At 62.0% G+C, this 56,215-nt stretch carries 55 protein-coding genes, 1 tRNA gene and 1 pseudogene (1 of these 57 cut by a window edge); 40 read left to right on the top strand and 17 right to left on the bottom strand.

The window, feature by feature from the left end:
* From QZ648_RS07545 to QZ648_RS07480, 14 genes are all read left to right on the top strand, one after another.
* On the top strand, positions 1-320 hold the final stretch of the coding sequence (locus tag QZ648_RS07545) for a sulfurtransferase (RefSeq protein WP_291996597.1). Its footprint begins 529 nt before the window's first position; 320 of the gene's 849 nt are visible here — the last part of the coding sequence; the start codon falls outside the window, past its left edge; the stop codon is at positions 318-320.
* Between the two features lie 155 nt (positions 321-475).
* Positions 476-1,108 carry a hypothetical protein gene (locus QZ648_RS07540; protein ID WP_291996596.1) on the top strand — a complete coding sequence of 211 codons (633 nt, stop codon included), beginning with the start codon at positions 476-478 and terminating at the stop codon, positions 1,106-1,108.
* A 135-nt stretch (positions 1,109-1,243) separates the two neighbouring features.
* Positions 1,244-1,852 carry a lytic transglycosylase domain-containing protein gene (locus QZ648_RS07535; protein WP_291996595.1) on the top strand — a complete coding sequence of 203 codons (609 nt, stop codon included), beginning with the start codon at positions 1,244-1,246 and terminating at the stop codon, positions 1,850-1,852.
* Positions 1,849-2,286 carry a type II secretion system major pseudopilin GspG gene (gene gspG, locus QZ648_RS07530; RefSeq protein ID WP_291996594.1) on the top strand — a complete coding sequence of 146 codons (438 nt, stop codon included), beginning with the start codon at positions 1,849-1,851 and terminating at the stop codon, positions 2,284-2,286. The genes QZ648_RS07535 and gspG overlap by 4 nt, the downstream gene beginning before the upstream one ends.
* Positions 2,287-2,304: 18 nt before the next feature.
* A complete protein-coding gene (locus tag QZ648_RS07525; RefSeq protein ID WP_169065792.1) occupies positions 2,305-3,507 on the top strand; it encodes a type II secretion system F family protein in 1,203 nt (400 codons plus the stop codon).
* Positions 3,504-5,222 carry a GspE/PulE family protein gene (locus QZ648_RS07520; RefSeq protein WP_291996593.1) on the top strand — a complete coding sequence of 573 codons (1,719 nt, stop codon included), beginning with the start codon at positions 3,504-3,506 and terminating at the stop codon, positions 5,220-5,222. The genes QZ648_RS07525 and QZ648_RS07520 overlap by 4 nt, the downstream gene beginning before the upstream one ends.
* Positions 5,203-6,078, top strand: a complete 876-nt coding sequence (locus QZ648_RS07515) for a hypothetical protein (protein WP_169065790.1) — start codon at positions 5,203-5,205, stop codon at positions 6,076-6,078. The genes QZ648_RS07520 and QZ648_RS07515 overlap by 20 nt, the downstream gene beginning before the upstream one ends.
* Positions 6,075-6,680 (top strand): hypothetical protein, encoded by a 606-nt coding sequence (locus tag QZ648_RS07510; RefSeq protein ID WP_169065789.1) that lies wholly within the window; start codon positions 6,075-6,077, stop codon positions 6,678-6,680. Before QZ648_RS07515 ends, QZ648_RS07510 begins: the two co-directional genes overlap by 4 nt.
* Positions 6,677-7,312 carry a hypothetical protein gene (locus tag QZ648_RS07505; RefSeq protein WP_169065788.1) on the top strand — a complete coding sequence of 212 codons (636 nt, stop codon included), beginning with the start codon at positions 6,677-6,679 and terminating at the stop codon, positions 7,310-7,312. The genes QZ648_RS07510 and QZ648_RS07505 overlap by 4 nt, the downstream gene beginning before the upstream one ends.
* Entirely contained in the window at positions 7,309-7,902 is a 594-nt protein-coding gene (locus tag QZ648_RS07500) for a hypothetical protein (RefSeq protein WP_291996592.1), read from the top strand. Before QZ648_RS07505 ends, QZ648_RS07500 begins: the two co-directional genes overlap by 4 nt.
* 20 nt (positions 7,903-7,922) lie before the next feature.
* Entirely contained in the window at positions 7,923-10,331 is a 2,409-nt protein-coding gene (locus QZ648_RS07495) for a secretin N-terminal domain-containing protein (RefSeq protein ID WP_291996591.1), read from the top strand.
* A gap of 3 nt (positions 10,332-10,334) precedes the next feature.
* A complete protein-coding gene (locus tag QZ648_RS07490) occupies positions 10,335-10,886 on the top strand; it encodes a type II secretion system protein (protein ID WP_291996590.1) in 552 nt (183 codons plus the stop codon).
* On the top strand, positions 10,880-11,278 hold the full coding sequence (locus QZ648_RS07485) for a prepilin-type N-terminal cleavage/methylation domain-containing protein (protein ID WP_169065784.1): 399 nt from the start codon (positions 10,880-10,882) through the stop codon (positions 11,276-11,278). The genes QZ648_RS07490 and QZ648_RS07485 overlap by 7 nt, the downstream gene beginning before the upstream one ends.
* Positions 11,279-11,280: 2 nt before the next feature.
* Positions 11,281-11,931: a type II secretion system protein gene (locus tag QZ648_RS07480; RefSeq protein ID WP_211203655.1), complete on the top strand. Its 651-nt coding sequence runs from the start codon at positions 11,281-11,283 to the stop codon at positions 11,929-11,931.
* Between the two features lie 12 nt (positions 11,932-11,943).
* On the opposite strand, the gene QZ648_RS07475 is transcribed toward QZ648_RS07480, so the two are convergent.
* From QZ648_RS07475 to QZ648_RS07460, 4 genes are all read right to left on the bottom strand, one after another.
* On the bottom strand, positions 11,944-12,396 hold the full coding sequence (locus tag QZ648_RS07475) for a histidine phosphatase family protein (RefSeq protein ID WP_169065783.1): 453 nt from the start codon (positions 12,394-12,396) through the stop codon (positions 11,944-11,946).
* A gap of 67 nt (positions 12,397-12,463) precedes the next feature.
* Entirely contained in the window at positions 12,464-13,336 is an 873-nt protein-coding gene (locus tag QZ648_RS07470) for a UDP-2,3-diacylglucosamine diphosphatase (RefSeq protein WP_291996589.1), read from the bottom strand.
* Positions 13,333-14,088, bottom strand: coding sequence for a GNAT family N-acyltransferase (locus QZ648_RS07465; RefSeq protein ID WP_291996588.1), 756 nt, complete (start codon positions 14,086-14,088; stop codon positions 13,333-13,335). The genes QZ648_RS07470 and QZ648_RS07465 overlap by 4 nt, the downstream gene beginning before the upstream one ends.
* Before the next feature lie 121 nt (positions 14,089-14,209).
* Positions 14,210-14,422 (bottom strand): hypothetical protein, encoded by a 213-nt coding sequence (locus QZ648_RS07460; protein WP_169065780.1) that lies wholly within the window; start codon positions 14,420-14,422, stop codon positions 14,210-14,212.
* A gap of 244 nt (positions 14,423-14,666) precedes the next feature.
* Between QZ648_RS07460 and QZ648_RS07455 the strand changes: the two genes are divergently transcribed.
* A complete protein-coding gene (locus QZ648_RS07455; protein ID WP_291996587.1) occupies positions 14,667-15,440 on the top strand; it encodes a GAF domain-containing protein in 774 nt (257 codons plus the stop codon).
* Between the two features lie 217 nt (positions 15,441-15,657).
* Here QZ648_RS07455 and QZ648_RS07450 read toward each other — a convergent pair whose 3' ends face one another.
* Together QZ648_RS07450 and QZ648_RS07445 are read right to left on the bottom strand one after the other, a co-directional pair.
* Positions 15,658-16,209: a hypothetical protein gene (locus QZ648_RS07450; RefSeq protein WP_169065778.1), complete on the bottom strand. Its 552-nt coding sequence runs from the start codon at positions 16,207-16,209 to the stop codon at positions 15,658-15,660.
* 276 nt (positions 16,210-16,485) lie between these two features.
* Positions 16,486-16,920, bottom strand: coding sequence for a DUF411 domain-containing protein (locus tag QZ648_RS07445; protein WP_169065873.1), 435 nt, complete (start codon positions 16,918-16,920; stop codon positions 16,486-16,488).
* A gap of 456 nt (positions 16,921-17,376) precedes the next feature.
* Between QZ648_RS07445 and QZ648_RS07440 the strand changes: the two genes are divergently transcribed.
* Entirely contained in the window at positions 17,377-18,423 is a 1,047-nt protein-coding gene (locus tag QZ648_RS07440; RefSeq protein ID WP_291996586.1) for an EamA family transporter, read from the top strand.
* A 100-nt stretch (positions 18,424-18,523) separates the two neighbouring features.
* Here the strand turns inward: QZ648_RS07440 and QZ648_RS07435 are convergent, their stop codons facing one another.
* The gene (locus QZ648_RS07435) at positions 18,524-18,709 is read right to left on the bottom strand and encodes a hypothetical protein (RefSeq protein ID WP_291996585.1); all 186 of its coding nucleotides are present in this window, start codon (positions 18,707-18,709) and stop codon (positions 18,524-18,526) included.
* Between the two features lie 469 nt (positions 18,710-19,178).
* Between QZ648_RS07435 and QZ648_RS07430 the strand changes: the two genes are divergently transcribed.
* The 4 genes from QZ648_RS07430 (at position 19,179) to QZ648_RS07415 (ending at position 25,106) form a co-directional block, all read left to right on the top strand.
* The gene (locus tag QZ648_RS07430; protein ID WP_291996584.1) at positions 19,179-20,495 is read left to right on the top strand and encodes an integrase family protein; all 1,317 of its coding nucleotides are present in this window, start codon (positions 19,179-19,181) and stop codon (positions 20,493-20,495) included.
* A gap of 98 nt (positions 20,496-20,593) precedes the next feature.
* On the top strand, positions 20,594-21,811 hold the full coding sequence (locus QZ648_RS07425; protein ID WP_291996583.1) for a hypothetical protein: 1,218 nt from the start codon (positions 20,594-20,596) through the stop codon (positions 21,809-21,811).
* A 518-nt stretch (positions 21,812-22,329) separates the two neighbouring features.
* A complete protein-coding gene (locus QZ648_RS07420) occupies positions 22,330-24,816 on the top strand; it encodes a phage/plasmid primase, P4 family (RefSeq protein ID WP_291996582.1) in 2,487 nt (828 codons plus the stop codon).
* On the top strand, positions 24,816-25,106 hold the full coding sequence (locus tag QZ648_RS07415; RefSeq protein ID WP_291996581.1) for a hypothetical protein: 291 nt from the start codon (positions 24,816-24,818) through the stop codon (positions 25,104-25,106). Before QZ648_RS07420 ends, QZ648_RS07415 begins: the two co-directional genes overlap by 1 nt.
* A gap of 290 nt (positions 25,107-25,396) precedes the next feature.
* Here the strand turns inward: QZ648_RS07415 and QZ648_RS07410 are convergent, their stop codons facing one another.
* Positions 25,397-28,486 (bottom strand): DEAD/DEAH box helicase family protein, encoded by a 3,090-nt coding sequence (locus QZ648_RS07410; RefSeq protein ID WP_366144082.1) that lies wholly within the window; start codon positions 28,484-28,486, stop codon positions 25,397-25,399.
* 4 nt (positions 28,487-28,490) lie between these two features.
* A complete protein-coding gene (locus tag QZ648_RS07405; RefSeq protein WP_291996579.1) occupies positions 28,491-31,607 on the bottom strand; it encodes a site-specific DNA-methyltransferase in 3,117 nt (1,038 codons plus the stop codon).
* A 525-nt stretch (positions 31,608-32,132) separates the two neighbouring features.
* On the opposite strand from QZ648_RS07405, the gene QZ648_RS07400 reads away from it, so the two are divergent.
* From QZ648_RS07400 to QZ648_RS07380, 5 genes are all read left to right on the top strand, one after another.
* Positions 32,133-32,567, top strand: coding sequence for a DUF5681 domain-containing protein (locus tag QZ648_RS07400; protein ID WP_291996578.1), 435 nt, complete (start codon positions 32,133-32,135; stop codon positions 32,565-32,567).
* Complete coding sequence (locus QZ648_RS07395; RefSeq protein ID WP_291996577.1) at positions 32,564-32,770, top strand: hypothetical protein; 207 nt, start codon at positions 32,564-32,566, stop codon at positions 32,768-32,770. Before QZ648_RS07400 ends, QZ648_RS07395 begins: the two co-directional genes overlap by 4 nt.
* A 20-nt stretch (positions 32,771-32,790) precedes the next feature.
* Entirely contained in the window at positions 32,791-33,033 is a 243-nt protein-coding gene (locus tag QZ648_RS07390; RefSeq protein ID WP_291996576.1) for a hypothetical protein, read from the top strand.
* A 17-nt stretch (positions 33,034-33,050) separates the two neighbouring features.
* Entirely contained in the window at positions 33,051-33,248 is a 198-nt protein-coding gene (locus tag QZ648_RS07385; RefSeq protein WP_291996575.1) for a hypothetical protein, read from the top strand.
* Between the two features lie 237 nt (positions 33,249-33,485).
* Positions 33,486-33,677, top strand: coding sequence for a DUF3077 domain-containing protein (locus QZ648_RS07380; protein ID WP_291996574.1), 192 nt, complete (start codon positions 33,486-33,488; stop codon positions 33,675-33,677).
* Positions 33,678-33,833: 156 nt separating this feature from the next.
* Here the strand turns inward: QZ648_RS07380 and QZ648_RS07375 are convergent.
* Positions 33,834-33,909 (bottom strand) — tRNA-Lys (locus tag QZ648_RS07375).
* A gap of 319 nt (positions 33,910-34,228) precedes the next feature.
* Here QZ648_RS07375 and QZ648_RS07370 point away from each other — a divergent pair.
* Entirely contained in the window at positions 34,229-35,251 is a 1,023-nt protein-coding gene (locus tag QZ648_RS07370; RefSeq protein ID WP_291996573.1) for a metal-dependent hydrolase, read from the top strand.
* Between the two features lie 363 nt (positions 35,252-35,614).
* Here QZ648_RS07370 and QZ648_RS07365 read toward each other — a convergent pair.
* Together QZ648_RS07365 and yghU are read right to left on the bottom strand one after the other, a co-directional pair.
* Positions 35,615-36,516: pseudogene (locus tag QZ648_RS07365) on the bottom strand (LysR substrate-binding domain-containing protein).
* 581 nt (positions 36,517-37,097) lie between these two features.
* On the bottom strand, positions 37,098-37,973 hold the full coding sequence (yghU, locus tag QZ648_RS07360) for a glutathione-dependent disulfide-bond oxidoreductase (protein ID WP_169065772.1): 876 nt from the start codon (positions 37,971-37,973) through the stop codon (positions 37,098-37,100).
* A gap of 386 nt (positions 37,974-38,359) precedes the next feature.
* On the opposite strand from yghU, the gene QZ648_RS07355 reads away from it, so the two are divergent.
* Positions 38,360-38,890, top strand: a complete 531-nt coding sequence (locus QZ648_RS07355) for a hypothetical protein (protein WP_291996572.1) — start codon at positions 38,360-38,362, stop codon at positions 38,888-38,890.
* A gap of 247 nt (positions 38,891-39,137) precedes the next feature.
* On the top strand, positions 39,138-39,353 hold the full coding sequence (locus QZ648_RS07350; RefSeq protein ID WP_211203654.1) for a hypothetical protein: 216 nt from the start codon (positions 39,138-39,140) through the stop codon (positions 39,351-39,353).
* 192 nt (positions 39,354-39,545) lie between these two features.
* Here QZ648_RS07350 and QZ648_RS07345 read toward each other — a convergent pair whose 3' ends face one another.
* Complete coding sequence (locus QZ648_RS07345; protein WP_291996571.1) at positions 39,546-40,673, bottom strand: PQQ-dependent sugar dehydrogenase; 1,128 nt, start codon at positions 40,671-40,673, stop codon at positions 39,546-39,548.
* A gap of 360 nt (positions 40,674-41,033) precedes the next feature.
* On the opposite strand from QZ648_RS07345, the gene QZ648_RS07340 reads away from it, so the two are divergent.
* From QZ648_RS07340 to QZ648_RS07330, 3 genes are all read left to right on the top strand, one after another.
* A complete protein-coding gene (locus tag QZ648_RS07340; RefSeq protein ID WP_291996570.1) occupies positions 41,034-42,023 on the top strand; it encodes an aldo/keto reductase in 990 nt (329 codons plus the stop codon).
* Positions 42,024-42,179: 156 nt separating this feature from the next.
* Positions 42,180-42,782, top strand: coding sequence for a nucleotidyltransferase domain-containing protein (locus QZ648_RS07335; RefSeq protein WP_291996569.1), 603 nt, complete (start codon positions 42,180-42,182; stop codon positions 42,780-42,782).
* Complete coding sequence (locus tag QZ648_RS07330) at positions 42,779-43,225, top strand: hypothetical protein (RefSeq protein ID WP_169065767.1); 447 nt, start codon at positions 42,779-42,781, stop codon at positions 43,223-43,225. Before QZ648_RS07335 ends, QZ648_RS07330 begins: the two co-directional genes overlap by 4 nt.
* Here QZ648_RS07330 and dinB read toward each other — a convergent pair.
* Genes dinB through QZ648_RS07315 form a run of 3 tightly spaced genes read right to left on the bottom strand, consistent with a single transcriptional unit; the run spans position 43,155 to position 46,176 of the window.
* Positions 43,155-44,429 (bottom strand): DNA polymerase IV, encoded by a 1,275-nt coding sequence (dinB, locus tag QZ648_RS07325; RefSeq protein ID WP_291996568.1) that lies wholly within the window; start codon positions 44,427-44,429, stop codon positions 43,155-43,157. The genes QZ648_RS07330 and dinB overlap by 71 nt on opposite strands.
* Positions 44,429-45,640 (bottom strand): DUF1343 domain-containing protein, encoded by a 1,212-nt coding sequence (locus QZ648_RS07320; protein ID WP_291996567.1) that lies wholly within the window; start codon positions 45,638-45,640, stop codon positions 44,429-44,431. Before QZ648_RS07320 ends, dinB begins: the two co-directional genes overlap by 1 nt.
* A gap of 11 nt (positions 45,641-45,651) precedes the next feature.
* Entirely contained in the window at positions 45,652-46,176 is a 525-nt protein-coding gene (locus QZ648_RS07315) for a DOMON-like domain-containing protein (RefSeq protein WP_169065764.1), read from the bottom strand.
* Positions 46,177-46,599: 423 nt separating this feature from the next.
* On the opposite strand from QZ648_RS07315, the gene QZ648_RS07310 reads away from it, so the two are divergent.
* Positions 46,600-48,000 carry a GntP family permease gene (locus tag QZ648_RS07310; RefSeq protein WP_291996566.1) on the top strand — a complete coding sequence of 467 codons (1,401 nt, stop codon included), beginning with the start codon at positions 46,600-46,602 and terminating at the stop codon, positions 47,998-48,000.
* Between the two features lie 11 nt (positions 48,001-48,011).
* Positions 48,012-48,839: a transporter substrate-binding domain-containing protein gene (locus tag QZ648_RS07305; protein WP_291996565.1), complete on the top strand. Its 828-nt coding sequence runs from the start codon at positions 48,012-48,014 to the stop codon at positions 48,837-48,839.
* A gap of 204 nt (positions 48,840-49,043) precedes the next feature.
* Here QZ648_RS07305 and QZ648_RS07300 read toward each other — a convergent pair whose 3' ends face one another.
* Positions 49,044-49,349 (bottom strand): hypothetical protein, encoded by a 306-nt coding sequence (locus tag QZ648_RS07300; protein WP_169065762.1) that lies wholly within the window; start codon positions 49,347-49,349, stop codon positions 49,044-49,046.
* Between the two features lie 173 nt (positions 49,350-49,522).
* Here QZ648_RS07300 and QZ648_RS07295 point away from each other — a divergent pair, with 173 nt between their 5' ends.
* The 7 genes from QZ648_RS07295 to QZ648_RS07265 all read left to right on the top strand — a co-directional run bounded on the left by QZ648_RS07295 (position 49,523) and on the right by QZ648_RS07265 (position 55,952).
* Positions 49,523-50,122: a tetratricopeptide repeat protein gene (locus QZ648_RS07295; RefSeq protein WP_291996564.1), complete on the top strand. Its 600-nt coding sequence runs from the start codon at positions 49,523-49,525 to the stop codon at positions 50,120-50,122.
* Positions 50,123-50,220: 98 nt separating this feature from the next.
* Positions 50,221-52,224 carry an acyl CoA:acetate/3-ketoacid CoA transferase gene (locus QZ648_RS07290; RefSeq protein ID WP_291996563.1) on the top strand — a complete coding sequence of 668 codons (2,004 nt, stop codon included), beginning with the start codon at positions 50,221-50,223 and terminating at the stop codon, positions 52,222-52,224.
* A gap of 400 nt (positions 52,225-52,624) precedes the next feature.
* Positions 52,625-54,127, top strand: a complete 1,503-nt coding sequence (locus QZ648_RS07285; RefSeq protein ID WP_169065760.1) for a DUF1538 domain-containing protein — start codon at positions 52,625-52,627, stop codon at positions 54,125-54,127.
* Positions 54,124-54,471, top strand: a complete 348-nt coding sequence (locus tag QZ648_RS07280; RefSeq protein WP_169065759.1) for a transcriptional regulator — start codon at positions 54,124-54,126, stop codon at positions 54,469-54,471. The genes QZ648_RS07285 and QZ648_RS07280 overlap by 4 nt, the downstream gene beginning before the upstream one ends.
* Before the next feature lie 70 nt (positions 54,472-54,541).
* Positions 54,542-54,937, top strand: a complete 396-nt coding sequence (locus tag QZ648_RS07275; RefSeq protein ID WP_169065758.1) for a CBS domain-containing protein — start codon at positions 54,542-54,544, stop codon at positions 54,935-54,937.
* A 12-nt stretch (positions 54,938-54,949) separates the two neighbouring features.
* Positions 54,950-55,387, top strand: coding sequence for a hypothetical protein (locus tag QZ648_RS07270; RefSeq protein WP_169065757.1), 438 nt, complete (start codon positions 54,950-54,952; stop codon positions 55,385-55,387).
* 121 nt (positions 55,388-55,508) lie between these two features.
* Entirely contained in the window at positions 55,509-55,952 is a 444-nt protein-coding gene (locus QZ648_RS07265; RefSeq protein ID WP_169065756.1) for a 6-carboxytetrahydropterin synthase, read from the top strand.
* The last annotated feature ends 263 nt before the right edge of the window (positions 55,953-56,215 follow it).

Genomic DNA, 56,215 nt, shown 5'->3' with positions numbered 1-56,215 from the left:
CGGATCGCTTCCGTGGCGAGAACGAAACGCTCGACCCGGTCGGTGGTCACATTCCGGGCGCGCGCAACCGCTTCTTCCGCGACAATCTCGATAGCGAAGGTTGTTTTCGCCCCGCCGCCGAACTGCGCCGGGAGCTGCTGGCGCTGCTCGCCGGGATCGATCCGAAGCAGGCAGTAATGAGCTGTGGCTCGGGCGTCACCGCCTGTCACAATCTCCTGGCCATGGAAATCGCCGGTCTGCATGACGCACGTCTGTATGCCGGTTCGTGGAGCGAATGGTGTAGTGACCCGGCGCGGCCGGTCGCCGGTCAGGCTAGCTGATGCCTCAAACGGCGAACAGGTCGACGGCGGATACTCTTGTCTTTCCAGTTCAATTGATGCGATTCTCTAAGACGTTTTTTTTTAGGGTTTTACTGGTCGGCGAGCCGGCCTGTGCTGGCGTTTCCTGTTTCTCAACATCAAGAGGGAAGAAAACCATGAAAAAACTTGCAGCTATGGTGGTGGGTGGTTTGTTGCTGGGCGCTGGTGTCGGTGTGGCGACGGCGGGTTCTCGTTGTGAACCGTTTCAAGGAACGCTGAAGTTGGCCTTCAATCCGTCGCCGACGCTGGGGGATTGCCAGGGCTTCGACGCGATAAAGGGCAAAGAGCGCTTTTTTGAGGGCGCTGTTTTCCACTACCAACAATTGCCACCAGGATACCCGTTGGCTGCTCCGCTGCCGCTACAGATGTGCTTCTCGGGGGAAATCAGTGGCGCCACGCTGGGAGGGCGTGCGGTTGAGGCGACGTCTGTGTCGGCGCTGACAGTCAATAGCTTCCCTCTTGCGGGGGCCACAAGTTGCGGCTCTGTTCCCTGCCCGCAGATGCTTACCGCGGCAACGGTGGTGACGGTTACTGCCACCGGTGAGCCCAGAAAAGATAAGGAATTGGGCCAGATATTCCTGCGTGATACCGGCGTCTTACTTCCCGCCACTGATCAGCGGGGGCCATTGGCTATTGAGCAACTGATTGGTGTTGGCGGTACCAAGAAATTCTCCAACGCCAGTGTTTCAATGGAGATCGTTGGCTACGAGTTTGCTGGTGCCCCGGTCAAAGGCACCATCTGCCGTTAAGCTGTGGGTCCGCGAGGTGCAGCAGGCCATCTGGCGAGCGGTGGTCTGCTCCAGCTGGGAGAGGGGTGTTCTGATGGGAGAATCGTGGCGAAAGTGACTTCTCCTCGTTATCGGATGATCTGCATGCGGCTTGCCGTGGCAACTGCGTTGTGCGCTGGTAGCCTGCTGCCGCCTGTGGCAACCGCAGCGACCGTCGGCCGCGTCTTCGTTTCTTACGCGGTCGATGGCAGCCCCCGTTACGCCAGCCAGCGTCTCGACGCCAGTTACCGCGTGTTCATTCGCGGTGAGACGGTGCGCACGAAGAGCGGCAAGGCGCCAAGCACACGTAGCCACGTCAGCCAGGAACAGGGTCGGCGGCAGTTGACGCCGTTGATCGCGCATTTCGCTCACCTCCATCAGGTGGAGCCGGAATTGGTCGCGGCAGTAGTTGCCGTCGAATCCGGCTTCAACACCGCCGCTGTTTCGCCGGCAGGGGCAGTGGGTGCGATGCAGCTGATGCCAGCGACCGCGGCACGCTACGGCGTGACCAACGCCGCCAATCCGGCGCAGAACATCGACGCCGGCGTGCGCCATCTCAAGGACCTGCTCCGCCTGCATGGTGGCAACGTCGCCCTGGCCCTGGCGGCCTACAACGCCGGCCAGGGGGCGGTGGCCAGGAACGGCGGCCGCATTCCGCCCTATCGCGAAACGATGCTTTATGTACCGGCGGTGCTGGCGGCAGCGGCAAGGGGGGGAGGGCTGTGAGCGGGACCCTGCACCGTACTTTCCAGGCGCGCACCGCCGCCGGCTTCACCCTGCTCGAACTGCTCGTGGTGGTGACCATCATCGGCCTGTTGGCGGCCTATGTTGGCCCGAAGTACTTCTCGCAGTTGGGCAGGTCCGAGCAGGGGGTGGCCAAGGCGCAGGTGGAGGCCTTCGCACGCGCACTCGACACCTATCGGCTGGAAGTCGGCCGCTATCCGAGCAGCGAAGAAGGGCTCGAGGCCTTGCTCAGCAAGCCGGCCAACGCCGCCCGCTGGAACGGCCCTTATCTGCAGAAGGCGGTGCCCGACGATCCCTGGGGTCACGCCTACCTCTACCGGTCGCCAGGGAGCACTGGCGACTTCGAGATCACCTCGTATGGCAAGGACGGCCAGCCCGGAGGGACCGGCGATGCCGCCGACGTCACCTATCAATGAGAATCTGGCGGAGCGAGGATGCGCTTTGAGGTTCGTGCCCTATCTTCCGACAACCTGATCGAGACGCACAGCATTGATGCCGCGGATGCCGGGGAGGTAGGCAGGTTGCTGCAACAACGGCGGCTGCAGCCGCTGTCGATCAAGGCGGCAGGTGGTGTCGGTGACGCGGCGGCGCGCTTGCCGGGGCGCGGCAGCCGAGCGTTTTCACTGCTCTTGTTCAGCGCCGAATTGTTGGCCTTGCTGGAAGCCGGCTTGAGCCTGGTCGAGACCTTCGACGCATTGCTCGAGAAAGAAAGCTCTCCGACCTCGCGGGCAGTGCTCGAACGACTGACCACTCACCTGCGCGAAGGCCTGCGTTTTTCGGCCGCCCTGGCCTTGCAACCCGGGGTCTTCCCACCCCTTTACGTCGGCATCGTCAAGGCTGCCGAAGGGACCGGCGACCTGCCGCACGCCCTGGCGCGCTATATCGACTATCAGACGCGGCTCGACGCCGTGCGCAGCAAGTTGCTCAGTGCGGCCATTTACCCGGCCATCCTGCTCGCCGTCGGCGCTGCGGTGACTGTTTTCCTGATGGCTTACGTCGTGCCGCGTTTTTCTGCCGTGTACCAGGGGAGCGGTCGTTCGCTGCCCTGGTTGTCACAGCGCCTGCTCGACTGGGGACAATTGCTCAGCGAGCATGCCGACGCCGTTTTTTGGGGGCTGCTGGTGCTGACCACGGCGGCTATCTTCTCGCTGCGGCACTTCATGCGCAGCGGTCGCTGGATCGTTTTCCTGACCCGCCTGCCGGGTGTCGGCGAGCGCATCCGGGTGATCGAGTTGTCGCGCCTGTACCTGACCACCGGCATGCTGCTCGAAGGGGGGATACCGATCCTGACGGCGCTTGATATCGTCGGCGACGCCGTTTCTCCGAAAACGCGCGACGCACTGCGTACTGCGCGCAGCTTCATCTCCGACGGCGGCGCCTTGTCGGAGGCTTTCGAGCGCAGCGGGCTGGCGACGCCGGTTGCCCTGCGCCTGCTGCGCGTCGGCGAAAAGTCCGGGCAGATGGGCGCCATGCTGACGCGCTCGGCCTTGTTCTACGAAGGTGAGAGTGCGCGCTGGATAGAGCGCTTCGCAAAAGTCTTCGAGCCGCTGCTGATGACTGCCATCGGCCTCCTGGTGGGGCTGATCGTGGTTCTGTTGTACATGCCAATTTTCGACCTCGCGGGTGCGCTGCAATGAACGCTGCCGGCGAGCCGAGCAGCGAAAGCATTGACGATGCCCTGCTGCAGAAAGCCAGGAATCTGGCGCGCGGCTCCGGGCGCTCGCTGGTCAGCGAACTCGAAGCGCTGACCGCCAATGAACCGCGCCAGCTGGTCGACGCTCTGGCGCGGCGCTTTCAGCTGCTGGTCATGGATACCACCGAGATGCTGGCTTGTGGTGCGGCCTTCGACCTGCTGCCGCTGCTCAAGGCGCAGCAGCGTGGCTGTGTGCTGCTGCGCTCGCTGCCCAGTGGCGGAGGCGGCGAGGGGGATGAAACGCGGCTCATTGCCGTCATCGGCGATCCCTTTGACAGCGACTGCATGGTCTGGCTGAGCAGCCTGGCCGCTGCACCGCTGCACTATTGCCTGGCTCTGACGGCTGACATCCAGGCCTATCTGTCGAAACATGAAGAATCGGTGCATGCCGTGCAGTCCCTGGTGCACGATAGCAGCAGCGCCGTCGATCCCTCGCGGAGCGCAGAAGTCCTCAGTTTTGCGTCGCTCAGTGAAGCCTCGAGCCCGGCTGTCAAACTGGTTAATTCCACCGTCTATGACGCCGTACGGGCGGCGGCGAGTGATGTGCATCTCGAGAGCACGCCGACTGGCATTACCATCAAGTATCGCCTCGACGGGGTACTCGACACGGTCGCGCAGATCAGTGGCGTGGCCCTCGCCGAGCAGGTGGTGTCGCGGCTGAAAGTGCTCGCCGAACTCGATATTGGCGAGCGGCGAACGCCGCAGGACGGCAGCTTTCGGGTCCAGGTGGCCGGTCGCGACATTGACCTGCGGGTATCGATCATGCCCAGCATTCATGGCGAGGATGCGGTCGTGCGCATTCTCGACAAGCGTGGCGTCATCGAGGCGCACGGCTCGCTGACGCTGGACCTGCTGGGCTTCGACGCTCTCTCGCTGAAAGCCCTGCGGCGCCTGGTCGAAGAACCCTACGGGATGTTGCTGGTGACCGGCCCGACCGGCTCGGGCAAGACCACCACCCTGTACGGCGCCATTTCCGAGATCAATAGCGGTCGCGACAAGATCATCACCATCGAAGACCCGGTCGAGTACCAGCTGCCCGGCGTCCTGCAGATTCCGGTCAATGACAAGAAAGGCCTGACCTTTGCGCGCGGCCTGCGCTCGATTCTGCGCCACGATCCCGACAAGATCATGATCGGCGAAATCCGTGACCGCGAAACGGCCGAGATCGCCGTGCAGTCGGCGTTGACCGGGCATCTGGTGTTGACCACCGTGCATGCCAACAACGTCTTCGATGTTTTCGGTCGTTTTACGCACATGGGCATCGATCCCTACGCTTTTGCCTCCGCGCTGAACGGTATCTGGGCGCAACGTCTGCTGCGCGTTAACTGTGCACGCTGCAGCGAAGCCTATACGCCCGGCGAAGCGGAGCTCGAACGCTTCGTCATCACCGCCGATGCGCTGGCGGATTTCGACTTCCGCCGCGGCAGCGGCTGTGGCGATTGTCGAGGTAGCGGTTATCGTGGGCGCAAGGCGATCGCCGAGATTCTGAATCTGAACGATGAGTTGCGCGAGTTGATCATCGAAAAACGTCCGCTCAGGCAGCTCAAGGAAGTTGCCTACCGCAACGGTACGCGCAGCCTGACCGAAGCCGCGCTGCGTCTGGTCGCCAGCGGCGAGACCACCCTCGAGGAACTGCGCCGTGTCACGCTTTCGTGCTAGACGACTGCTGCTCGGCTGCAGCGCAAGCGACCTCGTCCTCCTGGCCGAGCCGGAAGCAACTACGGACACCCCGCAGCTTCTGGCGGCACTGGCTGTCGCCGCCCCCGCCGCGGCAACAGCCAGTGCCGCCACGGCAGCCCTGGGTGCGGCCCTGGCAGCGCTGCAGCCTGCGCCGCTGGCAGCCGCTGACCAGGCGCAGGCTGGCACGCACTCCGACGCGCAGTCCCCATCTTTGAGCGTTACGCTCGATGACGGCCTGGTCAGGAGTTTCGTCGTCACGCCGCCACGTGGCGCGCAAGGGCTGCGCGAATTGCGCGCCACGGCGGCAGCCCGCTTTGCGGCGCTCTATGGCGAGTCGGCCGAGCATTGGCTGTTGGTTGGCGACTGGCATGCGAGCTTCCCGTTCGTCGTCTGCGCGTTGCCGCGGGTACTTTATCGGGCGCTCGATCAGTGGGCGCAGGCGCATTCCTGGCGCCTCGATTCGATGACTCCGGCCCTGGTCCGCGTCTGCAATCGCCTGTGCGCATCGATTCCGAGCGACGGCTGCTTGCTGGTCGGCTTCGGGCAGAGGCTGAGTTTGCTCTATATCTGCAACGACCAGGTGGCAAGTACGCGCAGCGTGCTCTTGCCCAGCGTCCCGGATTTCGCCGCCCTGGAAACCCTGTTGGCCCAGGAACGCCTGCGCAGCCCGGATCAGGGTGCGAGCGGCAAACAGCAGTCGCTGTTGTGGGCGGGCGCGGCCGACTGGCTGCCACTAGCAAGCCGCATGGCCGGCCTCGAGTCGCGGACGATTCGCCTGCCTGGCGGCGGAGGCTCGGCAGCCACACAGCTGGCGCTTGCCGGGAGGCGGTCATGAAGCCCCTGAACATCGATTTCGTCGTTCGTCCGCCCTGGCAGCAGCCCCTGGCCACGCGCAGTCGGGCGATTCTGATTGCCCTTGGCGGGGTGGCGGTGCTGGCTGCCGCAGCGCTGGCCTGGCAAGTGCTACAGCTCGAACGGCAGCGCGCTGAAAGTGCGCAGGCGATCGTTCGGGCCGGCCGGGAAATTGCCGCCCATACGCCGCCGCCGCGACCGCCGCTGTTCTTGTCCGCCGCGCAGGTACTGGCCGTCAACGGCGCCATCGGGCAACTGAATACGCCGTGGCCGGCGCTGCTCGACGCTTTCGAGAGCGTGGCCCGCGCCGACATCGCGTTGCTGCAGATCGAGCCGGATAACCAGCGGCGCCTGGTCAAGGGGGTCGCCGAAGCGATGGATCACCAGACGATGCTCGACTACCTGGCCGCGTTGGGGGCGGCCGCACCTTTTTCCCGGGCGCTGGTGAGCAAACAGGAAATCAACGACAAGGACCCCAACCGGCCGCTGCGCTTCAGCTTCGAGGCGCTGTTCGACGATACGCCAGGCAAGGGCCCGGCCAGCGACCGCGCGACGCCGCAGGCGCGTCCCCGGGAGCTCCGGTGAAGCGCATCTCGCTGCTGGTCGACCGCTTGCGCCTGAGCGCCGAGATTGGCTTGCACCGGCATGGACCGTGGTGGCTGCTTCTGGCGCTGAGCTTCTGCTTGCTGCTTGTACTGGCCGCAACACTCCTGCCGGCGCTGCACGCCGAGCTGGCGGCGGCGCAGGGCAGTCTGCGCGCCTTGCAGGCGCGCGCGGCGAACGGCGAGCCGCCGCCGGGAGCGCCGGAATCGGCCTCCGAACGCCACTACCAGGCGTTTCAGGAGGTTCTCGCCGAAGAAAGTCAGGTTCTCGCCAGTATCCAGGCGGTGCTCGACCTGGTGGCCAGTCATCAGTTGCTGAGCACGCGCGCCGAGTATCAGCGTGGCCGTGACCTGCAGGCGCAAGCTGACACCCTGCAGATGATCGTGCCGGTGCGTGGGCGCTACGCCGATATTCGCCGCTGGATTGAAGAGATCCTGGCCACGCAGGCCTTCATTGCGGTCGATGAACTGGGATTCAAGCGCGATGAAATTGCTCGCAACGAGGTCGAGGCCAGGGTCAGCCTGACCATCTGGCATCATCGGGCGCGGCCGACAGAGGGCGTTGGCGTGCTCGGTGCGGACGCGGCGGAGCGCGCCGATGAGGTGCCTCGATGAACCGGCGTCGCTTGCTGCTCCTTGCCCTGTTGCTGCTTGCTGCCTGGCTGGCACTGTTTGGCGACAAGACGCCGTCGGACAGCTCGCGCGGCGAAGTCGTTGCGCCGACTTCGCCGCGCGCAGCGTCCGCGCCGAATGCCGACAGCAGGCTTGCCGCCCGCAGGCCGGTCGACAGTCGCTCGGCGCTGTCACCGACGCGCGCCGGCAATGCCGCCGCGACGTTCGAAATCGCGGCCCTGATTCCGCGCGCGCAACTGATTCCCGGTGCCACTGATGAGCGTGCAAGTCGCGATCTGTTTCCGTCGCTAAGCTGGGCGCCGCTGCCCCCGGCGATGCCCGTGACCTCGGCAACATCCGCAAGAACACTCGCACCAATGGCACCGCCGCCCCCCTTCCTGTACCTTGGCAACAAATTCGAAGCGGGGCGCTGGGAGGCTTACCTCGCACGCGGCGAACAGGTGTTCATTGTTCACGAGGGGACGAGGCTTGAACGAGACTACCAGGTCAAGGCGATTGCCCCGTCCACACTGACCTTGATCTACCTGCCGCTGAAGCAGGCACAGAGCATATCGATCGGAGGATCGCCATAGTGAGCAAGGAGAGGCCGGGTATGCGCGCTGTACCGGCAGGCTGGCGGCATTGCTGCCTGAGCGTCGCCGCGGCCCTGATGCTGGCCGGTTGCGCTGCGCAGACGGCGTATACCGAGGGGCAGGAGCTGTTGGCCGCTGAACAGGTCGACGCCGGGCTGGCCAGAATTCAGGAGGCGATCAAGCTTGAACCGGGTTCTGCGGAGTATCGCATCGCCTACGCACGGGCGCAGGAACGCTACGTCAAGGCCAGCCTGGAGGTCGGCGAACGCGCCCTGGCGGAGGCCCGTTACGAGGCCGCCGATGGCGCTTTTCGGCGTGCACTGGTGCTGCAAGCGGGTAATGAGCGGGCGCTCACCGGGCTGCAGTTGGTGGCTGCTGCGCGTCGGCATGACATTCTCTACAGCGAAGCGCTGGCCGCCTGGAGCCGGGCCGACGGCGAAGCGGCGCTGGCCAGTCTGCGCACGATTCTCGCGGCCAACCCGCAGCACCCGCGTGCGCTGGATTTGCAGCGCATTATGGAAGCCAGCGCTGCGCGCGTCGTCAAGGAATCGGTGCTGGCGGTGGCCTACCGCAAGCCGATCAGCATCGAGTTCAAGGACACGCCGCTAAAAACTGTTTTCGAAGTGATTTCGCGTACCTCGGGGCTGAACTTCGTTTTCGACAAGGATTTGCGCGCCGATCAGAAGGTCACCATCTTCCTGCGCAACAGTACCATCGAGGCAGCGATCAACCTGGTGCTGCTGACCAACCAGATCGAGCAGCGCGTCCTCGATGGCAACTCCATCCTGATCTATCCGAACACCCCGCTCAAACAGCGCGACTACCAGGCCTTGACGGTGAGGACCTTCTATCTGGCGAATTCGGACGCCAAGACCGTCGCCACTACCTTGAAGACGATCCTCAAGAGCCGGGATATCGTGGTCGACGAGAAACTGAATCTGCTGATGATTCGTGACAGCCCGGAAGCGGTTCGCGTCGCCGAGAAACTGGTTGCCTTGCAGGACGTGCCGGAGCCCGAGGTGATGCTCGAAGTGGAGATCCTTGAGGTCAAACGCTCCCGTCTTCGCGACCTGGGGGTCAACTGGCCGAACAACCTGGCGCTGACCCCGCTGCCGTCGGCCGATGGTGGCCAGCTGACCCTGAACGATCTGCGCAATCTCAACTCGTCGACCATTGGGGCCACCGTCGGCCCGGTCATTATTAGCGCCAACCAGGCCGATTCCGACGTCAACCTGCTGGCCAACCCGCGGATTCGCGCGCGCAACCGCGAGAAAGCCAAGATTCTGATTGGCGAACGCGTGCCCAACATCACCTCGACGGCTACTTCGACAGGCTTTGTCTCCGAGTCGATTACTTACATCGATGTCGGGCTCAAGCTGGACATCGAACCAACGATTTACCTGGACAACGAAGTGGCCATCAAAGTGACCCTCGAGGTCAGCAACATCATTGATCAGGTGGAGACCAAATCGGGGACTGTTGCCTATCGCATCGGCACGCGCACGGCGACCAGCGTCCTGCGTCTCAAAGACGGCGAGAACCAGTTGCTCGCCGGTTTGATCAGCGACGAAGACCGCCGGACTGCCGACAAGGTGCCCTTCCTGGGGGATATTCCGGTGCTCGGTCGATTGTTCGGAGGGCATCGCGAGGAGGGAATCAAGACCGAGATCGTGCTCTCCATCACTCCCCGGGTGCTGCGCAACATCCAGCGCCCGGAGGCCTATCTTGCCGAGTTCGATGGCGGCACCGAGAGCAACTTCCGCAGCCGGCCGGCTGCTCGGGGAGCGGCATTGGCCAGTGCCTCGGGCGTGGCCGCCCCTAGCGGTTCGCCGTTGAGCCTGGTGGGCCTGTCGGCGGGTGCCAGCGGTGCCAGGAGCCGAGCGCCAGGCAATTACCCGGCCGAGACGGCGGCTTCCAGCGGCGCTCAGCCGGTGTCGGCGGCCAATTCCGCAGGCGTCCTGACGGCTCAGGATGCCCAGACCGCGGAGACCGCCCAGGCGGCGGTCGCCTCGGGTGCTGGAGCGCAGCTGCTCTGGCAGGGCCCGACGCAGCTCGGCACCGGTGACAGCTTTTCCTTGCAGCTGGTCATGCAGGCAGATCAGCCGGTGGTCAGCCTGCCGCTGGCGATCGCTTTCGATCCGCGCGTGGTGCAGGTCGCCGACGTCAGCGAGGGGGGCTTCCTCCGCCAGAATGGCGGCGAGACCAGCTTCACCTATCGCGTCGATCCCGGTGGACAGGTGCTGATTACCGGGACCCGTTCGGGTGCCGGCGGCGCGACCTTGCAGGACGTGGTGGCGACGCTCAATTTCCGTGCCGTGGCGCCCGGTGACGCGAAGATCGAGCTGATTACCATCGCCCCGGTTGGCTCAGGCGGCTCGGCGATCAAGGCCAAGCTGCCGCCGGCGCACCCGTTGACCGTTGTCCAGTGAGCAATGATGAGCGGATTGGCCCGACCTCGGGCGACGATTTCCTGGCGTAGGATCGGTGCCACCGGCGGTGGCGTGGGTGCAGTGGGTCGTGGCGATGGTTTCTCGCTGCTAGAACTGCTGATCACCCTGGCCATTGTTGCCGTGCTGGCAGGGGTCGTCGTGCCGGTGGCGCAGACTGCCGTTCAGCGCGCCAAGGAGCAGGAGCTCAGACTCGCACTGCGTGAACTGCGCTCTGCCATCGATCAGTACAAGAAGGCCGGTGACGAAGGTCGTATCAGGACGGCGGTGAGCGACAGCGGTTATCCGGCGAATCTGCAGGTTTTGCTCGCGGGAGAAGTGGATTTGCGCGACCCCAAGCAGCGGAAAATTTACTTCCTGCGGCGGATTCCGCGCGATCCGCTGCATCCGGATAGCCGGGCGCAGCCAGCCGATACCTGGGCCAAACGCGCTTACACCAGCGAACCCGATAACCCGAGCGAGGGCGACGACCTGTACGACGTGTACTCCAGATCAACAGGCGTCGGTTTGAACGGCGTGCCCTACCGGCAATGGTGAATCGCGCCAGGCCTCGCCTGCGTGGGCAGGGTTTTACGCTTATCGAGCTGCTGGTCGTGCTGTCGATCATCGCCCTGCTGCTCACCCTGGCCGTGCCGAGATACTTCAACAGCATCGATGTCGCGAAAGAAGCGGTGCTGCGCGAGAATCTGCACCTGGTGCGCGAGACGATCGACAAGTTCTACGCTGACAAGGGGCGCTATCCCGAAAGCCTCGACGAGCTGGTCAGCGAAAAATATCTACGCGCGCTGCCCTACGATCCGATTACCGGTAGTTCGACTACCTGGCTGCTGATTGCGCCCGATTCGGCTGGCGTCGGAGGCCGTGTCTATGACCTCAAGAGCGGCGCCGACGGCGCCACCCGGGACGGCCAGCCGTTTACCGAACTGTAGCCATGCGCGGCGATCGTTTTTGCCGCGCTTGCGCCGGCCGCTGCGAGGCCGGCTTCACTTACCTCGGGCTGCTGATTCTGGTCGCCATCCTGGCGCTGGCGACGAGCGCCACCTTGACCCTCGGCAGCATCGTGCAGCGGCGTGAGGCCGAGCAGCGGCTGCTCGAAGTGGGGGCTGCGTATCGGCAGGCGCTTGCCAGTTATCTGAACAGCAGCCCGGCTGGCGACCGCCGCTACCCGGGCGCCCTCGCCGAACTGCTCAAGGACCCGCGCTATCCAGGCGTGCGCCGGCACTTGCGGCAACTCTATCCGGACCCGATTACCGGCAAGAACGAGTGGGGCCTGGTCGGCGCGCCGGGCGGCGGAATCATGGGTGTGCACAGTCTCTCGAACGCGAAACCCATCAAGATCGCCGAGTTCGAGCTGGAGAACGAGTCTTTCGAGGAGGCTGCGCACTATTCAGAATGGGTGTTTATCACCCGGTCGCTGGCCCCGGCAAGCGGCGCGATCCCGGCCCAGGGCGGCCTGCCACCGGCCGCTATCCCGGCGCTGCCGTCCTTGCCAGCAGCGCCGATATTCTTCCCGCAGAACGACGCTCCCGCAGCCGCTCCGCCGCCAGCGCCGATCCCCTTGGAGAACTTGCCAGCGCGCTGAGCCGACCCTGGCTCAAAGATTGGCCACCGCCCGCAGCACAGTCTGTGTTTCGTCGCGGCGGACGCGATTGCTGAACCACCACACGCCGCTGCGCTTGATCGTCCAGTCGGCTTCCTGTCCCGACAGCAGCAGTGCTGCCAGACGGCCCAGCGCCGGCTGATGACTGACCAGGATGACGGTGCCATGGTAGTCTGGCCAGCCGGCGATGGCCAGCAGGTCGGCGGCGTCGGCGCCGACCGCAAGCTGCGATTTGACGTCGTAGGGCAGGCCCAGGGCCTGCGCGGTTTGTCGGGCCCGTCGCGCCGGGCTGGAAAGGACCTGAACCTTGCGCAGCGGCTGCTTCTTCAGCCACTCGGCCATGCGCTCCGCATGCTTCTCGCCACGTCCAGAAAGCTTGCGTCGATTGTCCGCGATCTTGTCCGTTGCCGCTTCGGCTTCCGCATTGCGCCACAAAATCAGATCCATGTCCGTTCGCTTTCCCGACTGAAAGACAAGCAGCATGGCCGCCGTTTGTTTCGGGATGATGAACCACTCAGCCGCGACGAGACGCTGGCGCGGCCGCAAGCTGCTCTGCCGCGCGGACGCCAGGCGCCGGCGATCGTGGCGGTCGCGCAGGTATTTGTTGCGCTCGGGGCGGCGGCGCGGCAGTTCCGGCTGCGGCCTCGGCATGGGCCGTCTCGCAGGCAGCGATCAGTTCGAGTCGTCCGTCGAGATGCTCGACGATCGCCGTGCAGCTGTCGACCCAGTCGCCACAGTTGGCGTAGGTCATACCGTCCTTGGTCTTGATCGTCGCACTGTGGATATGCCCACAGATGACGCCATCGAGATGGCGTCCGCGCACCGCGTGGATCACCGACTCCTCGAAGTCGAAAATGAAGGACACGGCACGTTTCACGCGGCCCTTGGCATAGCCGGCGAGCGACCAGTAGCCTTGCCGCCGCAACAGCCGACGCAGCCAGGTCAGCAGTCCATTGATGCGCACCAGAGCGTCGTAGCCGACGTCGCCGACGACTGCCAGCCAGCGGTGATAGCGCGTCACCTGGTCGAACTGGTCACCATGCAGCAGCAGGAAACGGCGACCCTCGGCAGTGACGTGGATATGTTCGCGGCGCACCAGGATGTCGCCGAAGGATACGCCGTCGTAGTCGCGCAAGCCTTCGTCGTGGTTGCCGGGAATCAGCATCACTCGTTCGCCACGTCGCGCGCGGCGCAGGATTTTCTGCACCAGGGTGTTCTGGGCCGGCGTCCAGTGGACGCCGCGTTTCATCGCCCAGAAGTCGATGATGTCGCCGAGCAGGTAAAGGTATTCGGCCTCATGCTCGCGCAGGAAGTCGAGCAGGCGTTCGGCCTGACAGCCGCGCGTTCCGAGATGGACGTCCGAAACGAAGATGGCGCGGACTTTCATCGGCGCCGGTCGTGGCGTCGGGTAAAGCGGGACAGCGGCAGCATCAGCATCAGGTCGGCGGTATTGAAGTCGGGATTCCACGCGGGTTCGCCGCAGACCCAGGCGCCAACCCGCAGATAGTCCTCGAGCAAGGGCGGCATCACGAGCGCGCGTGGGTTGGCCAGCTCTTCGACAGGCAGACGATGTAGCGGGAAGACGCGGTCGTCGATCGGTGCCACCTGTTGCGGGCGGAATTGCCGGAAGAGGCTGGCCGCATGCTCACCGCCGTCGGTGATGCCGATCGACACGCAACCGATCAGGATCTGCTGGTCGTGGATCAGCGGGTGGTCGATCAGGCTTTCCCAGAGCAGAGAACTGACCTTGCCGCTGCGGTAATCGGGATGGATACAGCAGCGGCCGACTTCGGCCATGCGCGGAAGCAGTTTTCGCAGGCGGTGGATGTCGAAAACGTTCTCGCCATGGTAGCTGTCGACGCGCTTTTCGGCTCCGGCCGAAAGAAAGCGCAGGGAGCCGGCGAGAGTGTTCGATGCCTCCTCCCGGGCCATCAGGTGTCGGCAGTAGGGATCATAGAAATCGCTGTCATGGCCAGGAATCCGGCCTCGCACACGGGCGTCGAGTTCCCTGGCCAAGACCTGGTAGCGCAGGCGCTGAGTTTCGCGAACTTCGTCCGTGCCCTGGGCGAGGCTGACGCAGTAGTCCGGGTAGTCGTTCGCCGGGGTGGTGCGGGGGCGTTCCCGCAGCTCCTGATCCATGAGGCGCTCCATTCGTGACTTGAGGAGCGCCCATTCTCGATAGCCGTTGTGACAGGCAGGTGACGATCGCGCAACCTTGGCGTTTCGGGGCGACAGCGCGCTGACGAGCGGTTGGCGGTGGCTATTTCAGGTCTGCGCGTTGCCGTTCATAGGTCGCGTGGTTTTCCTTGTTGAGCCGGTCGCGACAGGCCTGCAACTCGCTTGGCGGCTGTTGTCGGCATCGGCTCTCGGCGCTGTATTTCATGCCTTCATACCAGGCCTCGGTGGTACAGGCGGCGCTCGTCAGTGCCAGGGCGGGAAGTGCCAAAGTGATCAGAACTGAGCTGGTTTGCACGCGATTTGACTCCGGGATTGTGATGTGCAACGACCCGGACCCGAGGGTCCGGGCGCTGGCGGAACTGCGCGAAGGCCAATGGTAAGGCCAACGGCTGCGCCCAGATGATGGGGCTTCACCTTGGCGCAGATCGTGGCCCCCCTGGCGGTAGCTGCAGCGCTCTGGTGGGCGTGCCGGAAAGCTTGCTCCGCGCACCGCTTGCGCGCCTATAATCGAATCACCGGGCCATTCGCAGGTGAACGTCATGGGTGACAGAGAGAATTCGCTGATCAAGCTGCAGGATCTCGCCAGCTTCCTGGACGAAGGCAGCTTCGACGACAACATGCAGCAACTCGCAGCAATTGCGGCACGAGTACTCAACGCCGAAAACTGTTCGCTGATGTTGCTGACCGAGAGCGAAGACGAGGCGGCTGGAGGCGACGACATGTGCCTGCGCGTCTGTGGCAGCTGCGGTTCGCTGCCCGCCGCGGCATACAAGGAAAACACTCGCACTGGCGAAGGCATTGCCGGGCGAGTGGTTGCCACCGGTAAAGCCTTGTTCATCGAGGACATCGAAAGGTCCGAGTTTGCGCAGTGGGCGCGGCGTGCCAATGATCCCCGCAAGAGCCTGCTTTCCTCGCCGATTGCCATCAATGGCAAAACCATCGGCGTGATCAACATCAGCGGACATCGGCAGGCGCGCAGCTTCACCAAGGACGACCTGAGTCTGCTCGAGGTCGTCGCGCTATTCGTTGGCAAAGCCATTCAGGTGGTGCAACTGCAGAACATCCTGAGGTCGCGCTTTACGCAAATGGCGCTGATGCAGTTCGCTGAAAAAGACATTGGCGGCGCGCTGGAATGCGCCGTGGCCAATCCTGATCAAGTGGCCAGGATCCTCGCCAAGTCGTTCTACAAGGAAATGACTCGTGCCGGTTTCGGCTCAAGCCAGATCATCAACGCGGCTTCGGAGATCGTTGGCCAACTGAGTGTCAGCCTGAGCCGGCACAGCAAGCGGATCGAGCAACAGACAGCCGGTTAGGCCGAGCCAGAAGCAGCTGCCCGGCGCCCAGCGCCTTTCGCTCCTGGTTGTGCGGGTGGCAAATGGGATGGCAAAAGCCTCGCCAGGATCCTGCGCCTAGCGCCTCCGCTGATATCAAGCACAGCAGCGAAAGCGACGCTGTCCGGGCTCTTTCCCTAGCCGGCCGGCTGAGCGATGAGCGGCGGTGACGCTCCGAATCATCCACTCGGAATCGTCATTAGTCGCCGAATTTCTGGCCAATCAGTGACCAGGCATCGTTAAAACCGCTGCCCACTCCCCAGCCCAGGTTGCGGCCGGTGGCGCGGATGTCGCCCAACTCGCTGATGAAGTGCTCACGCTTCGCTTCCGGCAAAGTCATGACGGTTGTCAGCGCTTGCTCGAACATGTGCAGCAGCGCGTCGAAATAGTCCTTGTCAGCGACGCCGATTTCGCTGCTGAAGCCGACGGCGTGTCGGCAGTAGAAGACCATCAGCTCGGCCAGGCCCTCGGCGTCGCCGACGTCTTTCTGGTAGTCGGCAATCGGTTTCCGGGCGTTGGCCACCGAATAGCTCTGGTTGCTGAAGACGTCCGGCCACAGCCAGCGATCGATGATTGCCTTGTACGGTTTGAGGGCATCACCACCGAGCCCGAAGCGGGCGTGCAGGAAGGTCTTATTGTCCTTGCGCGCGGCGTACAGATCTTCAAGCAGGCCAAGCAGGTCTGCCCGGTCGAAGTCCTCCAGGGCGGCTTTGACGTCGCTCCATGTGGGGGCTGATTTCCTGGTCACCATTTTCTTGCTCTCCTCTTGTTGGCAGAGGCAGGGGCTTTGTGGCGGGCTCCTGAATCCTGGCCTTGGACCGACAAATTTTTCCTGCCGGGCGCACGTCCTTGTGATCCGCAACTTGCGCGGCGAGGTAATGCGCGTGACCTCATACTAGACCTTTTTTCTGGACGAATTGCTCGCGCGGACTGCTTTGACGTTCCTCACATGTTCGCTCGCGGCGGCCACGCCCAAGGCGTTCATCGCGAGGTCGACGGATAAGGCTTTGCTGCGGATGTCGGCGACTCAGTGGCGGGCGTAGACGCTGGTCGAGCCCTTGGGGTCGACCAGCAGGGTGTCGTAGGGGACCGGGCTGGAGCTTTCCATTCCTGGTGATCCAGCCGGCATCGCCGGCACCGCGAGTCCCAGCGCCTTCGGTTTTTCCTTGAGCAGGCGCTTGATATCGGCCGCGGGGACATGGCCTTCGATCAGGTAGCCGTTGACCGTCGCGGTGTGGCACGAGCCTAGATCCTCGGGCATGCCCAGCTTCTTGCGATTGGCGGGCACATCGTCGACATCATGCGTACTTACCGCGAAGCCATTGTCGCGCAGATGCTCGACCCAGCCACCGCAACAGCTACAGGAAGCATTCTTGTAAACCTCCACACGCGGGGCGCTTTGCGCGAACGCGCCACCGGCGGTGGAGAGGAGAACAAGGGCGAAGAAGAGGCGGATCAGCATCATGGCAGGATCTCGTTAAGTGGCAGGGAGGGAGGGAAAGAAAGAGAAGGAGGGCAGCGTTGGCCTGCCTTTGAATGCTCGACAATTCCCGACGAACGAGTATTCTGCAAAAGGGAAGGGTACTGCAAGCTGACAGCAAGATTACAGTTTCGTCATGCGTGGGCCGAGATAATTCGTCGCGCCGGCGAGGACTTGTTGCCCTGCGCCGCGTGCGGATGCCGTCTGTGCCGCCGCCTGAGCGGCTTGACCTGGGAGGCTGATGCCAAGCTGGGGAAGCGGCGTCTCGTCCCGCCTTTCCGAGCCGCTGATCGGTGTCCACACAGTTCGCTCGGACGGCGGCCAATACGCTACCATCGCTCTGGCCGTGGCTACTTTGCGGCGAGATGTCGACTCTGTAAAGCCTGTAAACCTCGTCCATCATCCCTCGTCTCGCATCCCTCTTGCGTGTGTGCTCCGATGAATCTCTCTGTCGTCTACGCCTTGCTGGCGGCCCTTCTTTTTGGAGCCAGCACACCGCTGGCCAAGCTACTGCTTGGCGACGTGCCACCGATCCTGCTTGCCGGCCTGCTCTACCTCGGCAGTGGTGTCGGGCTGAGTACGGCGCGGCTGATTCGCGATCGGTGCTGGCAGCCGTCAGGCCTGGCGCCGGCGGAATGGCCCTGGCTGCTCGGCGCCATGCTCTTCGGTGGCGTGCTCGGACCGGTCGCCCTGCTCTACGGCCTGGTGCATAGCAGCGCTGCGACGGCTTCGCTGCTGTTGAACCTTGAAGCCGTGCTCACGGCGCTGCTGGCCTGGGTGGTGTTCAAGGAGAACGCCGACCGGCGCATCGTTCTCGGCATGCTGGCCATCGTTGCCGGCGGCGTGCTGCTCGCCTGGCCGACTGGCGAAGCGCAGCAGGACAGTTGGCTCGGCCCGCTGGCGATCAGCGTTGCCTGCCTGTGCTGGGCAATCGACAACAATCTCACACGCCATGTTTCGGCGTCGGACGCCCTGTTCATTGCCGGCAGCAAGGGGCTGGTCGCCGGTGGCGTCAATACCCTGCTAGCGCTGGCTTTGGGAATGACGCTGCCCGGTGTGGCGATACTGCTCCCGGCCATGACGCTTGGCCTGCTTGGCTACGGGGTGAGCCTGGTGATGTTCGTGCTCGCCCTGCGCGGACTCGGTGCTGCGCGAACCGGCGCTTATTTTTCAACCGCACCCTTCATTGGCGCTGCCGTCGCGTTGCTCCTTCTCGGCGAGTCGGAGTCGACATCGCCGCTATTCTGGGCTGCTGCCGCCATGATGGGCATCGGCGTCTGGCTGCATCTCACCGAGCAGCACGGCCATCAGCACACTCACAACGACCTGGAACACGCCCACAGCCACCGCCACGACGCGCATCACCAGCACCCGCACGATGCCGGCTGGGCCGGCGACGAGCCGCACAGTCATCAGCACCGGCATCTGCCGATGGCGCACAGCCATCACCACTTCCCCGACATCCATCATCGGCACGAGCATTGATCAGGCGGGATTGACGGCGAGCCGCTGCGGGCTGCACACACTGGTGTGGTGCTGGATTCTTGATGAGACTTTCGGAAACATCTCCTGCTGCAGCAATAACTCAGGCATACACCCCGGCATTTCTCTCCCGGTAGCTCTCATATACATGTTCGAAGACCGCCGCGCATTTCTGCCGGTACCGATCTGGGCCATAGGCGCGCGGCAGGCCGGAGTCGAGGGTGTCTTCGATGGTCAGCTTCAGCTTTGAGCGTGCCGCTCCTTCTGCCGCCAGTTTAATGTGAAACAAGGGAGATTCGTGAGTCGCGTACGCGACTTTCACATTAGGTGGAGGCGGCGTCTTTTTCGGAGGGGGCGATCCAGAGCATGGCGAGGGCAATCCGGGGGAAAGCGGCATTGCCCGGCAATTCGCAGCCGCGACCAAATGACTCGCATGCCTTTTCGATGGCGATCGACGACGAACGACGACGATCGCGCAGACGACAAAAAGCCCGACCTTGTGAGCCGGGCTATCTGCCTGATTTCTTTGGTGGGTCGGGTGAGGCTCGAACTCACGACCAATGGATTAAAAGTCCTAAAAAGTATGCGTTTATTCATGTTGAATGGGATTCACGAAAACGTCGAAAACCTAGGAAAAACAGCAGTATTGCGTAGGTTGTTGTTGCTTTGCGTTGAACCGGATTGTTATAATCTTCCTACTGTGTGCCTACTGGAATTCTTCTGGTAGGCGAATGGTAGGCGGCAGCGGAGGGCGAGCGATGAGCGGCAACAAGGTGAATTTCACGGCGGGAAAAGTCTCCGCGTTTCGCTGCGAGGAGGGTAAGCAGGCCTCGTTTCTTTGGGACACGAACTCAAAAGGGCTTGGCCTGAAGGCATCTGCTGGAGGCTCCAAGACGTACGTTCTCGAAAGCCGTATTGAGTCCGGCGCAAGTGTCCGGCTGACCATTGGCAACGAGAAAACGTGGACGATTCAATCCGCCCGCGACGAAGCGCGCCGACTGCAAGCGAAGATCGACCAAGGCATTGACCCGCGGGAAGAGAAGCGCGAGCGAATCGCAGCCGCTGAGGCCAAGCAAGAAGAAGCGCGGCGCCGGAAAGCGCCGGCACTGGAAGCGTGGGCGGCGTATATCAAGGCGCACCCGAAGTGGGGGAGCTTGCACCTAGCCGACCATGTGACCGTGAGCAAGGAAGGCGGCGAGCTGCGCACGAGGGGCCGCAAGGTCGGCCATAGTGACAAAACCCTGCCGGGCATCCTGCGCCCGCTGTTGCTGCTTCCCCTGGAGCAGATTGACGCCGACCATGTGCGCGTCTGGCTGCAAGATGAAGCGGCACGCCGTCCGACGCATGCCGCGCTTGCCTTCAGGCTGCTGCGCGCCTTCCTCAACTGGTGTTCGGAGAAAAAAGAGTACCGCGACCAAGCCCACAAAGACGCCTGTCTTATCAGCATGGCAAAGGATGAACTGCCGAAGAAGGTTGCCAAGGACGATTGTTTGCAGCGCGAGCAGTTGCCATCGTGGTTCGCCTCTGTGCGCCAGATACAGAACCCTGTCATTGCCGCCTATCTGCAAACGGCGCTGCTGACGGGAGCGCGCCGAGAAGAAGTAGCGGGTATCCGGTGGGAGGATGTCGATTTCCGATGGAATTCCCTAAGCATCAAGGACAAGGTCGACGGCAAGCGCGCCATCCCACTGACGCCCCTTGTCGCTTCGCTGCTGGCCGCTCTGCCCCGCCGCAATGAGTGGGTATTCTCAAGCCCGACCGCCGCGTCTGGCAGGCTTCAGGAGCCCCGCATTCAGCACAACAAAGCACTGACCGCCGCCGGCTTGCCAGCGCTGACTATCCACGGCCTACGCCGTTCGTTCGGCACTCTGGCTGAGTGGGTGGAGTGCCCCGCCGGGGTGTCAGCGCAAATCATGGGCCACAAGCCGAGTGCGACCGCAGAGAAGCATTACCGCGTTCGCCCGCTCGACCTGTTGCGCATGTGGCACACGAAGATCGAGGCCTGGATTCTGACCGAAGCGGGTATCGAGCAGCCTGCAGAGGATGCACGACCGGGGTTGCGGGCCATCAGATAAACTGAGCACTGCCGCGCCTAGATTGGCCAATCGAAAACCGGGCACCTTCCCCGGCTGACGCGGCACCCCAACGAAGGAGCGCACAGAAGGAGCGTGAAATGCAATATGGACTGAGACTGGCTTCCCCAAGTCTTGACGTGTTGCCGCTCGCAGCTATTGCCGATGCAGTAGCACGGGCGGCCGCGACTGGTGGAGATACTCCGTTTCACAAACCAACGTATCAAGGCAAATTCCGCAATCTACTGGAGTGGGTTGTAACCGATGCGCGAGAGGGCCGCTTAGCGGTCACGGACCAAGACGGTAAGCCGGGGACATTCGACGAAGCCATCCAGCGAGCGAAGGATAATGGAACGTATAGCGAGGTTTCCAAGAGGTCGAACGAAGAAGCTGCTTCAAACGACGTCGACCTGGACGCGACACATGCGCTATGCGTCTATACAACCCTCAAGAATCTGAATGACTGGGCTGGCGAGCAAGGTAACGAGTTTGCAATATCTCGTGTCGGCTGGATCGACGAACGAGGATGGGTGGAGCCAAACAACGCCGGCTTTGATAGAGGCATGAGACAGACGAGCGGCGAGCACAGGCTTGAATCGGGTGCAAAGGAGTCCGCCTTATCGGACGAAGCTTGTATTGAACTGGCTAGTCAGTGCGAGCTGCATTTAGAGGACTGGACAGACTTAACTGCCTTAGACGACGGTGAGTACGGGGCGTATATAGTCTCAGAAGAGGGTGTCATTTTTAGAAAGTGGGAGGAGCACTATATCAAGGGCTTCCCAAAAGATGAGAAGCAAGAAATCCGTCGCAGAAATCGGCGTAGTCCGTCGCTGACATTCCCCTGTACGCCGAAACAGCTACTCGAATTTGTTAATAAAGCGTTTTGTGTTCTGTGGGGAAGCTTCAGCGTGCCGGATGCGTTTCGACAGGCGGTAACCGAGAGCGCGCAGGTGCCGGCTGAACCGCAGGGACAGAGCGCCACTACCCTCTCTGGGGCGGCAGCGAAGGTTGCGCCAGGCGGCCTGGCCAAGATCGAAATTCTATCGGTTCCCTGGCCCTTGCCACCGAACGCACCGACCTTAAAGAACATCCTTGACGAATTGCCGAAGTGGGTAGAATCCGCATGTCTTAAAGTCGGGCGGCCTGGCAAAGGGCCAGATGGTTCGCACCTCTGGAACCCCGCCGTCCTCGCCATCTGCCTCGCCACAAAGACGCCTCAAAAGAAATGGGCCGTCGGCAAAGGCGCACTAACCAACTTTTTGCGCCTCAACTTTTCCGACTATTTCGCCGAATGGACCGAAAAGTCTCAGTATCTTTGAATGCCGGGTGTTCATACCGGGTGCAATACCGGGTGCTCGGTCTATAAGCCCCGCCAACGCTGGGAGTCAATACCGGCGGCAATGCCGCGAGGAAGTGCCGTAATTTGAACTACACGCTCCCCCGTAGAAACGGGTTCTTGGAGCATGATTCAAATGAATAGAACGCACGCAGCACTGAGCAGCCGCACCGGTAGAAAAATAGGCACTGAGACAATATCAGAGCGGTTCGAAGTTCAGCCGCAAACTCCCCGCCGATCGTATTGCCTGCACGGGCACTGGATGGGCATGGTTCCAACAAAGCTCCCCAACGGTCGCCTTCTTTGGGATGAAGACGAGGCTGATCGACTGCTGGTCGGCGAGCCTGTCAAAGCTGACGCTGCTGCGATCGAAGCGCACTTCGCGCGCAAGGCCGCTAAGCCCCCGAAGCTTCCTGAGCACATTGCCCGAAAAGTCGCAGCCAAACGCTTGAAAGTTCCCACGGACACAGTTCAGGCAGTGACCACTAGCGAGGTGGCTTGATGACCGCCCCCAAGAACGAAGGAGCCCCGGCAGCGTTGGCGCGCAGCGGGGCTCAGGAAAACGGAATCTACACCGCAATTATCGCTTCTTCGGCAGGTTCAATCAAAGCTAGCGTCATCAGGCAAGGCAACGTGATTTTCGGCCCATCACTGCCGGACGCTTTCGCCCAGGTCGGCATGATCTTCCCGGAAAAGGGTATTGAGCCAGACAAGCTGACCCGGTTCTCGACCAGCAGCAAGTCCGGCGACAAGGCCGGATTCTGCAAGTTATTTGCGGATGGCGTTGGCGCGTCTTTCGGATGCAATCGTGAAGGAACCAAGTTCACTTGGCAGATGCGCAACGGCAATACTCCAATTCCGACGAGGGCAGAGCAACAGGCCTCCAAGGAGAAATCAAGGCTGGCGAGGAAGCAAGCTGCCACAGGCCTCGCCAAACAGCACGAACAGGCTGCAGCGGCAGCAACGAGAATCGTGGGGGAAAGTCTTAACCTTGATCCGGCCAATGCCTACGCGCTCCGCAAGGGCATCATTCCCTACCGCGCACGCCAAGACCTTGACGGCTCGATTACTCTGCCAGTCCATGGGCCGGATGATTCAGTTCAAAGCGTTCAGTTTATCCGGTGCGATGGCTTCAAGCAGTTTCTGAAAAACGCCAAGATGAAAGGTGGACGGCTGTTCATCGGTCAACCAGAAAACGGAACCTCGATAGTCCTAGCTGAAGGTTGGGCGACAGCTTGCAGCATTCACGAGGCCACCGGCGATGTCGTCGTCGTCGGTTTTTCAGGCAGCAACATGACCATCGTTGCTGCTGATCTGCGTCGAAAGTTTCCAGACTCGCCCCTCCGTATCGCTGGCGACCTTGATGACCACGGCAAAGGTCTGGAGTATGCCCAGTCCGCTGCCGCCGCTGGAGCCCCTGCCGTCATCATTGTGCCCAAGTTCGCAGATGGTCGCATCAATGGCGATTTCAACGACCTGCACCAAGCGGAAGGGCTCGACGTACTACGGTTGCAAATGGAGTCCAAGAAGCTCCCGCCCTCTTCCGCAGAGGCTCTATTCCTGGCGCCGAGCCTGCCAAAGTGCGATGCACGAGATGGCACCTACAACACGCGCCCGCTGACGGAGTACGGCAACGCTCAGCGACTACAAGACGACAGTGGCGAGCGACTCAAGTACGTACCGGAATGGAAAGCGTGGCTAATCTGGCATGGCAAGTCTTGGCAATGGGACCTCGACGGCGCGCGCGTCCGATCAATGGCTGGTCGGTTGCATGTTGCGATCTACACGGAGGGCCTTGGGCACAGCAACGACGTTGAGCACTTCGCCAAGTGGGCGCGCAAGAGCGAGGAGCAGAAGACAATCGTAGCTGCCGTCAAGATTCTTTCTGACTTCGGCCAGGTGCGCTTACCAATGGCACATATTGACGCCGATGAATTTGTCGTCGGCTTCGACCGCGCCCGACAATTGATCAACCTCAACACGGGTATCGCGCGCGCCGCGACTACCGGGGACTTCATTACCAAGAGCTTGTCCGTAGAATCCCTTGGCGATGCAACACGGGCTGTGCGCTGGCGTCAGTTCTTGTATGAGGTGTTCGACGGCGACCAAGAGATTGTCGATTGGATACAAAGGTTTTGCGGCTACTTGCTAACGGGATCGACGCAGGAGCATCTTTTCCTGTTTCTGTTTGGTCATGGCGCCAACGGAAAAAGCGTTTTTATTGAGCTGCTGAAGTACATCTTGGGCGACTATGCCCGTGCCATCGCATCGGAAACGCTCAGCGAGTCGAAGCGAAACGCTGGCGGCGCAACGCCCGACCTTGCGGACCTCGTTGGCGCACGATTGGTGCTGTGCGCAGAGACCGAAGAAAACACCGCTCTGGCGGAGTCACTCGTCAAAGGCATGGTATCCGGCGACAGCATGGCCGCGCGAAAACTGTACTGCGACCCCTTTCAGTTTCAGCCCAATTTGAAGCTGATTATGGCCGGCAATCACAAGCCGATTGTTCGCGGCAACGATCACGGGATTTGGCGCCGTGTTCGGCTGGTCCCTTTCGATCAGACCTTCAGAGAAGACAAGCGCGATCCGAAGCTCCGCGCCAAGTTGAAGGCTGAGGCATCACACATCCTCGCATGGATGGTTCAAGGTTGCGTCGAGTGGCTGAAGAGAGGCCTTGCTGACACGCCGAGGAGAATCCGCGAAGCCACGGACGCTTATCAGGTCGATCAGGACTTGACGGGCGCTTGGCTCAGCGAATGCACTGAAAAAAACACGCAGGGCGAGAGTTTGAACGCCGACCTCTATGGCAACTATAAGACCTGGTGTCTTGACAACGGGCACAAGCCAGCGAGCAGCGCAGTGCTTGGACGTCGATTGAGCGAGCGTGGGTATCGCGTCAGACAGTCTAACGGCAAGCGTTTCTGGTGCGGATTGAGCGTGACAGACTTTCGGCACCAAGACTACACCCGTGCGAAAGGGGGCTATTGATGGCGGAAATCAACGCCAATCAATGGTCGGAAGTGCGGCAAGTGCGGATAAACGCCGTTTTCCATAAACTCCCCCATGCAGCCCTTTCTAGAAAACTTTTCGAAAATGGGGCTCTTGCCGCACTTGCCGCACTGTTCCGCTTCACGACTTGGCAGGAACTGATCGAATGGGCGCTGATCTGTTCGGGTTCGAATCACCGTCAGTGCGGCGCACCAATAACCGGCCCGAGCCTGCCGCTCTGGCGGAAGTCGTCAAGACGCTGCGGCATCATTCGTCTGTGGCATGGATAGAACGCCAGAATACGGGCATGGCGAACATGGGCGGGCGTTTTTTCCGGTTCGGCTGGAAAGGCTGCTCGGCATGATGCGGGATGGCCGATTGCTGGCGGTGGAGTGCAAAGCACCGGGCGGGAAGATGCGCGCAGAGCAAGCAGAGTTTCTTTCTCTGGTACGTCGGTTCGGTGGCCTGGCCTTCGTGGCGAGAGATTGCCGGGACGTGCTGCGCGAATCGCCGGCAACTCACGGCGGACGAAATGACAACGTTACAGCGTAACGCCGCTACACCGGATTTTTCTTTCAGCTCAGAGGTGCGGGCCTGGCGCCTCGCTCCGTGCAACCACCACTCTTCTCAACTCTTCACCCAATCGCTGCGGGTCGCGACAAACCAGAAAATCCCATTCGCCCAGCCTGCCCCAATGATTCACCGCTGCTACCCAACGCTTCGCGGCCTGGTGTTTGGCGTCCGTGTCTTGGTGTGCCTTGCCCTTTATTTCGAGCACTACATGTACCGAGTTGCGCAGCCGGACGATGAAGTCCGGTTCATAGACCTGTGGGTTCCCGTAATACTCGTAGGGAATGCTGAACTCCAGTCGATCATTTCGCGCATAGCAGAACACGACACCTTCCTTCGCCAGCTTTTCAAGCTGGAAGGTTGCGGCCTGTTCCCATGAGTTGGTGTCGCAGGCAACAAAGTTCAGGTGGCTTGCTGCGGTGGCCTGTACCGGCTTCACCGTCTTGAACCGTACCCGCTCGGTACTATCGATCGGCCTGTATCGATTCAGTCTTGGCAGCAGCGGCGCCTCACCCTTGCTATCGTCCGGTGTAATCGCAGCAATCAGCAGCCCGATGATGCGCTGAGCATACGCCTGCAAGCCGACCTCGCTCCGATGAAGCCCGTTGAAATCGACTCGTTCGCACATGTAGCGCTGCACGATGAGCAGTACCTGCGGAAACAGCACGCTTCGGCTTTGGTGCCGCAAATTCGCCTTGCCCGAATGCGCCGCCTCGGTGAGCGCCCGTACGATCTCCCGCGCGATCTCGAACTCGATGGTCTGCAGGTGAACCGAGTCGTAATAGGTTTGCCGGTCAACCACGTCGAAGCCAAAGCCTCCGTGTGCGCTCGGGTGCCCTATCTGAAAACCTACCTGCGGGCGGACGAACGCCGCAGTAGGGATGTTCGACGCATCGAGAGCGGTACGCTCGATACTGTCCACATCGGCGGTCACCAGATTGCGTTGCAGTGCGACCACATAGCCTTCGACGACGGGAAACCGAATCTCAAAGGCCTGCCGCGCCGCCAGCGCCATTACCTCGTGCTTCGGCCGGTCATCAGGTGGGGCACTTCCTCCCGGCTCACGTCCCTTGAACGGAATCAGTGAGAAAGGGATGCCAAAGATGTCCACGTACTCGGCGGTCAGCAGTCCGGTTTCCGGGTCTGGCGTGTAGTCCATTCGGCGCAAGCCGCGCCCCACCACCTGCTCGCAGAGCAACTGGCTGTGAAACGCCCGTAGGCCGAGGATGTGCGTAACGTTGTTCGCGTCCCATCCCTCGTTGAGCATGTTCACGCTGACGACGCAGCGGATGTGCTCACCCGCTTCGCCCGGTCGGCCTACGGTCGAGACAATCCGTCTAAGATCCTCCGCAGCTTCCTTTCGTGTTGCATTCGGGTCTTCGCTTTCGGCAGCGGCCAGCAGATTGGAGTCTATGCGTAGGGTGACCTCCGCTAATTGCCTGTTCCACAGTTCCGGAAAACCAGGTAGCCCCGCTCCATAGTGTTTCTGAGCCTTGGGCTTCTTCTTGCGCGGCTTCGGCGCTTCATCTTCGTCGTCTTCGTCCTCGTCAGGCATCTCCGCCTCGACGAGTTCTTCGCCCGAGATCGCACGGTGAAGTTCCTTGGCAATATCCGTGTTGTCGCAGACGACGATCATTACCGGTGGCGTCCGGTCCTGACCCGGCGCCGATGATATGACTTGTTCAAGTTTCTGCTTCCATTCGGTCGCCAAGGTCAGCAACGCAAACTCGGCCTTGCGATAAACGACGGCCGGTTTCGGCTTGCCACCGGTGAGTTTCTCCCCGCTCTTGAGGTCGCCGGTTATGTGCTCCCACAGCTTGAAATACTTGGGGTCCGGGCGTCCCGTGTTGTCCATCGCCGGCAGGCGCGGAATCTTGGTGATGCCGCTCTCAATCGCATCGACCAGCGAGAAATCGCTGACGATCCATGGGAAGGGAGAACCTTCCGGGTAGCCGCTGCCCTGGATGTAGAAAGGCGTCGCCGACAAGTCCACACAGATGCCGATGCCGCAGGCGGCGTTGATCTTGTCCAGCCCGCTCACCCACACTGTGGCCTCTTCGCGGTCGGCCTTTTCCTCGGCGGTCAGTTTCACGTCGGCGCCAACAGGCGCCGGGCGGTACGCATGGTGGCCCTCATCGTTGAGAACCATCAGCGGCTCGTCATCCCACAGGTCGCCCAGCCGGTTGCGCGCAAAAGCCTCGGCGCTTTCTGCGCCGAGTTTCACGATGGGTGCGCCGCCTACCTTCTGCACCTCGGCCTCCGGTGCCAGCCAATGCCAGTTCGTGACCAGCACCTTGCCCTTCGCCAATTCGGGACGCAGCGCTGACGGAACGATGTCGAACTGCTCAAAGTAGTTGTTCGGGTCACCCGGCCGCAGCACGTTCAGGCGCTCCTTGATAGTCAGGTTCGGGCACACGACCAGCGCACGACGCGGAAAGCGTGGATCGCCGGGCTTGGTGCCGCGATTGCAGAACGCCCAAGCGATGAGCATCGACATCACCACCGTCTTGCCGCTGCCAGTGGCCATCTTGCAGGCGTAGCGGTTGATCGCCTTCGCGCCAGGCTCATTCGGCAGGTCGGCCAGCTTCGGGTGTTGCGCGACCTTCGCCACCCACGCCAGCGGGCGTGGATTGCATCCTTTGCTGAGCGTATTGAAATCGTCCAACGTCAGCTTGGGCGTCCAGCGCGGCTTCTTGCCGAGCGCCAGAATCTCCTTCAAGTAGATGATCGTTTCCACCGCCTCGACCTGGCAGAAAAACAGGCGTCGCCCACGATCTTCGCGCATCCAATGGCGCAGCAGTTTCTTCGTCGTCTCGCTGGCGCTCTCCCAGCCACTCGCCCGCCAGCGTCGTACGTCATCGCGCAGTTCATTCACCAACGGCAGATCGTCGCGCTCCTCTTCTGCGAGGAACGACAGTTGTAGTTGTGTGCTGCCCGAGCGCTCGTTCTTGAACCAGTAACTTGCGGGTCGTCGCCCGGGCGTCCTGGTGGGCACTCCCGTCGTCGTGTCGTAAAGCCAGTATTGATCGGGCTCCCGGTACGGCGAGCAGAGGATAGGATTCTCGACGGGCTGAATCGGAATCGACAGTTGCTGTGCCATGCGCCTAGTACCGATCCTGGAACTGCAGCACGCGCATGCCCTCGTTCCCGCGCGGATCAATCACCTTTACCGCCACGCGCCACGTCTCGCCCTTGCCAAGCCTTGCCGGGCGAGGAAAAGGCAGACTCTTCAACCCACTCAGTGCCGCGAAGGCTTCTTCCTCGATCACACCGGCATTGCCGAGTGCCTTGGCCAGTTTCGCCCACTTGCTCTTGTCGGGGAAGAACGCCTGGCAGATGCAGAACGTCCTTCCGTCGTAGTCCGTGTCAAGGAACCACGCAGCGATGCGCGCCTTGTCGGTCGGAAAAAGTGTGTTGCTCACCGGATCGTAGACATCCATGCCCTCGACCTCGACCGTGAACTCGCCGTCGGCCTGCTGCGTCGGGCCTTTCACCCGCGGAGCGCTGAAGACGGTAAAAAGCTGGCTACCGGGCTGGGATTTCAGCAGATCGCCCATCGCCACGTCTGGACGAATCAGGGCCATGTGCAGGCGCAGGTTCCGATGGCTGCCGCTCTCGATGGCGTCCTGTGCTGCCGCATCAAAGCCGAATCCAGCAAAGACCACGTCGTCGTAGCCCTTACGGTTCGCGTCACGGATCGCATCTTCCACTTGCATCGCCGAGACACTGCCGATTTCCGGGCCGACACTCACCGCCACGCGGCGCTCATTCTGGTCGCCGTTCATCCATTCGCCTTCGGCGTGGAGCAGTGCGGCACCGGTCATCGGATCGAGCCGGTTGAACTTCATGCTCCGATTGCCGGGGAAGTCAACACCGCTCGCCTTCAACAAGCGAATGATTTTTTCGAGATGCGCCTCGGCGTTCGTAACTGCCGCGTCGCCGTCGAAGGCGTCCAGTTCGTCCGGCGCGCCGCCAATCGGCGTATCAGGGCCGTCTTCCACGGCGATGACACCTTCCATCGTGAATGGGCCGCTCACCCGCACGACCCCTTTCACGGGCGCGGGCTTGTCGACCAGTTCCTCCGTCTCGGCGTTTGCGGCGATGCAGGAGTTCACCTCGTCCATCTTCGCCCGCCAGGCGTCGCGGTAGGCGATCAGCGCTTCCTGCAACGCGGGCGGCCAGTCGGGATCGGTGTCGAAAGGGGCCTCCCACTCCTTCCAGCCGCCTTTCGGAATCGCGCCCCGATAGGCTTCGGCCTGCTTGGGAGTCAGGCCCTTGAGTGGTGACCGCGCGGGAAAGGAACGGATCAAGGCCGGCTGAGTATCGGGCAGCAGCCAACGGCGCGTGTCCGCCTCAGTCACAGCATTTGCACCGGTTTCGCGGTGCTTGTGGATGAGCTTGTCCGCCAGCTTTTCCTTCATCGCAACGCCGACGGTGGCCACTACGCGATTCAGCGTGGACAGCTTCTCGGCGAGAATCGGCTCGTGCTTGGCGAAAACGGGATCGAGCGAGGTGTTGCGGGCGATGCTCTTGAGCGTGATGTGCGGCACCGTTTTGCACGCAAAAGTAGCCTTGCCGGGAACCTTGCCCGTCGGGTCGGTGAGCCACGTGCCGTGCGGATTGCGCGCGACGTCCTCTGCACTCAACGGACGAAGCTGCTGGTAGTCGAACTTCGCCGTCATCAGCCGGTGCTTCGCCAGCGCCAGCGCCACACGGCTGGAATCGCAGGTGATCCAGCGCCGGCCCCACTGCTCAGCCACATACGCCGTCGTCCCGCTCCCGCACGTCGGGTCCAGCACGAGGTCGCCGGGGTCAGTGGTCATTAGCAGGCAGCGCTCGATGACCGTCGAAGCCGTCTGCACGATATAGATTTTTCCCTCGGTTCGATTCTGAACACCCCCTATGTCCATCCAAATATTCGTGAGAGGGAACACTGGGAAATTCGAGAGAAGCCTCGCATACCTCGGGAGGCTCCCTTCAATTCTAAGTCGATGAGCGGCTTTCAAGCGGTTCAATCCTTCGATTGCCGTCTTCCAGTGCATTCCCGCTGGAGGCTCGAACTCCTGACCTTCCATCAAGAACTTCTGCTCCGTGGCTGTCGCCCCCTGCGCTGTAATTTGATCGAATGCTGCAAGTTGCTCGTCCTCGAATGCATGAGCTATCTCATACTGCGCTCGGGTAAGCGGCTTGTATTTTGCCGCCCCTTCTTCTCCAGCAGTCTTGTTTTTGTAAAGCTGGCGGAAGCGCATCTTCGACGTGTCCTTTGCATACCAAAGAACGTGGTCGGTGATGTTCGAGATGTAGTTTGAAGAGAAGCCAGTGGTCGTGGCAAACGAGACTACGCTGATGAAGTTGTCTTTAAACACCTCATCCATCACGCACCGCACGCGATGGAGATTTTCATCACTGATCTGCACGAAGATGCTGCCGGAATCGGCGAGAAGTTCCATGGCCATGTGCAGGCGGTCGCGCAGATAGGCGAGGTAGGAGTGGATGCCGAGCGTCCAGGTGTCGCGGTAGGCCTTCACCATCTCAGGCTCGCGGGTGAGGTCCTGCTCGCGGTCCTTCACATCGCGCTGCCCGAGCTGCGGCTGGAAGTTCGAGGCGAACTTGATGCCGTAGGGCGGATCGAGGTAGATCATCTGCACCTTGCCTGCGAGGTCTTCGCGACGGGCGAGGCTGGCCATGACCTGTAGCGAGTCACCGAGGATCATGCGGTTCGCCCAGTCCACGTCGTGCTGATAGAACTGCACGGCCTTGGCGTAATCGTGCTGCGGATCGGCGAAAAGATCGCGCTCCACGTCCTCGCGCGCCAGCACGCGCAGAATCGCCTGGGTCGATACGCGCTCGTGCATGTGCAGCGCCACCGGCTCGACCTCGAACCACGGCTTCTCGCGCTTGCCGCTCCACTCCAGCCACGGTTCATGCCGGCGCAGCGCATCCGCCAGCACTCGCGCCTCGTCTGCCGTAAGCGCCCGTTTCTGTGCGGTCGCCAGCAACTCCGGCAGTTTGTCCGCCTGCCCTGCATCCGCGGCCGAGCGCAGCATCGGTGGTAGATGCGGGTTGTATTCGTAGCGGATTTTCGGCGCTTCCTGAACAACGCCCTGCGCCTCCAGGCCGGCCGGCGGAATGTTTTTCCGCTTGGCTGGATACTTGATGGAAGCAATGGAATCGCGCGCGTATGCCGGCGCGGCAGCGTCAGTGTTTTTCTTATGCTGCATGGTTGTTGACCTCGCCCTCGTCAGACTTCACAGGATACGCCTGCTCACCAAAACCGTCACCTTCGGCAGCGAGCAACTCCACACAGTGGCAGTCTGTCCGCCCGAGACACTCTCGCGCAACGTCCTTGGCGTTACGAACGGCACGGCGCAAGGCAAGCTGCCGCCCGCGCGGCGTACCTATCTGCTATTATCGTGACAATCACGCAAATACGGAGAGGCAATGCCCGACAACCCTGTGACGGTCACGAAAAGATGCCGGCCTCCGAAGGGCGAGCAGCCGATGACTGCTGCTGAGCGGAAACGCGCGCAGCGGATTCGTGATACCCGAGCGGCCATCGACGCCATCGGCGATGAGCAGAACGCGCCACTGCGGGCGCTTCTAGCAATGCTGGGGCGCATCGAGAAATCAGAACCGGCAAGGCGGTCCGCACAGCGCGCTTGGGCCGAGATTGGCCGGCGATATAGTTTTGTGAGTGTCACAAAAGACAAGCGGTGCACTGAATAAACACCGTCGAGGTACAGAGAATGAGCGACAAGACAAAAGCCGAACGCCTGCGGCCTGGCTGGAAACCCGGTCAAAGCGGAAATCCCAAAGGCAGACCGCCGGGCAGCAGGAACCGCGTAACCCTCGTGGCATTAGCTGCCATGGAGGAAGGCGCCGACGCCATCGCAAAGAAGATTGTCGAAATGGCCAAGCAGGGAGACATGAGCGCGGCCAGACTGGTTCTCGAACGGCTGGTGCCACCGGCAAAGGAGCGCCCGATCTTCCTGACCCTGCCCGATACCGGCTCTGCTGATGGCGTCGCTCAAGCTCAGGCGGCCATCTTGCAGGCGGTGGCGGCCGGCGACATCCTGCCCGGCGAGGCAGCGACCTTGGCCGGTATCGTCGAGGCGCGCCGCAAGGCGCTTGAGACTCAAGAGTTTGAAGCACGTCTCACCGCACTTGAAGCAGCCAAATGAACGCATTGCAGAAACGGGTCAGAAGGCTGGAACGTTCGATTCGAATTTACGAAGATCTCGACTTCGTCATTCACATGATCGAGCCAAGCACCATGCGGGTAGCGTCTCGCCTTCGTCTGATTCCTAGCGGTGGCGTTGTGAGAATAGACGAGGATGGCAAGGAGGTGGAAGCGCGCATCGCTAAACGGGAAGCAGCAGAATGAGCGCCACCCTGGAGCGTCGCATGATCAAGCTCGAAGCGGCGGCACGCCCCAAGGAAGACAGCATCAAACTCATCGTCAGACGAATCATTCGAGGCGACTCGGGCGAAGTTGTCCGAGCGATCATCGGCGACCAGCTTGTAAGCCGAAAGGCAAACGAATCCGAAGGCGACTTCATCGCACGATCAACGGTCGAAGGCTTGGCCTGCGCCCCTGGGCGGCTCGGGCGCGTGATTCTTCTGTCTGAACAGGACGTCAACCTGTGAGCCCGTTGGAACGTCGCTTGACGAAGCTGGAGCAGTACCGGCAGAGCAACGACGCAGGGTCGGAACTTGACCGGCTGCTCGAAAAAGCAGGGACCAGTCGCGCTGCTGTAATGGCCGAGTTTGGCAGTTTGCGGGCCTACCGCGATTGGCTGGTGGCGCAAGACCTAACGAGCGGACACGCCGTGGGCGAGTCGCACAAGCTTACCAATGCATAGCTTGCCGCCGAGCCTACCAGTCAAATCACAGCCGACAGATCCCGCTACTCCTCTGGATTGGGCAGCGGCAGCTTCGTCGCCTCACTGAATGTGAAGCGCCCGCATGTGAGCGACCGCAAGCCGCCTGCGGCCCTGGCTCCGATCCTTGATACGGTTGAGGCGTGCCATGAACGAGAAACCCGATTTCCACACACGCCCGACTTCGTCCCAGCGGGCAGACCTGGGCAGTTCTTCGTCGTGAGCGAAGACATCACGAGCGAACGCGCGCTTGAAGGGGCTTCGACGTTCCTGGGCACGGCGGCTAGCCTGGGCAGCAACTCGGACGCCCTAGACGATGGCGCCCGGTGGGCAATCGTTCACCTCGTTGAAATGGCAAAGGCCCTTGTCGACACCGTCGTCAATGCTCAGATGGAGAACCGCATGGAGTAGCGAGGCCGTGCCAAGCCATGCCCCGACCCGGTCCCGTGCCGGGTTTTTCGTTGGCGGGATTGATTCGGATTGCTCGAATCCGCCTACTATCTGCCTACTCTTCTGGAGACGACAAAAAGCCCGACCTTGTGAGCCGGGCTATCTGCTTGATTTCTTTGGTGGGTCGGGTGAGGCTCGAACTCACGACCAATGGATTAAAAGTCCAGTGCTCTACCGACTGAGCTACCGACCCCCGAGGAGGGCCGAATTATAGGCAAGGGTCAGATGCCTGTCAATGCCATGGTCGCTTGAAAAGTGTAGGGGATGCTGCTGCTTCGAGGCAGGCAAGAAAAGACCATGCGCTGTCGATCGGGCGGGGGACTCGGATGCGTTGGCTGCTTCGCGCGATAATGGCGGCTTGCCAGCGCGTCGCCCGCAATCCGAAGCACTGAATTTTGAATGGTCAGGGGTGGGTTGGCGTGCGCCAAGCACGCCGCTGGCTGAAACCGATTCTCTCCTGCCGGGTCTGTCCCGGCTTCTGCGCCAAAACCTGACCACCCCCTGGAAGCCCGATGGATCCCTTGACTCATGCCCTGCTCGGCGCTACGGCCGCGCAACTTGCCTTTGGCCCGCGCCTCGGTCGCCAAGCGTGGCTGCTCGGCGCCGTCGGTGGCGTGTTGCCCGACGCCGACATCCTGATCCGCAGTTCCGACGACCCCTTGCTGGCGATTCAGTACCATCGTCATTTCACGCACGCGCTGGCCTTCATTCCGGTGGGTGGCGTCGCCGCCGCCTTGCCCTGGCTGGCACGAGCGCGGCATCGTCCGAACTGGCGGCCGATTGTGGCGGCCACGACCATCGGTTACGCAACCCATGCCGTGCTCGATGCCTGTACCAACTACGGAACGCACCTGCTGTGGCCGTTTTCGCCGCTGCGCGTCGCCTGGCATTGGGTCACGACCATCGGCCCGCTGCTGACCTTGATGCTGCTGATCGGCCTGGTCGTCGCCGTTCGCCGTGGCTCGCGATTTCCGGCGGCTGTGGCGCTGGCACTCAGCGTCGCCTACGTCGGGACGGCGGCCTGGCAGCGCGAGCGCGCGCTCGACATGCAAGTCCGCATCGCTGCCGCCCGCGGCCATCCGCTCGATCGTGCCGAGATGTTTCCGACGGTCGGCAATCCGCTGCTCTGGCGATCGGTCTATCAATCGGGCGACACTCTCTACACCGACCGCTTGCGCGTCGTGAGTAACGCGGCGACGAGCTGGAAGCAAGGCAGCACGGTCGTGTTGCTGCTGGAGGAAGACCTGCCGCCGCAGGCGCTGGCCGATGAACGCGTTCGCCGCGACTATGCGCGCTTCAACTATTTTTCGGCCGGCTGGGTGGCGCGTGCCACGGCCGACCCGAGCGTTATCGGCGACGCGCGCTACTCGCTGCGTACAGACAGTTTCGAGCCGATCTGGGGCGTCCGTTTCCACCCCGGTACGGCAAGTCCCACCGAATGGGTCGACCGGACGATCAAGAACCGCGTGCCAATCAGCGAGCTATGGCGTGAGCTAAAAGGTACGGCAGTCGGTTACGGCCCACTTCCGGGGTGACGCCTGGAGGGGGGAGGCTTGGCCGCGGATGCTTCGTGCCGCAGCGAAGATTGTCGCTGCGTCGGGCGCGAAGGCCTTTTCCGCGACCTGGGCGGCGATTTCGCATGACGACCTTGAGACTCGGGCGATGCATGAACCAGGCTTCGTCGTTGTGCTTGTGCTTGTGCTGCGCGCCGACGCCCCAACCGCCACCGGCGACCATCGCTTCCTCGTAGGCGCGCACCAGCAACATCTATTCGAGCAGTGCGGTTTCGTCGACAGGCTGGGTTTCTGGGTTCATCGCGACTCCCGTTTTGATAGTGGTGACGGGAGTCTAGGCCGCCCCGGAGAAGCAGCAAGATGCTCGGCGAGGAGATTTGGCGACTAGGCCCAGGCTGGCGATGCGGCGATCTTCTCCGACAAAAAGTCAATAAAAATTCTGACTTTTGCGGTCAGCACGTTTGATTTCGGATAGACGAGCCACAGGGCCGACTGGTCGTTGATTTCATATTCCGGAAGGACACGAAGCAGTGTGCCATCGGCAAACTCGCGGTGAATGCTCCATAGCGAGTTCATCGAAATTCCTGCTCCCGCGAGCGTGGCGACCTTCTGACTCAAGCCGTCATCCAACACCAGTCGCCCCCCTGCCTGCCGCGGATCAAACAGCCCTCTTTGCCCATCACGACCGATGAGCTCTTTCGGCGAAGAGTCCCTGAACCCGATCAACTGATGCCCAGCCAATTCCTCCACATGGCGGGGCATGCCATGCTCTTCGAGGTAGCTGGGTGAGGCACACAGGACTCGCCGATCATCGGCCAGTTTTCGGCACTTGAGGCTACTGTTGTCGAGCGCAGCGCTGCGCAGGGCAAGGTCGAAGCTGCCCTCGATCAGATCGAAGGGCGTATCGGACAGCCGCAGGTCGAGCTTGATGCCGGGGTTTCGTCGCAGGAATTCCGGCACGAGCGGCGCGATGTGGAGTTGGGCAAAGGTGCTGGACGCGGCGAAGCGCAAGGTGCCGACCGCTATCGGGCGCCCCAGTCCCAAGGCTGCGCGTGCGGCACTTTCCTGCGCGAGGATTTCCCTGGCGTAGGGCAGGAATTCAGCTCCTTCCAGCGACAGGGCGACTTTCCGTGTCGAGCGACGTAACAAATCCGCCCCAAGGGTTTTTCCAGTTTCGCCAGTTTGACGCTGGCTACCGCCGCGGCCATGCCCATTTCGCGACCGGCTGCGCTGATATTGAGTCTTTCGGCCGCGAGGACAAATAGGCGAACGCTTTCGGTATCCATTGATTTATATCCACATCACGAATTCTGAACTTCATTTTATGCTGTTTATTTAACTGTTCGGAATTATTGTCTTGCTTGCCTCAGCTGATCACCCCTCCATGTTCGGGACGCCGTCGGCGTCGCAAATGGCGATCAGCCCCGGGATGACGCCGTCGAAGCATTCGCGGATGTTGGCGAGCAGCGCCTGCGACTGGCTGCTGCGGACGAAGATCGCCAGCCGCTGCTCAGCATCGACCAGCTAGCAGCCGGGCGCCCTGGCGTTGTTCGGCAGGCGGTCGACAGCGCAGGTGGCCAGGCTGATGGCCACGGTCTGAAGGATGGCAGCGTTGTCGCGGTCGCTCATCGGGGTCCCCGATTGGGTAGCTGGCGGCGATTGTAACGGGGCCACATTCTTGCCTGTGAGCGGCTTTTCTGGCCCCGGAGGTGTTCATCCGATGCTCTCGCGAGTGAGGCTGCCCGGCAATTCAGCGGCTCGCTCTCTTCGCCGGGCAGGGCAAGCTTCATCGGCTTCGGGGTTGGGTGGTCGTTACTTGGGTGGTCGTTACACTTCAGCGTGCCTTTTTCCTGTTTGGATAAGCGCCTCAAACGGCGCTTGCAGGCGCCAGTTTGTCTTGGGTTTTCAGATCGAAATCCGAGGCCTCGTGGCGTTCGTGCAGCTGTTCTGACGGCTCGCCCCAAGTGCGGTTAACCTTGCGTCCACGCTGGACGGCGGGGCGCTCAAGGATCTCCGCGCTCCAGCGGCACAGGTTCTTGTAGCTTTCAACCTGCAGAAACTCGCCCGCGTCATAGGCCTCACCCAGCACCAGATTGCCGTACCAGGGCCAGGTGGCGATGTCGGCGATGGAGTACTCGTCACCGCCCAGATAAGGGTGCTCGGCCAATTCGCGGTCCAGCACGTCCATCTGGCGTTTCACCTCCATGGTGAAACGGTTGATCGAGTATTCGAATTTCTCGGGCGCGTAGGCATAGAAATGCCCGAAGCCACCACCCAGGTAGGGTGCCGAGCCTTGCAGCCAGAAGAGCCAGTTCATGACCTCCGTGCGTGCCGCGGCTTTCCTGGGCAGGAAGTGACCGAACTTCTCGGCCAAGTAGAGAAGGATCGCGCCGCTTTCAAAAACACGACTGCCGCTCCCGGTATCAAAGAGTGCCGGGATTTTGGAGTTTGGATTGACCTCGACGAAGCCTGTCGAGAACTGCTCGCCCTCGCCAATCCGGATCAGGTGGGCGTCATATTCCGCGCCCGGCTCGCCGAGCGCGAGCAACTCTTCGAGCAGGATGGTGACCTTCTGGCCATTGGGCGTGCCCATCGAATAGAGCTGCAAAGGATGCTTTCCGCGCGGCAGCGTGGCCGCGTGGGTGGGCCCGGCGATGGGTCGGTTGATCTTGGCCCATTTCCCGCCATTTTCGGCGTCCCAGGTCCACACTTTGGGTGCTTGGTAATTATTGCTGTCAGACATGATGTTGATTTCTTCCTTTCATGTTCGGGACAAGCCCGGGGTTCGGGTTCTGCTGAATTTTGGACAATGGTTCCAGGATGTGCGTGTCGTTCTCCACCCCTTGTGCTCCGCTCACCAGGTGGCGACGCTTGAAGACTATCGCCGGCACAGCGCGAATGCCCTGGCTATGTCGGCTTGAGCAGCACCTTCTGCCCGGTCTTGTTGAGGAACCGCCGGGGCCGGGGCGGCGTGGTTTAGGTCGAAAAGCGGGAGCGGCGACAGTTTGGCCATGTTGGGGGCGCCACCAGCGTGAAAAATCCTTTCCAAAGGCCGCCCGGATTTCTTATTGTTGACGGGTGCCCTGAGCGGGTCAATTGAACTCAACTTTTTTCGCGCATGGAGGCGAGATGGATCGTAACTCTTCAGGATGGCTACGTGGCGTGCTGGTTTTAAGTGTACTGCTTGTTGCCGGGTGCGCCGGTTACAGCGGCAGTAATCTCAAGCCGGGGGTGTCGACATTGCCGGAGGTCATGGCCTCGATGGGGTCGCCGGCGATGGCCTGGAAGAATCCGGATGGCAGCGAGCAACTGGCCTACCCGCGTGGACCGGCCGGCACGCAGACCTTCATGGTGGATGTTGGGCCGGACGGCAAACTTCAGCGCATCGAAAAGGTGCTGAACGTCGAGAATTTTGCACGTGTCCAGGCGGGAATGAGCCAGGATCAGGTGTTGCGCATTCTTGGTCCTTCAGGATCGCAATGGACACAGTTCTACTCGCGGAGCAATCAACTCGCCTGGTCATGGTTGTTCTGCAACGATTGGAATGCCCAGGAGTTTTTTGACGTCATGTTCGACGCTAGCACCGGCATTGTGCACTCAACGGGGCAGCACCCGAATCTGGCGGGGCTAAGTGGTGTGCAGCCCCCTTGCAGTCGATGACGAAAACCTTGCATGACTCCTTGCACGGGCTTGGCGCACAGGGTGCTGTCTTTCGCGAAATCCTGGATCAAGCCGGCTCGCCGAGCACCCGCCGCAACTTCGGTGCAGCGAAGTCCATGAATTCAAGAAAGGAGATGACCATGGCTCGTGCCTACAGCGAGATCGCGTTCACCCCCTGCGTGCGCGCCTTCCAAACCCGCATGGGCAGTCGGCGAAACTTCGCGGCGGGCCGGCCGGCTTCCTGCGGGTGCTAGATCATCGCACCCTCGGTTACTCTGATTTTCGCGGCGAACGCCTGGACGTGCCAGGCCTGATTGCCGCCGCGCCCGCCGACGCGCTGTTCTACGTCTGCGGCCCGGCGCGACTGCTCGATGCCGCGCGCGACGCCGCAGCGACACACGGCGTTGCCGCCGATTGGCTGCGCTGCGAGCGCTTCCACGCGCCCGCGCACGCGCCGGACTGATGTGCATTTGCGTCTCGCGGGCAAAGTCGGCGGCCTTGACGCTTGACCTTGAATGTGAAAGTCGCGCAAGCGACTCACGAATCTTCCTTCTTCCCTCGCGGGAGAAGGGTCGGGGAAGAGGGGAAAACGGTCATGATTTTCATGATCTGGGGTGTCTCGATTGTCATGATCTTTAGGCGCATGGCCGGCAGTTCAGCGGCGATAGGTAATGCGATAGATCGCTCCGGCGTGGTCGTCGGCCACCAGCAGGGAGCCGTCGGGTAACACCAGCACGTCGCTGGGGCGTCCCCAGACGCTCTCGCCATCGTCAGCATCGAGCCAGCCGCTGGCGAAAGCTTCGTAGGCAATCGCCTTCTCGCCACGCAGACGTACCAGCGTTACCCGGTAGCCGATCTTCCGCGAACGGTTCCACGAGCCGTGTTCGGCGATGAAAATCTGCTGGTGGTATTCCGCGGGGAACATCGTCCCGGTGTAGAAGCGCATGCCCAGCGCAGCGGCGTGCGGCGCCAGCTTCTGCGCCGGCGCGACGAACTCGTCGCAGCGCCGCCGGGCGCCGAATTCCGGATCGGGCAGGTCGCCACCATGGCAGTACGGATAGCCGAAATGCATGCCCGCCCGTGCGACGTGGTTGAGTTCGTCGGGCGGCAGGTCGTCGCCAAGCAGATCGCGGCCGTTGTCGGTGAACCACAAATCGCCGGTCTGCTGCTGCCAGTCGAAGCCGACGCTATTACGCACTCCCCTGGCCACTATTTCCCAGCCGCTGCCATCGTCATTCATGCGCAGGATGTTGGCGTAGCGTCGCGGATCGGGTTCGCAGATATTGCAAGGTGCGCCGATCGGCACATAGAGTTTGCCATCCGGGCCGAAGGCGATGAATTTCCAGCCATGATGGGTCTCGGTCGGCAGCCGGTCAGTCACCAGCACGGCCGTTGGCGGGCGCGCCGGGTCTTGCCGGCCTTGCTCAACATGGTCGTAACGCAGGATGCGGTTCACCGCCGAGACATAAAGACTCCCGTCCTTGTAGGCGACGCCGACCGGGCGCTGCAGACCACTGGCAATGAGCTTCACACCCTGCACCTGGTAGTCGGCGCCGAAGCTCAGCGCGTGTACTTTCCCGGCCTGCATCGAACCGACGAAAAGCGTGCCGCCACGCTCATCGTGACGCCCGAGCGCCATCTGCCGGGCGTTGTCGACACGCGCCCAGGTCTCGATGCTGAAACCCGGTGGCAACTGGATGCGCTGCAGCGGTAACGCATCCGCGGCCAGGGTCAGCGGGAGAACGGCCAAAGCAAGCGCAAAGCAAATATCAATTCTGTGCATCGCAATTCCTCGCATTCTTCCGGCTGCGTCGTCGGACCGGCGTTTTCTTGAAGCGGTACGGGATCAGCGCGGGTGCAGCCAGCCGGGCAGGGAACTGTAGGGGTCGTCGCTGACCGTCGTGTCATAGGGGATGCCGTGAGCGTGCAGCCGCTCGGCCTCACCGACATGGGTGTTGTCAGTATGGCAGCGTCAGCGCTGAAACAAGTGGCGAATAGGCCGCTGATCAGAGGCGTTTCTCGGTCGGCAGTGGCGGTGCCGCGCGGCAAACGGCGAACATTTCTGCCGCCGCAGGTCCAAAACCATCGCTTGACGGCTGAGTGACACGTGCTAGCCTATGCTTTTATTGTCCCGGAGACTTCGATGGAAACGCGACAACTTGGCCGTGGCGGCCCGCGGGTATCGGCGCTTGGGTTGGGGTGCATGGGGATGAGCGATTTCTACACCGGGCGTGATGACAGCGAATCGATGGCCACCATCCACCGCGCGCTGGACCTCGGCATCAACTTTCTCGACACCGCCGATATGTACGGCCCGCATACCAACGAGGAACTCGTCGGGCGGGCGATCAGGGGGCGGCGAAGCGAAGTTTTCCTGGCCACCAAGTTCGGCATCTTGCGCGATCCGAATGATGTATCGGTGCGCGGTTTCGACAGCCGCCCCGAGTACCTGCGCAGCGCGCTCGAAGGCAGTTTGCGGCGCCTTGGGGTGACGACCATCGATCTCTACTATCAGCATCGAGTTGACCCCAAAGTGCCGATCGAGGACACGGTCGGCGCGCTTGCCGAGCTTGTTCAGGCCGGCAAGCTGCGCTACATCGGCTTGTCCGAGGCCTCTGCCAGCACGCTCGAACGCGCGCACAAGGTGCACCCCATAACTGCGTTGCAGAGTGAGTATTCCTTGTGGTCGCGTGACCCGGAAGGCGAGGTATTGGCTACGTGCCGGCGGCTTGGCGTCGGCCTGGTTCCGTACAGCCCGCTCGGCAGGGGTTTCCTTACCGGGGCGATTACGCGCCCCGAGGATTTCGCTGCCGACGATTACCGGCGTTCGAGCCCACGTTTCCAGGGCGAGAACTTCACGCGGAATCTGGCGCTGGTAGAGCAGGTCAGGACGATGGCCGCCGAGATCGGCTGTACGCCGGGCCAGCGTGCGCTGGCCTGGGTGCTCGCGCAGGGCGACGACATCGTACCGATCCCCGGTACCAAGCGGCGCAAGTATCTTGAAGAGAACGCCGGCGCCCTCGCCCTTCGGCTGACGCCCGTGCAGATGGCTGCGCTGGACGAGGCGTTCCCGTTCAACGCCGCTGCCGGCGAGCGCTACCCGGCGAACATGATGGGCGCTGTTAATCGCTGAGGGTCGCTCCGACGAGTTGCGGCCTGTTGCGGGAAGCTCGCTGGCCTTGCAGCCGATGCCGATGATGTTTTGTGGCCTTGGCAGGCTGGCGCTGCGAGTATTTCGTGGTGAACCTGAATGAGGTACGATTGATCTGTTTTCAGGTCCGAGTCGCCCATGTCAAACGCCGCCAGCAAGGGGATTGCCAATGCTTTGTTCAGCAGAACGCTGAGCGGCGTGCTGGCGCTGCTCTTCGGGCAGCCGGGAAGCTCTTTCTACACTCGCCAAATCGTCAGGCGCGTGGGGACGGGCGGTAGCCAGGTCCACAAGGACTTGGAGCGCCTTACCGCTGCCGGACTGATTCTCCGGGAGCCGCGAGGAAATCTCGTTTTCTATCGCGCCAACCCCGACGCGGCGGTATATCCGGAACTCGTCGGCCTGGTCGGGAAGTCCTTCGGAATTGCCGACCAGCTTCGGCATTGTCTCGAGCCGGTCGTCAGCCGCATTCGGTGTGCGATCATTTTTGGTTCGGTAGCCAGAGGAGAGCAGCGCGCCGACAGTGACGTTGACTTGCTGCTTATCGGCGAAATTCGTCTCTCCGAACTGGCCGTTCCCTTGCACGAGGCGGAGGAAGCGCTTGGCATGCATATATCTCCGACGCTGATGAGTGCCGAGGAGTACAAGCTCAGGCGTCAGAATGACGACTACTTCTTGAAGAATGTTCTGACTGGCGAACTAATTACGCTTTGGGGCTCCCTTGAACCGACGGTGGCGTCGTGAGCGCCCTTGAAAACCTGGTGCGTATTGGCCAGCTCAAAGCGGAACCGCCTGCCGATGACGAAATCGCCACAGCCCTGCGCAAGGCTGCCATTTTTCTGGCCGACGCCGCCATTCCCTCGCTAAGTCCGCCTGGCCGTTTCATGCTTGCCTACGATGCCGCACACGCCCTGGCTTTTGCTGCCTTGCGCGCCAACGGTTACCGCCCGGATAGCGGCCGTGGTCACCGGGCCGTGGTTTTCCAGGCCCTGGCAATCACCGTTGATGCTCCGCCGCAAGTCTGGATCACCCTCGATCGCTACCATACCCGGCGCAACGCATCCGCATACGGTGGCATGGTCGAAGCCAGTGCTGGCGAGGCCGATGACCTGCTGGCTACCGCTCGCGCGCTTCATGATCTCCTGCGCAAGTGGCTGGCGAGCCATCGCCCGTCCGCTCTCTCCTGATTGAGTAGCTCGGCCTATCGACCGAGCCGCCAAACACCAGCTCTTGTTGGCGCGGTGGCGCCTGATCTTCTGCCGCGCCGCGTGCCGACAGCGCGCTGACGCGTACCCCGAGCAGGCGCAGCTTGCGATCGAGTGGCACGCGCCGCAGGCATTCGCCGGCGGCGCGGCGGATGGCCTGCGCATCGTCGATGGCGGCCGGCAGGGTCAGGTCGCGGGTGACGGTCTGGAAGTCGGCGAAGCGCAGCTTGATGCCTATCGTCCGGCCCTGGTAGTCCTTGCGGCGCAGGTCTTCGGCGACGCGCGTGCACAGTGCCGTGAAAATTGCGCTCAGTTCCGGGCGATCGTCGCGTGGATGCAGGTCGCGCTCGAAAGTCGTTTCGCGGCTGATCGATTTCGGCTCGGACGAGGTGCTCAGCGCTCGTTCGTCGATACCGTGCGCGGCGGCGAGCAGCCAGCGGCCATAGCTGCGGCCGAAGTGATGTTGTAGGAAACCGGCTTCGGCTTGCGCCAGTTCGCCGATGCTGTGGATGCCGAGCGCGGCCAGCCGCTCGCTGGCCTTGGGGCCGATGCCGTTGATTTTGCGCGCCGGCAGTGGCCAGATGCGCTGGGTGAGGTCCTCCGCGTTCAGCAGTGTCAGGCCATCCGGTTTGTCGAGGTCGGAACCGATTTTTGCCAGCAGCTTGTTGGCTGCGATGCAGATCGAGCACGACAGCCCGGTCGCCGCGCGTACCGCGTCCTTGATGCGCTGCGCGAGTAGCCGGCTGTCTTCGGCGAGCGTGCTGAGGTCGATGTAGATTTCGTCGATGCCGCGGTCTTCGATCTGCGGGGCGAGCTGCGCCACGGCGGCTTTGAAGAGGTGCGAGTAGTGCCGGTAGGCGGGAAAATCGACCGGCAGGAGAATCGCCTCCGGTGCCAGCTTGGCGGCTTTCATGATGCCCATCGCCGAAAAGACGCCGAGGGCGCGCGCTTCGTAGGTGGCGGTGGTGATCACGCCGCGGCCGGCGTAGTCGCGCAGGCGCGCGAAACGGCGCCCGCCGTCGGCGAGCTGCAGCGGCTGCTGCGTACGACTGCCGCCGATCACCACCGGCAGGCCGCGCAACTCCGGGTAGCGCAGCAACTCCACCGAGGCATAGAAAGCGTCCATGTCGAGATGGGCGATTCGGCGCGCTGGCGGCGTATCGGGCTGTGCGTCAGTGACCGGCATCAGTAGAGCAGGTATGCCTGGCGTTCTTCTTCCCAGAGATCTTCGTCGGCGCGGCTCAGGGCGTCGAGGTCGGCCGGTGTTGCCGCTGGATCGTCGACCCATTCGCGCAGCAGGGGCGAACCGTTGATCAGGTCGATGGCCAGTCGCTCGTGCTCGTATTCGTAGGGGAAATCGCGCCATAGCGGGTAGTCTGCCTGCACTTGCCGCAGCGCCTTGAAAGCCAGGCTCTGCAGCCGCCACGGGCGAAACCGGGAGTGTTGGTAGTGGGCGTCGTCGACGTGGATCTGTATTCCCTGGCAGAGCTTGCCGGCATGCTTGTGGAAAGTCGGCTCGAAGCAGCAGGCGCGCAGCCGGCAGCCGAGTAGCCAGTCCGGTGCCAGGGCGTGCATGGTTTTTAGCAGTTGCTCGGCGTCGATGTCCGGTGCGCCGAAAAGCTCCAGGGGACGCGTCGTGCCACGTCCTTCGGAGAGCGTCGTGCCTTCGAGCATGACGGTGCCCGCGTAGCAGCGCGCCATCGACAGGTTCGGCGCGTTCGGGCTGGGGTTGATCCAGCTGCGCTGCTCGCTCGGCCAGCCGTAGCCGGGTGCGGTTGTCGGCGCCCAGTCGTGCATGGTGATGACTGTGCACTCGATGTCGAGGTCCAGCGTGGCGATGAACCAGCCGGCGAGTTCGCCCATCGTCAGGCCGTGACGCATCGGCAGCGGCCCGGCGCCGACGAAGCTTTCCCAGCCCGGGCGCAGCAGCAATCCTTCGAGCGGGCGGCCAGCCGGGTTTGGGCGGTCGAGAATCCACACCTCCTTGCCGTGCTCGGCCGCGGCTTCGAGCAGGTAGCGCAGGGTGGTGATGAAGGTGTAGATGCGGCAGCCGAGGTCTTGCAGGTCGATCAGCAGGACGTCGAAACTGTCCATCATCGCCGGCGTCGGACGACGTACTTCGCCGTACAGGCTGAATATCGGGATGCCATGCGCCGGGTCGACGAAGTCGGGCGACTCGACCATGTTGTCCTGCTTGTCGCCGCGCAGCCCGTGCTGCGGCCCGAAGGCAGCGCTCAGGCGTAGCTCGGGCAGCGCGCCAAGGGCGTCGAGCGCGTGTCTCAGGTCGGCGCTGACCGACGCCGGGTGGGCGACCAGTGCCAGTCGGCGGCCGAGTAGCGGCTTGCGCAGTTGCGGGCCCTTGAGCAGGCGGTCGAGTCCGAACTCGATAGCGGGCATGTGGTTTTCCGTCAGTCAGGAGAGGGCGGCGATGGCGACAGTTCGAGCGTGAAGCCATCGCGGTGATGAAAATCCGGCAGCGCCGCCGGATGCTGCAAGGCCCAGTAGCTGTGGCAGCCGTCGATCGTATCGGCGGCTTCGACAACCGCTGCCAGAGCGATCTGCAGCCTTGCCGTGGCGGCCATCGGCGGCAGGTCGAGCGGCGCAATGATGGCCTCGATTTCCAGGCGGCCGGCAAACAGCCTGGCGACGATTTGCGGTGGCGTGAAGGCGATGATCGCTGTCTCTCGCTGGCGGTAGCCGGAGAACGCATAGCTGGCCCATTGCCCGGACGGCGAGAAGTTGAACTCGCGGTAAGCCGCATCGCCGGCGACGCCGACGAAGGCCTCGAAGCAGGTGTGTTGCCATAGGCCGTCGGTGCAGTCCGGTGTGCGTGGCTCGGGTATCCGCAAGCGCGCCATGTCGCCGCGCAGGCACCAGGCCAGTTCGAGATGGCCGTCCGTGCGCCATGTTGCGCACCCTTCGATGCTGCGCACAACAGGTGCCGGAGTGGCGGGGTGCGGACGCAAGCTGTGTGTGAATTTAGTCGGAAACATGGCGGAGGAAAAGCATTTTGGCAAAGCGATCGGCGCGGTGCCGCGGGTCGTGTTGCAGAAGCAGTAGGTGGCTATGTTGTCGCAAGCCCTGGCGCAACGCAACGGGCTGGGCCGGCCGTGAGCCTGGAAGCTTCCGGCTTGGTGAGCGGAAGGCTCAATACGACACTGCAAGTATTGTGATCGGTCCCGGCGTTGTTCCGGCGCATGGCTTTCCGAGACATGTCACGAACATTAAAGTTCAAGATTTTTTTTGTAGATTTGTAATTGATTGTAATTGATTGTAATTGACTGGCCACGCAAAACGGGTAGATACTGCGCCTCGCAGCGCTGGGGCGTCTAACTAAATAAACAATGGAGGTGCCTGTGTTCGGTATCCTGGGGATTGTACTATCGCTGGTGCTGCTGATCGTTCTCGCCTATCGCGGCTGGAACGTGATCATCATTGCGCCGATCTGTGCCATGGTCGGGCTGCTCTTCGGCGGGCTTGATGCGCCGATCATCGCCACCTACACGCAGGTCTTCATGCCCGCACTGGGCAATTACCTGATCAAGTTCTTCCCGCTGTTCCTGCTCGGCGCGGTCTTCGGCAAGCTGATGGATGACTCCGGTTGCGCACGGACCATCGCCCACAAGATCGTCGAGTGGACCGGCAAGGAACGGGCGATCATCGCCATCATCCTCGCCTGCGGCGTCCTCACCTATGGCGGCGTCTCGCTTTTCGTCGTTGCTTTCGCGGTGTTCCCGGTCGCCATTCAGATGTTCCGTGAAGGCAACCTGCCCAAGCGACTGATCCCGGCGGCCATCGCCCTTGGCTCATTCACCTTTACGATGTCGGCATTGCCCGGTTCGCCGGCGATCCAGAACGCCATCCCGATGCCGTATTTTCATACCGACGCCTTCGCCGCGCCGGGATTGGGTGTCATCGCCGGGCTGCTAATGTTCGGCTGCGGCAGCGCCTGGCTGATGATGCGTGCGCGGCGCGCGCGCAATGCCGGCGAAGGCTACGGTGAAGACGAGCCGGCGGCCGTCGCGGGTGAGCCAACGTCGACACCCGCCGGTGACATGCCGTCGTTCGGCGTGGCGATCATCCCGGTTATTCTGGTCTTGGTACTCAACTTCATTTTCAGCAAGTACGTTATCCCGGCCATGGACACCGACTACCTGGCGCTGCCGAAGTACGGCAAGACGACGGTTTCCGCTGTCGGCGGCACCTGGGCGATCATTCTCGCAATGCTGATCGCGTGCATGGTGCTGATTGCCTTGACCTGGAAGCGTTTCAGCAACGTTCGCCAATCGCTGACCGATGGCGCGCTCGGTTCGATGCTGCCGATTCTCAACGTCGGTTCCGAGGTCGCCTACGGCGGGGTGATCGCCAGCCTGGCGTCGTTCCTGATCATCAGGGACTGGCTGATGTCGCTCACCGACAATCCGATAATCGGGCTGGCGATCGTGGTCAACGTGCTCGCCGGCATTACCGGATCGGCTTCCGGTGGCATGAGCATCGCGCTGCAGGCGGTCGGGCAGACCTACCTTGAGCTGGCGCAGGCGGCCGGCATCTCCCCGCAAATCCTGCACCGCGTTGCCGCGCTCGCTTCCGGAGGCCTCGACGCGTTGCCGCACAACGGCGCGGTGATCACCCTGCTGGCCATTTGCAGGCTGAACCACAAGCAGTCGTACTTCGACATCTTCATGGTCGCCGTTGCTTTCCCGCTGATCGCGATGATTCTGGTGATCATTCTCGACGGCATGTTCGGCACTTTTTGAGGAGAACGCACGTGCGCATTCTTTTCGTTTTCCTTGCCGCCCTGTTTGCCCTGGCGCCGCACTCCGGCGTGCAAGCGCAGGCGGTGGCGAGGGCGGACGAGCTGCGTTTGCTGGCTGCAGAGCTTCCGCCCTACACTTTTCAGATCCCGCCAGTCAGCGTTACCGAGACGCCTGGCGTCAAGCAAGGCTTCGTTTATGAGCTGGTGAGCGAGATGGCCAAGCGCGCCGGCCACAGCGGCGTCATCGAGTTCATGCCCTGGGACGCAGCGCAGCGCATCGCTCAGACGCAGCCGAACATCGGCATCCTGGCCCTGACCCGCAGTCCCGAGCGGGAAGACAAGTACAGCTGGCTGGCAAAGCTCTACACCGACGATCTGGTTGTCGTCGGCGGCGCCGGCATCGACGTGGCTAGCCTCGACAAGGTCAAGGATCGCCCGATCGGCGTGCTCAGCAACTCTGGCGCCGAAGCGCTGCTCGAAGAGCGCGGCTTCAAGCGTATCCGGCCCCATCATGAGGAGTGGATGAACGCGCGCCAGATGCAGCAACGGCGAATCGACGCCTGGCTCGCACCGCGGCTGATGATCATCTACGGCATGCGCGAGGTCGGCGGCAACCTCGAGGCGCTCAACTTCGGCGAGATCGTGCGTGCGAGCGGGATCTACCTCGCCGGCTCGAAAGACCTGCCCGACGCGGAAGTGCAGAAATGGCAAAAGGCCCTTGAGGAAGTGAAGGCGGACGGCACCTATCAGCGCATTGCCGACCAATACAACCGTCTGAAGATCGAGCCGATACCCGATGACCTGCGGCGGCGTTTGAGCCAGCCGGTGTGGACCAACTGAGGCGGTTTTGACTCCTGGCACGCGACTCTTCAGGCGATTGCCGGAAAAGAACGTACCAGATTGCGCCGGATTTTCGGTCGGTTTCAAGGCGTGACAACAGGCGCATAGTCGCACTATGTAACTGTTGTCGTAACACAGAAGACGGGCGCAAAGACAAGCAAGATGGTATGTTATTTGACAGAAATCGCCTTGGTCTTTGGCACTTCAGCAAGCACTCAGGCCGTGCAGCTCGCAGAGCATGCGCTTGACGTAGGCGAGCACGATCCACAGCCAGAAGCTCAGGAAAAAGGCAACGAAGGGGAGGTGCCGGTCGATGACCACTTTCGGTGTTAGCCGGCGGCAGACGCCAAGAACCGGTCGGGTGACGACCTCGAACAGCCGATAGATCGGATTGCTGGCACGTCTGGCGCCAGCGAGAAGTGCGACTGCACCTTGCCCGAGCAGCGAGAGCAGGGCGACCTCGACCAGGGCACGCAAGATGGAGACGACAAACAGATCGGGGTGGCTCATGGTAATTTCGCGCTATCCACTCGGTCTTGCTGCGGTGGTGTCTGCAGATTAATGGAAAAGTCGCGCAAGCGACTCACGAATTCCCCCTCTCCACCCTGCGGGAGAAGGGACGGCGTACGGCAAGTGAAGAGGGGGACGATCATGACTTTCATGGTCCATGGATCTCGACTGTCATGAGCGTTAATTTTGAGTATCGGCGACATTATGCCCGGGCCTGGCTGTGGCGCCTCTGCGGGCGCGACGAAAAAGCCTTTGCCCAGTATCTGGTCGCCCATCGTTTGCAGCCCGACGACCTGCCGTCGGCACGTCATCTGGCGTTTATCGCGGCCGAGAGCAAGCGTTACGCGGCGGCCGACAAATGGTTTGTCGAATGTCTGCGCCTGGCGCCTGACGATGCTGAGCTGCATTACAACCATGGTTTCGTCCTTGAGCAGGCGGGCTCTTCGCGCGCGGCAATTGCTGCGTTCTCCGCGGCGCTGCGCCGCAAGCCGGCGCTCGATCGTGCGTGGTACGGAAGGGGGCTGGCGCATGCTCGTCTCGGCGAACACGCCGCAGCGGCCGAAGCGTTTGCGCACGCGGTCGAACTGCAACCGATGCATGCCGAGGCTTACTACCTGTGGGGAATGGCCTGTCATCACGCGGCGTGTCCGCAACAGGTCGCGGAGGTCGTCGAACGTCTGGTCAATTTTGACGCCAAACTCGCCGCCAGGCTGGTACGTGACGTCGGGCGAGAAGATGATCTTGGCCCGCTTGTTCCCGAAATGCCTTTCTGAGCGACCCGATGTGGGCCGCAACGTGTCGTACTATCACCATTTTCCTCGCCGGCTTTGCTGCAATCGCCGGCCAACCTCATCCAGCATAGGAGAAGCGCATGTCGCTTGATCGTCACCCCATGGCCGCCTCGCTGCGCGTTTCCGATACCGGCAAGGTTGTTTCGGCCCGCGCCGCGGTGGGTCTCATCAATGACGGCGATACCGTCGCCACCGGCGGCTTCGTCGGCATCGGTTTTGCCGAGAACATTGCCGTGGCTCTCGAGCAGCGCTTTCTCGAGGCGGCCGAAAGCGACGCCTCCGGCCTCGGCAGCCCACGTGATCTGACGCTGTTCTATGCCGCCGGGCAGGGCGACGGTAAGGAGCGCGGCCTCAATCACTTCGGCCATCATGGCTTGCTGAAGCGTGTTGTCGGTGGTCACTGGGGCCTGGTTCCCAAAATGCAGCGACTTGCGGTCTCCAATAGTATTGAGGCCTATAACCTGCCACAGGGTGTGATTACGCACATGTTCCGCGACATCGCGGCAGGCAAGCCGGGAACGATCACCCGTGTCGGACTCGGCACTTTTGTCGACCCGCGTTTTGGCGGCGGCAAGCTGAACGAGAAGACGGTTGTTGACATCGTCCGCCTGATGGAGATCGATGGCGAGGAATACCTGTTTTACAAGTGCTTTCCGATCCACGTCGGAATCATTCGCGGCACCACTGCCGACCCTGACGGCAACGTCACCATGGAACGTGAGGCGCTGACGCTGGAAGCGCAGGCCATTGCCATGGCCGCCAGGAACTCGGGCGGCATTGTCATCGTGCAGGTCGAGCGTATTGCCGAGCGCGGCACCTTGAACCCGCGTCAGGTGAAGATCCCCGGTATTCTGGTTGACTGCGTGGTGGTCGCCGAAAAGCCCGAATATCACATGCAGACCTTTGTCGAGCAGTACAGTGCGGCTTTCGCTGGCGAGATCAAAGTGCCGATGTCGGCCATAGAGACCATGCCGATGAGCGAGCGCAAGATCATTGCCCGGCGCGCAGCGCTCGAACTGCGCACCAACGCGGTGGTGAACCTGGGTATTGGCATGCCCGAGGGGGTGGCCAATGTTGCCGCCGAGGAGCAGGTCATCGACCTGCTGACGTTGACCGCCGAGCCCGGTGTTATCGGCGGCATCCCGGCCGGTGGGCTCAGCTTCGGTGCGGCCGTCAATGCCCAGGCGATTATCGATCAGCCCAGCCAGTTCGATTTCTATAATGGCGGTGGCATTGATATCGCTTTCCTGGGCCTGGCCCAGGCTGACCGCGAAGGCAACCTTAATGTTTCCAAGTTTGGTCCACGTTTGGCCGGCGCCGGTGGCTTCATCGACATCTCGCAGAACGCCAAGAAAGTGGTTTTCGTCGGCACCTTTACGGCGGGTACACTGGACGTGATGGTCGAAGACGGCAAACTGCGCATTCTCGAAGACGGCAAGGCGAAGAAATTCGTCGCTGCCGTCGAACACCGCACTTTCAGCGGCGAGCAGGCTGTCAAGTGGAACAAGCCAGTGCTCTACATCACCGAGCGTTGCGTTTTTCGCCTCTGTGCCGAAGGACTCGAACTGGTCGAGATCGCGCCGGGGGTGGACTTGCAGAAGGACATTCTCGACCGGATGGACTTCACGCCGGTGATGCGCGGGGCTCCGGCGCTGATGGAGGCGCGCATTTTCAGCGACGACCCGATGCAGCTGCGCCAGGAATTGCTGGCCATGCCGATGAGCGAGCGCCTCTCGTATGACGCCAACAAGAACCTGTTTTTCATCGATTTTTCCGGCTTGAGCGTACGCAGCGCAGCGGAGATCGAGGAGATTCGGCAAGCTGTCGAAAAACAGTTGGCACCGCTCGCTCACAAGGTCAAGACGATCGTCAATTACGACCGCTTCTCGATTTTGCCGGAACTGGTCGACCCCTACATCGCTATGGTCAAGGATCTGATGGATCGTCACTACCACGATGTCACCCGCTACACCTCGAGCACTTTCCTGCGCATGAAGCTGGCCGAGGAGTTCGAGAAGCGGCAAGTGGCAGCGCAGGTTTTCGCCAGTGAGGCCGAGGCACAAGGGCATTTCCGCGGGCCATGAGTTGGTCGGCCTGACGAGGTGAGGCGGCGGGCTGCCGAGCTTCTTCTCTGCTGGCCGGCTCGCCTTTGGGGTCGGCCTGCTCTCCGCTTGCGCAGGCGATTTGCCGCCGCACGGGCTTCGCTGTACTGCGCTTCGCCGCGCTGCGCGGCTGCATGTCGTTTGCATTGGGCTTGGTGGCACAGCCGTTTTGCGTTCGCACCCATGAACTTGGCCTCCGCGTTCGTCTTTTCATGCCGACAGCCTTGCCGTGTGGAGCGATCTGCGGCATCATCTGCCTCTATGACGACGATAGCCCGCACAGCTTTTTTTTCTTTTGTTTTGAGCCGATGAGCCAAGCACGTCGTCCCCTCTCGCCACTGCCGAGCCGCCCGCTGCCGGCGGTTGCGGCGACCTAGCGCGCATGGGGTCGCTCCTACGCCTGATCCGGGAACTCCTGCAAGAAGCTGCGCGAGACCTGGCGCCGACGCTGATCGTTGTCGCCATCTTCCAGTGGTTTTTCATCCAGCGCATGCCCGACAGCCTGGGTGCTCTGGTCGGTGGATTTGCCGCGGTCCTCATCGGACTGGCACTGTTTGTCAAAGGGCTGGACGCCGCGATTTTTCCGGCCGGTGAGACGATGGCATTCGATTTTGCCCGCCGCGGCTCCTTTCTGTGGCTAATGGCTTTTGCCTTTTGCATCAGCTTTGCTTCGGTCGCCGCCGAGCCGGCACTGATGGCCGTGGCCTACAAAGCCGAGGCAGTTTCCGGCGGGAGCATGGGGGCAACGACCCTGCGCATGGTGGCTGCCCTCGCCGTCGGCCTGGCGATCATGGTTGGCGTCTGGCGCATCGTGCTCGGCCATCCGATCGCTCTCTACCTGATTCCGGGCTATCTGATCGTCGTTGGCCTGACTGCGCTTTCGCCTCCGGAGCTGGTCGGCCTGGCCTTCGATTCGGGCGGCGTCGTCGCTTCCACGGTCACTGCGCCGCTGCTGACTGCCATGGGTGTGGGCCTGGCGGCGACCATTCGTGGCCGCAATCCAATGCTCGATGGCTTCGGTCTGATCGCTTTCGGTGCGCTGGCGCCGATGATCATCATTCAGCTCTACGGCATCCTCTTTTTTGTCCCTGCTACAGCCGGCACCGCAGTGTTGATCATGCCCACCATGGACGGGCATCACTTCGGCCCCGTGGAGATGCTCCTCAGCTTTCTGAACATGGTCAAGAACCTCTTGCCGATCATCGCCGTGGTCCTGTTTGCGAGCTTTGTCGTTCTGCGGCGGCCGCTTGCCGACCCCAAGGGTCTGGCAGTCGGCATGCTCTTCGTCGCCGTCGGCCTGTACCTGTTCGACGAAGGCCTGCAAATCGGTCTCTTCCCGCTTGGTGACGAAATGACCCGTGGCCTGATGCAGGACGGCGCGGCGATGTGGGTGCTCTATCTCTACGGCTTTCTGATCGGTTTCGCGACGACCATGGCCGAGCCGGCGTTGATTGCGCTGTCGATCAAGGCCGACGAAGTCAGCCTGGGCCAGTTGAAGGGCTTTTGGTTGCGCTCTCTGGTTTCCATCGGTGTCGGCTTCGGCCTGGTCGTCGGCTGTGCGCGCATCGTAGACGGGACCCCGATTGCCTATTGGCTGATCCCCGGTTACCTGCTGGTGATCGCCATGACCAAGCTCGCGCCGCGTTTTATCATTCCGATCGCCTTCGATTGCGGGGGCGTGACGACGTCGACGGTGACCGTGCCCCTGGTCACCGCACTCGGTGTCGGGCTGGCCGAACGCACCCCGGGGCGGGACCCGATGATCGACGGCTTCGGTCTGATTGCCTTCGCCTCATTAACACCGATGATTATTGTCATGTCCTACGGCATCATCGCCACCTTGCTGCAGAAGTCAAGAAAACCCGTCAAGGAGCAAACTTCATGAAATTCTCTGCTGTCGTGTTGATCGTTCCCGACGAGGACGAAAACAGAGCGGTTGAACTGCTCCAGCAGGCCGGAGCGACCGGCTTTACGATCATCAAGGGCAAGGGCTTGCGGCACAATGAACGCAAGACCTTTCTCGGCCTCGGTCTGGAGCGCAAGGAGTCCCTGCTGCTGTGCGTCACTGAACAGCAACTGGCGATGCGTATCCTGCGGGCGGTCAAGTTGCAGATGAAGCTCGATCTTCCCGGCGGCGGCCTGGCTTTTTCGATAGCGCTGGGTAGCGTCGTCGGAATCGGGCTGGAGCAGATGAAGCTGTTTCGCCGTGAGGTCGAAGAGGGCTTGTGAGTCGCTGTGCCTCGTGGCCCCGGTGTTTTTCGATTTCTGACCCTGGTCATCAAGTGAAGGAGTTCTAGCAATGCTGGTTGCCGGAATCATGAAAAGAAGCGTCATCACCATCAACCCGCTGGCTACCGTCCGCGAGGCGCTGATGATGATGAAGGAGCGCGGAGTCAAATCGCTGGTTGTCGAGAAGCGTCACTCGGGTGATGCTTATGGTTTGATCGCCTATCGCGACGTCGCCAGAGCGGTGATTGCCGACGATGGCGACATCGACCTGCTCAACGTCTATGACATCGCGCAGAAGCCGGCGCTACAGGTTTCGCAACACCTGGAAGTGCGCTACCTGGCGCGGCTGATGATCCAGTACGCGGTGAAGAGCGTGCTGGTCATCGACAACAATGATCTGCAGGGCTTCGTCTCGGATACCGATGTCGTCGGCAGTCTCATCGAACGGGCCGCAAAAGAAACCTAGAGTTTGCCAGTCATGGAAAAAAGCATTCGCCGCTATTCGGCCTTTATTCCCCGCTGGTGCCAGGCTTTTGGTGACCATGCGCCTGATCCCGGCGGCGAAGGCCGGGCGGTCGAATGGCTGCTTGGCGCCGACAGTGTCGGCGTTGTCGTCCTGCCCGACATTCGGCGCCTTCTGACCCACGAACTGCTCAGCGCGCAGCAGCCCCAGCTCGAGCTTGGCGAACGCTGCGTACGGCTCAACCAGCGGACATACGCCGAGATGAATGTTCTCGGGCATCCCGGTTACGCCGCCTTGCGCGAGTTGCTGCTCGGTCCTGGTGATGCCTACATGTTCCTCACTTATCATCTGATTTACCCGCCGGGGACGCGGATCATCACCATTTCACGCAAGCCGCCGCTGGCGCTGCTGTACAAGGAAATGGCAGCGCTGCCGATCACTGTTCACGAGTGAGTGGCGGCGCCAGCTGGCGGCGCGGGTGCGGACGTTTTACGCCGACCGTGGTGGTGCTCTCATGCCCGGAGGGCGAGCTCGCCGGTGCTATAATCGCGGCTCTTTTCTTCGCGTTTTTTAGATGCTTATCACCCGCCGCCTGGAGTTCGACGCAGGCCACCGCATTCCCGACCACAAGAGCCAGTGTCGTCACCTGCACGGTCACCGCTACGCGCTCGAGATCACGCTTGGCGGTGCGATCATTCAGCAGACGGGTGATCCGGCCAACGGCATGGTGATGGATTTTTCCGAAGTGAAGGCGCTGGCCATGCGGCATCTGGTCGACCTCTGGGATCATGCCTTTCTCGCCTGGGCAGACGACCAAGTGGTGGTCGACTTCCTGCACTCCTTACCCGACCACAAGACCGTACTGCTCGATTGCGTGCCGACGGCCGAGAACCTTGCCCAGCAAGCGTTTACGATTCTCGACGCGGTCTATCGCGACAGCTACGGCAATCAGTTGCGCCTCGAGCGCGTGCGCCTCTACGAGACGCCCAACTGCTGGGCGGAGGCGGTGCGCGGTTAATGTGAAAGTCGCGCAAGCGACTCACGAACCTCCCTTCTCCCCTTGCGGGAGAAGGGCCGGGGGTGAGGCGGGGAATTCAGGGAGCATGCTCCCTGCTCGTCGCACGATTCCGGCGTGCGAGCCGGAATGCGCACTGCAAGTGGAGGGGGGGCGGTCATGACTTTCATGATCCGGGGTATCTCGCCGTGTCATGACCGCTAGTGTACCAGCGCTTCCCGAAGCGCTTCGGCTGGTGCTTCGATTTCTGACGTATCGCCGTTTGA

Origin of the sequence: Candidatus Accumulibacter sp. ACC012 (genome assembly GCF_907163155.1) — a bacterium.
Taxonomy (GTDB): domain Bacteria; phylum Pseudomonadota; class Gammaproteobacteria; order Burkholderiales; family Rhodocyclaceae; genus Accumulibacter; species Accumulibacter delftensis.
Note: the sequence above shows the minus strand (reverse complement) of the source record. Positions and strands in the feature narration are given on the sequence as shown.

Excerpts from the sequence above, each read along its gene's own strand:
- QZ648_RS07540 (WP_291996596.1), top strand. The coding sequence starts at position 476 with ATGAAAAAACTTGCAGCTATGGTGGTGGGTGGTTTGTTGCTGGGCGCT.
- QZ648_RS07525 (WP_169065792.1), top strand. The coding sequence starts at position 2,305 with ATGCGCTTTGAGGTTCGTGCCCTATCTTCCGACAACCTGATCGAGACG.
- QZ648_RS07520 (WP_291996593.1), top strand. The coding sequence starts at position 3,504 with ATGAACGCTGCCGGCGAGCCGAGCAGCGAAAGCATTGACGATGCCCTG.
- QZ648_RS07510 (WP_169065789.1), top strand. The coding sequence starts at position 6,075 with ATGAAGCCCCTGAACATCGATTTCGTCGTTCGTCCGCCCTGGCAGCAG.
- QZ648_RS07500 (WP_291996592.1), top strand. The coding sequence starts at position 7,309 with ATGAACCGGCGTCGCTTGCTGCTCCTTGCCCTGTTGCTGCTTGCTGCC.
- QZ648_RS07495 (WP_291996591.1), top strand. The coding sequence starts at position 7,923 with ATGCGCGCTGTACCGGCAGGCTGGCGGCATTGCTGCCTGAGCGTCGCC.
- QZ648_RS07490 (WP_291996590.1), top strand. The coding sequence starts at position 10,335 with ATGATGAGCGGATTGGCCCGACCTCGGGCGACGATTTCCTGGCGTAGG.
- QZ648_RS07485 (WP_169065784.1), top strand. The coding sequence starts at position 10,880 with ATGGTGAATCGCGCCAGGCCTCGCCTGCGTGGGCAGGGTTTTACGCTT.
- QZ648_RS07480 (WP_211203655.1), top strand. The coding sequence starts at position 11,281 with ATGCGCGGCGATCGTTTTTGCCGCGCTTGCGCCGGCCGCTGCGAGGCC.
- QZ648_RS07475 (WP_169065783.1), bottom strand. The coding sequence starts at position 12,396 with ATGGATCTGATTTTGTGGCGCAATGCGGAAGCCGAAGCGGCAACGGAC.
- QZ648_RS07470 (WP_291996589.1), bottom strand. The coding sequence starts at position 13,336 with ATGAAAGTCCGCGCCATCTTCGTTTCGGACGTCCATCTCGGAACGCGC.
- QZ648_RS07465 (WP_291996588.1), bottom strand. The coding sequence starts at position 14,088 with ATGGATCAGGAGCTGCGGGAACGCCCCCGCACCACCCCGGCGAACGAC.
- QZ648_RS07455 (WP_291996587.1), top strand. The coding sequence starts at position 14,667 with ATGGGTGACAGAGAGAATTCGCTGATCAAGCTGCAGGATCTCGCCAGC.
- QZ648_RS07450 (WP_169065778.1), bottom strand. The coding sequence starts at position 16,209 with ATGGTGACCAGGAAATCAGCCCCCACATGGAGCGACGTCAAAGCCGCC.
- QZ648_RS07445 (WP_169065873.1), bottom strand. The coding sequence starts at position 16,920 with ATGCTGATCCGCCTCTTCTTCGCCCTTGTTCTCCTCTCCACCGCCGGT.
- QZ648_RS07440 (WP_291996586.1), top strand. The coding sequence starts at position 17,377 with ATGAATCTCTCTGTCGTCTACGCCTTGCTGGCGGCCCTTCTTTTTGGA.
- QZ648_RS07430 (WP_291996584.1), top strand. The coding sequence starts at position 19,179 with ATGAGCGGCAACAAGGTGAATTTCACGGCGGGAAAAGTCTCCGCGTTT.
- QZ648_RS07425 (WP_291996583.1), top strand. The coding sequence starts at position 20,594 with ATGCAATATGGACTGAGACTGGCTTCCCCAAGTCTTGACGTGTTGCCG.
- QZ648_RS07420 (WP_291996582.1), top strand. The coding sequence starts at position 22,330 with ATGACCGCCCCCAAGAACGAAGGAGCCCCGGCAGCGTTGGCGCGCAGC.
- QZ648_RS07415 (WP_291996581.1), top strand. The coding sequence starts at position 24,816 with ATGGCGGAAATCAACGCCAATCAATGGTCGGAAGTGCGGCAAGTGCGG.
- QZ648_RS07410 (WP_366144082.1), bottom strand. The coding sequence starts at position 28,486 with ATGGCACAGCAACTGTCGATTCCGATTCAGCCCGTCGAGAATCCTATC.
- QZ648_RS07405 (WP_291996579.1), bottom strand. The coding sequence starts at position 31,607 with ATGCAGCATAAGAAAAACACTGACGCTGCCGCGCCGGCATACGCGCGC.
- QZ648_RS07400 (WP_291996578.1), top strand. The coding sequence starts at position 32,133 with ATGAGCGACAAGACAAAAGCCGAACGCCTGCGGCCTGGCTGGAAACCC.
- QZ648_RS07395 (WP_291996577.1), top strand. The coding sequence starts at position 32,564 with ATGAACGCATTGCAGAAACGGGTCAGAAGGCTGGAACGTTCGATTCGA.
- QZ648_RS07390 (WP_291996576.1), top strand. The coding sequence starts at position 32,791 with ATGATCAAGCTCGAAGCGGCGGCACGCCCCAAGGAAGACAGCATCAAA.
- QZ648_RS07370 (WP_291996573.1), top strand. The coding sequence starts at position 34,229 with ATGGATCCCTTGACTCATGCCCTGCTCGGCGCTACGGCCGCGCAACTT.
- yghU (WP_169065772.1), bottom strand. The coding sequence starts at position 37,973 with ATGTCTGACAGCAATAATTACCAAGCACCCAAAGTGTGGACCTGGGAC.
- QZ648_RS07355 (WP_291996572.1), top strand. The coding sequence starts at position 38,360 with ATGGATCGTAACTCTTCAGGATGGCTACGTGGCGTGCTGGTTTTAAGT.
- QZ648_RS07345 (WP_291996571.1), bottom strand. The coding sequence starts at position 40,673 with ATGCACAGAATTGATATTTGCTTTGCGCTTGCTTTGGCCGTTCTCCCG.
- QZ648_RS07340 (WP_291996570.1), top strand. The coding sequence starts at position 41,034 with ATGGAAACGCGACAACTTGGCCGTGGCGGCCCGCGGGTATCGGCGCTT.
- QZ648_RS07335 (WP_291996569.1), top strand. The coding sequence starts at position 42,180 with ATGTCAAACGCCGCCAGCAAGGGGATTGCCAATGCTTTGTTCAGCAGA.
- dinB (WP_291996568.1), bottom strand. The coding sequence starts at position 44,429 with ATGCCGGTCACTGACGCACAGCCCGATACGCCGCCAGCGCGCCGAATC.
- QZ648_RS07320 (WP_291996567.1), bottom strand. The coding sequence starts at position 45,640 with ATGCCCGCTATCGAGTTCGGACTCGACCGCCTGCTCAAGGGCCCGCAA.
- QZ648_RS07300 (WP_169065762.1), bottom strand. The coding sequence starts at position 49,349 with ATGAGCCACCCCGATCTGTTTGTCGTCTCCATCTTGCGTGCCCTGGTC.
- QZ648_RS07295 (WP_291996564.1), top strand. The coding sequence starts at position 49,523 with ATGAGCGTTAATTTTGAGTATCGGCGACATTATGCCCGGGCCTGGCTG.
- QZ648_RS07290 (WP_291996563.1), top strand. The coding sequence starts at position 50,221 with ATGTCGCTTGATCGTCACCCCATGGCCGCCTCGCTGCGCGTTTCCGAT.
- QZ648_RS07285 (WP_169065760.1), top strand. The coding sequence starts at position 52,625 with ATGGGGTCGCTCCTACGCCTGATCCGGGAACTCCTGCAAGAAGCTGCG.
- QZ648_RS07280 (WP_169065759.1), top strand. The coding sequence starts at position 54,124 with ATGAAATTCTCTGCTGTCGTGTTGATCGTTCCCGACGAGGACGAAAAC.
- QZ648_RS07275 (WP_169065758.1), top strand. The coding sequence starts at position 54,542 with ATGCTGGTTGCCGGAATCATGAAAAGAAGCGTCATCACCATCAACCCG.
- QZ648_RS07270 (WP_169065757.1), top strand. The coding sequence starts at position 54,950 with ATGGAAAAAAGCATTCGCCGCTATTCGGCCTTTATTCCCCGCTGGTGC.
- QZ648_RS07265 (WP_169065756.1), top strand. The coding sequence starts at position 55,509 with ATGCTTATCACCCGCCGCCTGGAGTTCGACGCAGGCCACCGCATTCCC.